The sequence below is a fragment of the Methanosarcina sp. MSH10X1 genome (assembly GCF_004099695.1).
Classification (GTDB): domain Archaea; phylum Halobacteriota; class Methanosarcinia; order Methanosarcinales; family Methanosarcinaceae; genus Methanosarcina.
This window is the reverse complement of the sequence record NZ_SCHL01000002.1, coordinates 230,686-288,356: the sequence shown is the minus strand read 5'-3', so window position 1 is coordinate 288,356 and position 57,671 is coordinate 230,686. Positions and strand designations below refer to the sequence as shown.

The 57,671-nt window shown below is 42.6% G+C and carries 54 protein-coding genes (1 of these 54 running past the window's edge); 30 read left to right on the top strand and 24 right to left on the bottom strand.

What is annotated here, in order from left to right; genetic code table 11:
- Positions 1-269 precede the first annotated feature (269 nt).
- A complete protein-coding gene (msrB, locus tag EQO05_RS02905) occupies positions 270-701 on the bottom strand; it encodes a peptide-methionine (R)-S-oxide reductase MsrB (protein WP_128503585.1) in 432 nt (143 codons plus the stop codon).
- Positions 702-878: 177 nt separating this feature from the next.
- Here msrB and EQO05_RS02900 point away from each other — a divergent pair, with 177 nt between their 5' ends.
- A complete protein-coding gene (locus EQO05_RS02900) occupies positions 879-1,328 on the top strand; it encodes a hypothetical protein (RefSeq protein WP_128503583.1) in 450 nt (149 codons plus the stop codon).
- Between the two features lie 238 nt (positions 1,329-1,566).
- On the opposite strand, the gene EQO05_RS02895 is transcribed toward EQO05_RS02900, so the two are convergent.
- Positions 1,567-2,778, bottom strand: a complete 1,212-nt coding sequence (locus EQO05_RS02895; protein ID WP_128503581.1) for an ABC transporter permease — start codon at positions 2,776-2,778, stop codon at positions 1,567-1,569.
- Positions 2,779-3,162: 384 nt separating this feature from the next.
- Here EQO05_RS02895 and EQO05_RS16075 point away from each other — a divergent pair, with 384 nt between their 5' ends.
- Positions 3,163-3,288 (top strand): hypothetical protein, encoded by a 126-nt coding sequence (locus EQO05_RS16075; protein WP_255420822.1) that lies wholly within the window; start codon positions 3,163-3,165, stop codon positions 3,286-3,288.
- Positions 3,289-3,361: 73 nt separating this feature from the next.
- Here the strand turns inward: EQO05_RS16075 and EQO05_RS02885 are convergent, their stop codons facing one another.
- Entirely contained in the window at positions 3,362-3,961 is a 600-nt protein-coding gene (locus EQO05_RS02885) for a flavodoxin family protein (RefSeq protein WP_255420823.1), read from the bottom strand.
- A 465-nt stretch (positions 3,962-4,426) separates the two neighbouring features.
- Positions 4,427-6,631 (bottom strand): DUF2341 domain-containing protein, encoded by a 2,205-nt coding sequence (locus EQO05_RS02880; protein ID WP_128503577.1) that lies wholly within the window; start codon positions 6,629-6,631, stop codon positions 4,427-4,429.
- A 221-nt stretch (positions 6,632-6,852) separates the two neighbouring features.
- Between EQO05_RS02880 and EQO05_RS02875 the strand changes: the two genes are divergently transcribed.
- Entirely contained in the window at positions 6,853-7,368 is a 516-nt protein-coding gene (locus EQO05_RS02875; protein WP_128503575.1) for a deoxyuridine 5'-triphosphate nucleotidohydrolase, read from the top strand.
- Between the two features lie 161 nt (positions 7,369-7,529).
- Positions 7,530-8,327, top strand: a complete 798-nt coding sequence (locus tag EQO05_RS02870) for a 2-amino-3,7-dideoxy-D-threo-hept-6-ulosonate synthase (RefSeq protein WP_128503573.1) — start codon at positions 7,530-7,532, stop codon at positions 8,325-8,327.
- Positions 8,328-9,365: 1,038 nt separating this feature from the next.
- On the opposite strand, the gene EQO05_RS02865 is transcribed toward EQO05_RS02870, so the two are convergent.
- On the bottom strand, positions 9,366-10,361 hold the full coding sequence (locus EQO05_RS02865) for a radical SAM protein (protein ID WP_128503571.1): 996 nt from the start codon (positions 10,359-10,361) through the stop codon (positions 9,366-9,368).
- 1,120 nt (positions 10,362-11,481) lie between these two features.
- Here EQO05_RS02865 and EQO05_RS02860 point away from each other — a divergent pair.
- From EQO05_RS02860 to asd, 4 genes are all read left to right on the top strand, one after another.
- A complete protein-coding gene (locus EQO05_RS02860) occupies positions 11,482-12,570 on the top strand; it encodes a GTP-binding protein (RefSeq protein ID WP_128503569.1) in 1,089 nt (362 codons plus the stop codon).
- A 168-nt stretch (positions 12,571-12,738) separates the two neighbouring features.
- A complete protein-coding gene (locus EQO05_RS02855) occupies positions 12,739-13,047 on the top strand; it encodes a hypothetical protein (protein ID WP_128503567.1) in 309 nt (102 codons plus the stop codon).
- A gap of 237 nt (positions 13,048-13,284) precedes the next feature.
- Positions 13,285-13,467: a 4Fe-4S binding protein gene (locus EQO05_RS02850; RefSeq protein WP_128503565.1), complete on the top strand. Its 183-nt coding sequence runs from the start codon at positions 13,285-13,287 to the stop codon at positions 13,465-13,467.
- 89 nt (positions 13,468-13,556) lie between these two features.
- Complete coding sequence (gene asd / locus EQO05_RS02845) at positions 13,557-14,585, top strand: aspartate-semialdehyde dehydrogenase (protein ID WP_128503563.1); 1,029 nt, start codon at positions 13,557-13,559, stop codon at positions 14,583-14,585.
- Between the two features lie 98 nt (positions 14,586-14,683).
- On the opposite strand, the gene larC is transcribed toward asd, so the two are convergent.
- Both larC and larB read right to left on the bottom strand, forming a co-directional pair.
- Entirely contained in the window at positions 14,684-15,874 is a 1,191-nt protein-coding gene (gene larC / locus EQO05_RS02840) for a nickel pincer cofactor biosynthesis protein LarC (RefSeq protein ID WP_128503562.1), read from the bottom strand.
- 45 nt (positions 15,875-15,919) lie between these two features.
- Positions 15,920-16,732: a nickel pincer cofactor biosynthesis protein LarB gene (gene larB, locus EQO05_RS02835; protein ID WP_128503560.1), complete on the bottom strand. Its 813-nt coding sequence runs from the start codon at positions 16,730-16,732 to the stop codon at positions 15,920-15,922.
- A gap of 188 nt (positions 16,733-16,920) precedes the next feature.
- Between larB and pyrH the strand changes: the two genes are divergently transcribed.
- From pyrH to EQO05_RS02815, 4 genes are all read left to right on the top strand, one after another.
- Positions 16,921-17,622: a UMP kinase gene (pyrH, locus tag EQO05_RS02830; protein ID WP_128503558.1), complete on the top strand. Its 702-nt coding sequence runs from the start codon at positions 16,921-16,923 to the stop codon at positions 17,620-17,622.
- A gap of 769 nt (positions 17,623-18,391) precedes the next feature.
- Complete coding sequence (locus tag EQO05_RS02825; RefSeq protein ID WP_128503556.1) at positions 18,392-19,570, top strand: hypothetical protein; 1,179 nt, start codon at positions 18,392-18,394, stop codon at positions 19,568-19,570.
- 57 nt (positions 19,571-19,627) lie between these two features.
- The gene (locus EQO05_RS02820) at positions 19,628-20,743 is read left to right on the top strand and encodes an ABC transporter permease (protein WP_128503554.1); all 1,116 of its coding nucleotides are present in this window, start codon (positions 19,628-19,630) and stop codon (positions 20,741-20,743) included.
- 94 nt (positions 20,744-20,837) lie between these two features.
- A complete protein-coding gene (locus EQO05_RS02815; RefSeq protein WP_128503732.1) occupies positions 20,838-21,500 on the top strand; it encodes an ABC transporter ATP-binding protein in 663 nt (220 codons plus the stop codon).
- A 79-nt stretch (positions 21,501-21,579) separates the two neighbouring features.
- Here EQO05_RS02815 and EQO05_RS02810 read toward each other — a convergent pair whose 3' ends face one another.
- Positions 21,580-22,503 carry a ribose 1,5-bisphosphate isomerase gene (locus EQO05_RS02810; protein WP_128503552.1) on the bottom strand — a complete coding sequence of 308 codons (924 nt, stop codon included), beginning with the start codon at positions 22,501-22,503 and terminating at the stop codon, positions 21,580-21,582.
- Positions 22,504-22,573: 70 nt separating this feature from the next.
- Positions 22,574-23,362, bottom strand: a complete 789-nt coding sequence (locus EQO05_RS02805; RefSeq protein ID WP_128503551.1) for a winged helix-turn-helix domain-containing protein — start codon at positions 23,360-23,362, stop codon at positions 22,574-22,576.
- Between the two features lie 857 nt (positions 23,363-24,219).
- Here EQO05_RS02805 and EQO05_RS02800 point away from each other — a divergent pair.
- Together EQO05_RS02800 and tsaA are read left to right on the top strand one after the other, a co-directional pair.
- Entirely contained in the window at positions 24,220-24,804 is a 585-nt protein-coding gene (locus tag EQO05_RS02800; RefSeq protein WP_128503549.1) for an FmdE family protein, read from the top strand.
- Positions 24,797-25,219, top strand: a complete 423-nt coding sequence (tsaA, locus tag EQO05_RS02795; RefSeq protein ID WP_128503547.1) for a tRNA (N6-threonylcarbamoyladenosine(37)-N6)-methyltransferase TrmO — start codon at positions 24,797-24,799, stop codon at positions 25,217-25,219. Before EQO05_RS02800 ends, tsaA begins: the two co-directional genes overlap by 8 nt.
- A gap of 3 nt (positions 25,220-25,222) precedes the next feature.
- Here the strand turns inward: tsaA and EQO05_RS02790 are convergent, their stop codons facing one another.
- The 5 genes from EQO05_RS02790 to EQO05_RS02770 all read right to left on the bottom strand — a co-directional run bounded on the left by EQO05_RS02790 (position 25,223) and on the right by EQO05_RS02770 (position 29,392).
- Entirely contained in the window at positions 25,223-25,906 is a 684-nt protein-coding gene (locus EQO05_RS02790; RefSeq protein ID WP_128503545.1) for a fibrillarin-like rRNA/tRNA 2'-O-methyltransferase, read from the bottom strand.
- On the bottom strand, positions 25,907-26,917 hold the full coding sequence (locus EQO05_RS02785) for an NOP5/NOP56 family protein (protein ID WP_128503543.1): 1,011 nt from the start codon (positions 26,915-26,917) through the stop codon (positions 25,907-25,909).
- Complete coding sequence (locus tag EQO05_RS02780; RefSeq protein ID WP_128503542.1) at positions 26,914-27,879, bottom strand: beta-ribofuranosylaminobenzene 5'-phosphate synthase; 966 nt, start codon at positions 27,877-27,879, stop codon at positions 26,914-26,916. The genes EQO05_RS02785 and EQO05_RS02780 overlap by 4 nt, the downstream gene beginning before the upstream one ends.
- A 34-nt stretch (positions 27,880-27,913) precedes the next feature.
- Positions 27,914-28,756 (bottom strand): DUF2953 domain-containing protein, encoded by an 843-nt coding sequence (locus EQO05_RS02775; protein WP_240664298.1) that lies wholly within the window; start codon positions 28,754-28,756, stop codon positions 27,914-27,916.
- Positions 28,757-28,897: 141 nt separating this feature from the next.
- The gene (locus tag EQO05_RS02770; protein ID WP_128503538.1) at positions 28,898-29,392 is read right to left on the bottom strand and encodes a GerW family sporulation protein; all 495 of its coding nucleotides are present in this window, start codon (positions 29,390-29,392) and stop codon (positions 28,898-28,900) included.
- A gap of 788 nt (positions 29,393-30,180) precedes the next feature.
- Here EQO05_RS02770 and EQO05_RS02765 point away from each other — a divergent pair.
- Positions 30,181-32,556, top strand: a complete 2,376-nt coding sequence (locus EQO05_RS02765; RefSeq protein ID WP_128503536.1) for a PKD domain-containing protein — start codon at positions 30,181-30,183, stop codon at positions 32,554-32,556.
- Between the two features lie 200 nt (positions 32,557-32,756).
- Here EQO05_RS02765 and EQO05_RS02760 read toward each other — a convergent pair whose 3' ends face one another.
- From EQO05_RS02760 to EQO05_RS02750, 3 genes are all read right to left on the bottom strand, one after another.
- Positions 32,757-35,081: an ATP-dependent DNA helicase gene (locus tag EQO05_RS02760; protein ID WP_128503535.1), complete on the bottom strand. Its 2,325-nt coding sequence runs from the start codon at positions 35,079-35,081 to the stop codon at positions 32,757-32,759.
- Positions 35,082-35,682: 601 nt separating this feature from the next.
- A complete protein-coding gene (locus tag EQO05_RS02755) occupies positions 35,683-37,044 on the bottom strand; it encodes a hypothetical protein (protein WP_128503533.1) in 1,362 nt (453 codons plus the stop codon).
- A 459-nt stretch (positions 37,045-37,503) separates the two neighbouring features.
- Positions 37,504-37,872: a helix-turn-helix domain-containing protein gene (locus tag EQO05_RS02750; RefSeq protein ID WP_128503531.1), complete on the bottom strand. Its 369-nt coding sequence runs from the start codon at positions 37,870-37,872 to the stop codon at positions 37,504-37,506.
- Between the two features lie 203 nt (positions 37,873-38,075).
- Here EQO05_RS02750 and EQO05_RS02745 point away from each other — a divergent pair, with 203 nt between their 5' ends.
- From EQO05_RS02745 to EQO05_RS02730, 4 genes are all read left to right on the top strand, one after another.
- Positions 38,076-38,633, top strand: a complete 558-nt coding sequence (locus tag EQO05_RS02745; protein ID WP_128503529.1) for a flavodoxin family protein — start codon at positions 38,076-38,078, stop codon at positions 38,631-38,633.
- 91 nt (positions 38,634-38,724) lie between these two features.
- Positions 38,725-39,246, top strand: coding sequence for a nitroreductase family protein (locus EQO05_RS02740; protein WP_128503527.1), 522 nt, complete (start codon positions 38,725-38,727; stop codon positions 39,244-39,246).
- Positions 39,188-39,613, top strand: a complete 426-nt coding sequence (locus tag EQO05_RS02735) for a putative quinol monooxygenase (protein WP_240664297.1) — start codon at positions 39,188-39,190, stop codon at positions 39,611-39,613. Before EQO05_RS02740 ends, EQO05_RS02735 begins: the two co-directional genes overlap by 59 nt.
- Before the next feature lie 150 nt (positions 39,614-39,763).
- Entirely contained in the window at positions 39,764-40,339 is a 576-nt protein-coding gene (locus EQO05_RS02730; RefSeq protein WP_128503525.1) for a flavodoxin family protein, read from the top strand.
- On the opposite strand, the gene EQO05_RS02725 is transcribed toward EQO05_RS02730, so the two are convergent.
- Both EQO05_RS02725 and glmM read right to left on the bottom strand, forming a co-directional pair.
- Complete coding sequence (locus EQO05_RS02725) at positions 40,329-40,541, bottom strand: hypothetical protein (protein WP_128503523.1); 213 nt, start codon at positions 40,539-40,541, stop codon at positions 40,329-40,331. The two genes, EQO05_RS02730 and EQO05_RS02725, sit on opposite strands and share 11 nt — an antisense overlap.
- Positions 40,542-40,732: 191 nt before the next feature.
- Positions 40,733-42,091, bottom strand: coding sequence for a phosphoglucosamine mutase (glmM, locus tag EQO05_RS02720; protein WP_128503521.1), 1,359 nt, complete (start codon positions 42,089-42,091; stop codon positions 40,733-40,735).
- A 278-nt stretch (positions 42,092-42,369) separates the two neighbouring features.
- Between glmM and larE the strand changes: the two genes are divergently transcribed.
- From larE to EQO05_RS02685, 9 genes are all read left to right on the top strand, one after another.
- Positions 42,370-43,188 (top strand): ATP-dependent sacrificial sulfur transferase LarE, encoded by an 819-nt coding sequence (gene larE, locus EQO05_RS02715; RefSeq protein ID WP_128503519.1) that lies wholly within the window; start codon positions 42,370-42,372, stop codon positions 43,186-43,188.
- Positions 43,189-43,229: 41 nt separating this feature from the next.
- Positions 43,230-43,721, top strand: a complete 492-nt coding sequence (locus EQO05_RS02710; RefSeq protein ID WP_240664296.1) for a GNAT family N-acetyltransferase — start codon at positions 43,230-43,232, stop codon at positions 43,719-43,721.
- A 66-nt stretch (positions 43,722-43,787) separates the two neighbouring features.
- Positions 43,788-44,324: a DUF531 domain-containing protein gene (locus EQO05_RS02705; RefSeq protein ID WP_164888448.1), complete on the top strand. Its 537-nt coding sequence runs from the start codon at positions 43,788-43,790 to the stop codon at positions 44,322-44,324.
- Between the two features lie 288 nt (positions 44,325-44,612).
- Entirely contained in the window at positions 44,613-44,750 is a 138-nt protein-coding gene (locus EQO05_RS15385; protein WP_164888447.1) for a hypothetical protein, read from the top strand.
- A 31-nt stretch (positions 44,751-44,781) separates the two neighbouring features.
- A complete protein-coding gene (locus EQO05_RS15380) occupies positions 44,782-44,940 on the top strand; it encodes a hypothetical protein (RefSeq protein WP_164888446.1) in 159 nt (52 codons plus the stop codon).
- Positions 44,941-44,981: 41 nt separating this feature from the next.
- On the top strand, positions 44,982-46,163 hold the full coding sequence (locus EQO05_RS02700; RefSeq protein ID WP_128503515.1) for a cysteine desulfurase: 1,182 nt from the start codon (positions 44,982-44,984) through the stop codon (positions 46,161-46,163).
- Positions 46,164-46,566: 403 nt separating this feature from the next.
- Positions 46,567-47,625 carry a type IV pilin gene (locus EQO05_RS02695; protein ID WP_128503514.1) on the top strand — a complete coding sequence of 353 codons (1,059 nt, stop codon included), beginning with the start codon at positions 46,567-46,569 and terminating at the stop codon, positions 47,623-47,625.
- Positions 47,626-48,011: 386 nt separating this feature from the next.
- On the top strand, positions 48,012-49,703 hold the full coding sequence (locus tag EQO05_RS02690) for a type II/IV secretion system ATPase subunit (RefSeq protein ID WP_128503512.1): 1,692 nt from the start codon (positions 48,012-48,014) through the stop codon (positions 49,701-49,703).
- Positions 49,700-51,688 (top strand): type II secretion system F family protein, encoded by a 1,989-nt coding sequence (locus tag EQO05_RS02685; RefSeq protein WP_128503510.1) that lies wholly within the window; start codon positions 49,700-49,702, stop codon positions 51,686-51,688. The genes EQO05_RS02690 and EQO05_RS02685 overlap by 4 nt, the downstream gene beginning before the upstream one ends.
- Positions 51,689-52,369: 681 nt before the next feature.
- Here the strand turns inward: EQO05_RS02685 and EQO05_RS02680 are convergent.
- The 5 genes from EQO05_RS02680 to EQO05_RS02660 form a co-directional block, all read right to left on the bottom strand.
- A complete protein-coding gene (locus EQO05_RS02680) occupies positions 52,370-52,873 on the bottom strand; it encodes a type IV pilin (protein WP_128503508.1) in 504 nt (167 codons plus the stop codon).
- 340 nt (positions 52,874-53,213) lie between these two features.
- A complete protein-coding gene (locus EQO05_RS02675) occupies positions 53,214-53,702 on the bottom strand; it encodes a type IV pilin (protein WP_128503506.1) in 489 nt (162 codons plus the stop codon).
- Positions 53,703-54,051: 349 nt separating this feature from the next.
- Complete coding sequence (locus EQO05_RS02670; RefSeq protein ID WP_128503504.1) at positions 54,052-54,552, bottom strand: type IV pilin; 501 nt, start codon at positions 54,550-54,552, stop codon at positions 54,052-54,054.
- Positions 54,553-54,902: 350 nt separating this feature from the next.
- Positions 54,903-55,367, bottom strand: coding sequence for a type IV pilin (locus EQO05_RS02665; protein WP_128503502.1), 465 nt, complete (start codon positions 55,365-55,367; stop codon positions 54,903-54,905).
- A 346-nt stretch (positions 55,368-55,713) separates the two neighbouring features.
- Entirely contained in the window at positions 55,714-56,214 is a 501-nt protein-coding gene (locus tag EQO05_RS02660; protein ID WP_128503500.1) for a type IV pilin, read from the bottom strand.
- A gap of 301 nt (positions 56,215-56,515) precedes the next feature.
- On the opposite strand from EQO05_RS02660, the gene EQO05_RS02655 reads away from it, so the two are divergent.
- Positions 56,516-57,562, top strand: coding sequence for a type IV pilin N-terminal domain-containing protein (locus EQO05_RS02655; protein ID WP_128503499.1), 1,047 nt, complete (start codon positions 56,516-56,518; stop codon positions 57,560-57,562).
- A gap of 39 nt (positions 57,563-57,601) precedes the next feature.
- Positions 57,602-57,671, top strand: the 5' end (the start) of a protein-coding gene (locus EQO05_RS02650; RefSeq protein WP_240664295.1) for a hypothetical protein. It continues 938 nt past the right edge of the window; the window shows 70 of its 1,008 coding nt (coding positions 1-70); its start codon is at positions 57,602-57,604; the stop codon falls past the right edge of the window.

Below are 57,671 nucleotides of genomic sequence, written 5' to 3'. Positions count from 1 at the left end.
CATTTTAGATATCTCTCGTACAGGTAACCCCCAAGCCAGTACCCGAAAAAGGCAAAAATGAGCGTGCCTGGAGCATAGACCGGAGAATCCAATCCCCGGAGCGGGAGCAAGAGGTTGAAAAATAAGAAGTAAGAGATCAGAAATGTTAAAAAACCTATTATTTCTACAAATTTCTTTCCCGGTTTCAAGTTTTATCTGACCCCCTCTCCAAAACCTTGAGATCTGTAAACCCTGAAAAATCAACTTATCCGATTTTGCTTTTACTCTTCTTACTTTCCTTCTTTCCCCGGCTTGCCTTCTTCCCCTTCTTTCTTGAAATTAAGAGAAACTGAGTTAATGCAGAAGCGTTTCCCGGTTGGTGCAGGTCCGTCTTCAAAGACGTGACCCAGATGGCTTCCGCAGCGGGAACAGACTACCTCAATCCTGTTCATGAAGTAACTGGTATCCTCTTTGAGTTTTACCCTGTCACTCGAAATCATATCATAGAAACTTGGCCAGCCGCTTCCGGACTCGAATTTGGTATCCGAGGAAAAAAGTTCCTGTCCGCAGGCAGCACATGTATAAACTCCTTTTTCCTTGTTATAATACAGGTTGCCAGAAAAGGGCCTTTCAGTACCTTTCTCCCGCAGGACGCGATATTGTTCAGGCGTGAGTACTTTTTTCCATTCTTCTTCGGATTTTTCGATTGTTTTCTGTGCCAGTTATAAACCCCCTATGCATTTAAGTTAATTTTCCGGGAATAATACTTTTTTGAAATTGGAAATTTATTGATAAATTACATTACAAGCAGGTAGTCAAACAAAGGATAAATTATAAAGAATTATATAATATTTAATATAAATAATGTTTCGGCATAAGACATATTAGTCTGGGGCAGTATGGAAGAAAACCTGGAAAAGGAAAAGGACCACAGTATAGTTATCGCTGCACTTATCTTCTTACTTCTTGCGGCAGTCTTTGGGGTTATCATTTCCAGGCAGATTAACCTTGGGAAATTTACGCTTCCATTTTATCTTATAGTAATAGGAATGTTTTTCTTCGCTACCGCTATGGAATCCGAAACCAGAGCAGGCGAGTGGCTAGCTACCATCGGATGGACCTTTAATATGCTAGGTTTCGTTCTTTTTTATCAGCGCCTGACAGAAAACCTGCAAAGCCTGATTTACATGTGGCCTCTGGTTTTTCCCGCAGGTATAGGATTGGGACAGATTTGCTACGGAGCGGTTAAAGCCAAAAAAGAGCCCATTGAACGCGGAAAAGTTCTCGTCCAGATAGGATTCGGGCTATTTATCCTTATCTTCGTAGTTTTTAAGCTGTTCTTCCAGTAAAGCCGCAGTTGCAAGAGAAATGCTTTCTTCTCTCTAAATCAGCCCTCTTGAACCCAGCTCAACTTATTTATTATAATCAGCCCTCTTGAGCGAAGCGAAGCATAGCGAAAAGGGCTCCGTCCTCCCGAGACGGGACTCGGGTAGCGAAAAGGGCTCCGTCCTCCCGAGACGGGACTCGGGTAGCGAAAAGGGCTCCGTCCTCCCGAGACTGGACTCGGGCGAGAAGGAAATCGGGCGGTTACTCATGCCTGAGTGAGTCCACAGGTTTCATTTTTGCAGCTTTCCTTGCCGGGTAGACTCCTGATACAAAGCCTACGAAAACGGCCACAAAGAATCCGGCTCCTATGAGGCTGAAAGGAAATACAACAGGCAGTTTGAGGAGAGTTTCAACGCTGTACGCACCTGCGATTCCTACTGCACTTCCGAGAACGCCTCCGAAAACTCCTAGCAGGATTGACTCGACCATGAAAAGGAAAAGGATATCAAAGCCTGTAAATCCAAGGGATTTGAGCACTCCTATCTCCCTTGTCCTTTCAGTCACGCTTACGAGCATGATATTCATTATCCCTATCGAACCAACCAGCAGGGAAATCAGCGCTAAGGTCGTCAGGAAAGAACTCAGGGCTGCCGCCATCATATCTGTTTGTTTTAAAATCTCAGCCTGATTGATGATAAGATAAGGGCGAGCCTCTTTATCTGCAAGTGCCCTCTCGGATATCCCGAAGTTTCGGGCAAGGCGCTCGTCTACTTCATCCGAGGTCTCCTGAATTGTTGTGGGATCTTTAGCCATCGCAAAAATTCCGCCATAATCTTTTTCGCCAAGAATTTCGTTCATGACGTCGATCGGGATAATAACAGCCTCGTTGTCATCGTATGCCTGGACAACAGTATTTTCAGGATTCTGGATTATTGCCTTGACTTTAAAGGTCTTTGTAACTTTTTCATTTTCCCCCACCGTGAAAGTTATGTTTATGGAACTCCGGGCCGAGATATTGCGGTCGAATTTTTCGTTTGCAACCTTGTGCCCGATAACAGCCACGTACCCGTCGTTATCATCGATAAAGTCCCCCTTTTGAAGCTTTGTATTCGCCACCTCATCATAGGATTTTCCGACGCCGCTAACCATGATATTTTTGGTTTCGGACATGTATGTGACTTCTGCCGTCTGCGATTTTAAAGGCGAAACTCCCGAGACTCCGGGCGTGTTCTCAGCGATCTTGAGCTCATTGTCGTAGAAAAGCTTGGGCTGCATTCCCTGGACATAGATAAAGTTCGACCCTAAATTGGTCACTTCATTCGTAAAATGCTGGTTGAAACTTGCCCCGAGGGACACATTCGCAATTACGGCTGCAACTCCTATGACAATTCCAAGCACCGTAAGGGTTGAACGCAGCTTTGCACTTTTAATGCTTCCGAGCGCAATTTTTCCTGCACTGAAAAGGGGGATCATAACTGGGGCTCCGTTTTAAGATTTTATAGGGAAAGGCTGGGGAAGGAGGAATTAAGAGCTTAGATGAAACTAGTTTTCTTAAACTTTCTTTAAATGAATACATCAAGCATATAAATTCTGCTGAGAGGGAAGCAAAATGGTGGACAAAGATTTCGGAAGCAAAGGAAATAAAAAGACAAATCTTGAAAACTATAAACTTAAAAATCTTCTTCATAAATTTACGGATTACATTGAAAGTTCTATTCAACTCAATCAGGGGATTCTACTTTAGATTTCATTGGCTTTCATTGTTATTGCAAAGCCTGCCAGCGGCCTGGATACGATTCCGTTATAGTGCCGGGTCATCCTGAATATTATCCGAGGTTCGGGTTTAAACCGGCAAATATGTGGGTAATAAGTGATCCCTTCGGTGCGCCGGCTGAAGCGTTTATGGCGCTGGAACTAAAAGAAGGGGCGCTTAAAGGTGCAGGCGGGATCGTAAAATACCCGGACGAATTCCTTGAGGTTTGAAAAAGGTAAAACAGAATTTAAAAGAGCAGGAGCAGGTTTAAGGAAAGAAAGCAGGGGATTAAAAGGAAAAATATCAAAGAATCGAAATCAGTTCTGACTCGGCTCTCCTGAATCCGGAGCCAGACAGATTAGGTGTCGAGACCAGTTTCCCGAGCTCTCTTGTTTTTTCAAGCAGCCTGGGCCTGAAGGAAACTTCAAGCTTATCCGTGCCTGCAGCAATAACAGTTTCCAGGACATCAAAGCCGAGATAGTAGAGAAGGCCGGCTGTGTACTCAAAATATGGTTTGAAAGCATCCCTGTCCGAACTGCCCTGGGAAAACACAAGAACCAGTTTTTTATTATCAAGCCTGCTCGAGAAATCCGGTTTCAAGAAGGCTGTCATGCGGTCAATTAAAAGTTTAGTCTGGCCAGTCATCTGCCACATGTAAACCGGAGAGCCGAGTACAACAGTATCTGCATCCCGGATTTCCTGATAAATTTCTTTCATATCATCATCTATGAGACAACAGCCCGATTCCTGGCATTTACAGCAAGCATCACAGCATTTGATATCTAGTGAAGCCAGGTTGTAAATTACTTTTTCTGCACCGTTTTCGGCAGCTCCGTCGAGAATTGCGTTTACAAGCTTTGCAGTATTTCCATTTATATTAGGACTACCCACCAATCCAAGAATTTTAATGCTAGAACCCCCGTAAAACGTTTAAAAACTTATAATTTTAAACAGAAGTGAACAAAAGTATAAACGAGCAATCAGCATAAAAATGTTTCTCCTGTTTAAAAAAATAAGCAAGCTCAGTCCGAAAATTCAGTAGAAAGAGATAAAGGGATAATGAGAAAAAGAGGAAAGGGGAAGAAGAAAAGAGAGAAAGAGGACGAGAGAAGAAGAGAAAAAAGTAAATGAGAAAAAAAGAAGAAAAAGCACCAGTAAAAAAGAATAAGAGAAAAAGGAAAGGAAAGAAATAAAAAAGATAGTAAAGAAGAGAATTATCCTTTTTAGCTTTTTGTTGTTCTTATTCTCTGCTCTCACTTAACTCTCTTTAGTTCAATTTCATTTTAATTCAGTTGCTCTTTAATTAAATCTCTTTAACTCAATCTCTTTAACTCATCTCTTTAATCTAATCTCTTTGACTCAATCTTTTTAATCCAATCTCTTTAACTTTAAAAGGGCAAAGGCTCCAAGTCCTGCAAGAAGCACCGGGAGGGCTTTGAATCCGGGAATCGGAAAACCTTTCTCATCTGGCTCTGTTCGGGGTAATGCTGTATAGGTGTCGTAGTTAAAAATCGAAACTCCCAGGAAAGCCGAATCGGTTGAATAATAATCTGCAAGACCGGCAAAGAGTTCCTGTATTGAAAACTCATCCTTAAAGCCTTCTTCTACAGAGATTTCGATTATTCCTTTTGAACCTGCACCTCTTATCTCCCCCATTCCGAGGGCAATGGAGTCAACAATACCTGGCACGGAATTAAGCCCTCCAGTTTCCGCGGGGTAAGCCCTGATGACGAAGGAATCGACAAAAGGAGCGATTTCTTCAATCCTGGATGCGGTATAATTAAGCGGAAGGCTTGCTGAGATAGATATGTTTTCTTTGGCCTCTTTACTGGCAGTTTCAAATAGTGTCCTGTAGCCGATTACGTCTTCTTCGGAATCTCTTCCGGCAGAAGAGTTTACATAGATATTAACCCCGTCGAAAGGAGCGAGCGATTTTTCATTGTAATCAAGTACCATATTCAGGGAATCCTGGCAGGCATCGTCAGCTCCTCTTTCTGTGCAGTTTATGTCTTCAAGGAGCACGGCATGTACTGAAATCCCCGCTTCATGGGCCATTTTTACGAAGCGCTCATATTGCCACACATCCTTGCCGTCCACACTGAGGAAAATTGTATCTATGTGTGAGGAATCAAGCTTCTTTACAAGATCAGAGAAATCGAACCTGTATGGGGAAGAGAGCCTGATTGCAGAAATTTCCACATCGTACTCAGGAAATTGGAGCTCCTGGGCGCCGGTTTCATTCTGGCTGAGGTTTTCCTGTGTCTGTGCGATTCTCTCGGTAGCGGAGGCTTCGGAGTTTATCCCGGACCCTGGCGCGGCCTGAGGCTCAGAAAGAGTTCCCGGTTGAGAACTAACCCCAGTCGCGGAAGTGGCTTCAGAGTTATTATCAGAAACATTTTCAGAATTATTTTCGGGGCTATTTTCGGGGAGACCTGCATAGTTATCATTAGAAAGAATTTCGGAATTATTTTTAGAAATACTTTCGGAAGAAACTCTATCTTCACCCTGAACTGAAATAATCCTGACCGTGGGCTCAGTTCCGACAAATTTCCGAACCAGCACATAATCAACTGCCATATAGCCTGTATTCTTCGACGCATCCTGGTAGGAAGCAGCATACAGATAAACATGCATTGGGAAATTGGTGATATAATCGTTTGACACAAAGTCCATTCTTAAGTTTCTGACACCATTTTTAAACCAGGACACTTTACGAGTATCGTTTTCCTCATACCAGGCAATTCCTGAGACATACCATTCTCCTTCAGGAACATTGACATCAGTAATATCACGTAGAGTATTCTTTTGCTTTCTGTAAGTCGTTCCGAGGTTCACACGGCTTTCATTGGCAAGTTCGGTCTCATGCTTGATTTCGTTTTTTCTGCTGTCTATCTGGTCTACGAAGCCCTGCCGCAGGAGAGGTCCTCTGTTATCCGTACCTGTAGTGACTTTCATTCTTTTGACTACAAACATAGAATTGATGTCGAAACTCTTTTTGCTGTAGATAGTGGAGGAGTCATAAGCATGAACCTTTGGAGCTGCAACATTACAGATCCCGTTTTTAACTTCAACCAGACCTCCTCCTGCACTTTCAACGCTCCAGTAAAGTTCGTTAAGGTTACTGCCCTCGAAATCATCAAAAAAGTCAAATGTTTTTTCTCCACTGCTCACAGCTTCAGCGTCAGGGTTCCCATATCTCAGAAGGATTTTACCGGTCTTGTTCGCAGGAAGAGATGGAAGCCTGACCCAGATGAGAGCTTCTTCATTTTCAGGGTCCCAGGTTTCAATCCAGTAATTGAGCGTTCTATCTCCTGAAGAGAATCGAATATCTGAGCCGTCACTTTTTGCCTCTGAGAAATTGAAATTAGAGGAGTTCAAATTAACAGGGATAGGATATCCTTGCAGAGTTTTGCCAGCGTTCTCAGTAACAACTATTTCCTGAAAGGAGTTCCATGAGTCCTCTTCCGAAGATAGGTTCCACACATTATCCGTAACACCCAGGGCACAGCCTGTTAACAAAAATATGAAAAACACCGAAACAATTCCGCATAAGGTAGATCTTTTTGCCATCATTAGAAGCCTCTCGTAAACCCTTTATTAAAGCCGATTGAGCATTAATATGAAAATCTTGACATGTAGTGGTTCTTGCCTGAAAACAATAAACCTTTTCATAAATACTTGTCTAAAATAATAAAGATAATGATATTAGTAATTTGATAAAAAGTTGAGAAATGATAAATTTCAGGGGAAGAAATCCGAAACCATAATAAAGAATCTTTGCAATTACAATCCCTATGACGCTTCTATCCAGCAACGAACTGAGAAAACTTATACAGGCAAAGCCCCCTTTGCTTGAAAATGCCGTTGACATCGAAACCCAGATCCAGCCTAACGGGCTTGAACTTACCCTGAAAGAAATAAAAACAATAGAAGGCTGTGGAGCTGTAGATTTTGATAACTCTGGGAGAAAGCTTCCAGATGGAAGAAATATTGAATTCGGCAGTGACGGCTGGATTCACCTGCCTGAAGGGATTTATAAGGTACTATTTAATGAGATTGTAAATATTCCCATGAACCTTGCTGCAATTGCAAAGCCCAGGTCAACACTTATTCGTTGCGGGGCTACCCTTGAAACTGCAGTATGGGACGCGGGATACAGGGGGCGCAGTGAGTCAATGCTGGTGGTTTATAATACTGCAGGTTTCCGGCTGAAAAAGGATGCCCGAATTATGCAGCTTTTATTCTATACCCTGGATACGGAAGTAGAAAAAGGATATTCAGGAGTTTACCAGAACGAAAATACAAAATGAATTCTCAAAAACTTTTTAAAGCGTTTTCCAGACTCTATTTAAGCTTTGTAGCTACTTATTTACGAAAATTCCGTTTTTTTCGGAAGATATAATAAGCAGATCAGATCCCAAGGAGATATGCCGATAAAGTATATATCATCTAATTCGTAATATGACAGCTTATGAACACTATAGGTAAATCAATAAGGATGGAGCGTATCTTCAATCGAAATACCGGTAATGCGATTATTATTCCTATGGATCATGGAGTTGGTGCAGGTCCGATTGACGGACTTAAGAACCTTCAGGAAGCTGTGAACAGAGTAGCGGAAGGAGGAGCAAATGCCGTACTCGGGCACATGGGCCTTGCCAAATACGGACATCGGGGGTACGGGCATGATGTGGGTCTTATAATTCACCTATCAGCTTCAACCTCCCTTTCCGTTGATCCGAATCATAAAGTTCTGGTAACAAAAGTAGAAGAAGCTTTAAAAGTTGGAGCCGATGCGGTGTCAGTTCATATAAACGTAGGGGCTGAAGATGAGTACGAGATGCTGCAAGGGCTTGGCTATGTAGCAGGCAAGTGCGATGAATGGGGAATGCCGCTCCTTGCAATGATGTACCCTCGCGGAAAAAAGGTTCGCTCTGAATATGATGTGGATGTCGTAAAACATGCAGCCCGGATCGGAGCCGAACTTGGGGCAGATATAGTCAAAACAAACTATACCGGAAGCCCTGAGACCTTCAAAGAAGTTGTTGACGGATGCCCTGTACCTGTAATTATCGCAGGCGGCCCGAAGATGAATTCAGAACAGGAACTGCTGGAAATGATCGAAGGTTCTCTTGAAGCCGGAGGGCGAGGCGTTGCCATTGGAAGAAATGTCTTCCAGGCTCAGGACCCCACAGGTCTTATCCGGAGAATTGCAAAAGTTGTCCATGAGGGCGTGAGTGCCGAAGAATTGTCGAAATTGGGAAGGTAAACCTGAAGGTTAAAAGCCTGATTCAGATACCAGAATCGGGATTTAAAAAGGACGGAAAAGAGCGGGATTTGATATTGGCTAGAAGAATAGGGTAAGAGAGAAATGATTTAATTCTTTCCAGTGGAAATGAAAGGGTTCTAATTTTTTTAGGATCTGAGATGAAATAACTTTAAATCCGGGTCCTAAGTTTCAGACCCCCTTCAGTTTCAGACCCTGAATCCACTTAACGTCTCTCCTCAGTTATCTTTTTTCAAGGTCATACTCGTATTTCTGAACTTATCCTCTTTATTTTTTTAATTACCAGTCCTACCGTTAGATCTGCCTGATTTAGTTTTCCTCCTGAACTGGAAATCTTTAAAGTTATTTTTATTCATTTTTTGAAATCATCACTCTCAAATTTAAAATTTTAGTCGGTAGTTTTCAGGAGTATTATTTCAAAATCAAATCCCTTCAAGTGCGGTATATAGAACAGAAGATGAAAGAAATACAAAGTAAGAAAGAGTATTTTTTAAACAATCGGAATTTTTTCTAGATAATTCCTACGTTTGCTTAAAAACCCTTGAGTTGAACTGAGTTTTATGTATATTTCACAGGAAAGAGGAGGTTAACCTGTAGATTCCAGTAGAAATGAGGAGGTGCTGGAGAACTGAGGAAAGTAGATAAAAAGATGAGAGTGAATCCATTTAAGAGAATAAATTTTTGTAGACCTTAAGAGAATTATGAGAGACAAATTTCCAGAGAAAAATGCCTTAAAATTCTTAACAATCAAATCAAAGAGGAAAAGAGAAACTTTATAGCATAAAAATGAAAATACTGGAGATAGATTGAGGAATATATAGAAAAGAAGAAAAAGAGAGAGAAATGAAGGAAATAATGATAGTAAAAAAAATTAACTTGCAAAAGTTTCCAGTAGAAACAAGGGGGTCCCTCCTGTAAGAAATAAAACGAAATGAAATCAAAGTAGATTAAGACTGAGTGTAAAAAACAGGAAAAAACTGAAGAGATTAAGTAGATGAAGGATGAGAAGAGAGGTAGGAATTAGAGGTCAACGCCGGGAACAAGGTCACATCCCGTACATTTAAGGCACATGGTCTTTGCAAGTCCAGGATTGAGCCCGTACTTCTTGAGGATTTCGGCTTCAAGTTTTGCAAGCTTCAACAGGCGTTCATGGGTCGGACGTTCCGTAAAACAATCTCCAGCCCTCAGAGGGTGCGGGTTTACCGGCCGGAGGACAGGAATTACCCCCATTTTTGCGAGGGTTTCGATCCCCTCCCTGACAGAATCATCACTTTCTCCAAGCCCGATTATAAAATTACTGAAAACCCTGTTTTTTCCGAAGACATCAACTGCTTCCTTCAGTCTATCCAGAATATCGTCAATAGAAAGGTCTCCGCAAACTTTTTTGAAGATCTCCCTGTCCATAGTTTCAACATTATACTTGACTTCAGATACGCCTGCCTCATAGAATTTTCTGGAGCAGCCTTCGGTAGGATATACCGAGACTCCAACAGGAACATTATACTTTCTGAGAGCAGGAAGCAATTTGAGCACACGTTCCACCTCTCCTTCGATAGAGGTTTCAACGCCTGAGGTAAGGGAAATGGCTTTAAGCTTGCCAGCCTGCAAAACATCATCGATTATGCCCAGAACCTCCTCCTCATTTTTGACATGCCCCTGTAGTTTAGGCACAGGGCAGTATTTGCAGTCAAATATGCACTTCTCGCAAAGGGTTATAAAAGCCTGGTCAGGACAATGGGCAGCCGCAGGCTCAAGTCTACCCCGCAGAAGTTCTTCTCCCTCATAGAAAAGTGCAACATTCCCTTCGCCTTTAGCCTCCAGGACGGAAAGCGAAGAGTTTTCCTTTATGCTGAGCCTTATCCGCGTATCTCCCGACCTGAAGAAAATTGAACCTGTACCTGCTCCGGGACCCGCAGTCGAACCCCGAGCCTGTGGGATAAGTGAAGGATCCACGGAAGCTGAACCTATAGAAATAAGGAAAGCTTTCATTTCCGGCGTAATTGACTTGCTTTGCATGCAAATGCTCCTGAGGGTGATTACAAAGTGGTTTTAATGTGATTATAACGAGATTATAATGAAATTATACTGAAATTATAATGAGATTATAAGTAACTTTAATGTAACCACAAAGAGATTCAAGATGATTATTTTAAGGCTTCAATCTTCTCTCATCTTTACCAGGAAATATATAAATTATTCTTTTGATATAATTTAGATTGTTTCCGACCAGACCAGAACCGGAAAAGAATCCTGTTTGTTTTGAATATATCCTCTCAAATCTAAAACTCGGACTCGATAGATATTTCTACTCTTCCAGTTCTTCCAGTAAAACCGATCTTTTTTAATATAGCCCTGAAGAAAACATTCTTCGCACCAGGATATCAATCAAACCTCGATTTTAGCAGATAAAGAGCAGTGCAAAAGTTAAGTTCATGCAGGCTGACAATGTTATAGCAATAGTATAATGTTAAAATAATGAGCTAATGTTATAATGAGGAGTTAATACATTAGGAATAAAATAAGATTATGTGTTAAAAATAATATATAGAGTTGAAGCGTAGTATGAATTGCGTTCTCATCCCTTTAACACCCCACTAGTTAATATCTACTCCACAAGAAAAGGGATAAAACGGAAAGAGAATCAATCGAAACTCGCAACCCGTGAGTCCTGTACCTCAGTATCTCTTCCCAGAAAATAAAATCTCTTAAAGCCGTTCGGAACTTCCAGGTTCTTGGATGAGAACGCAATCTATTTTCAATGAAATTAAATTGTATCGCCGGCCCTCCCTTCGAATTACCTGATTTCTCGGACCGGCATCTCTTGCTGCTGAAAAGAGTCTGGTCCAGTACCATTTTTAACCAAAATTTTAAATTTTTAAATCTTGTATAGTCAGGAGACGAGTTTCACTATTTTTTTGAAAATTACTCCGTTTAAGCGAACAAAGTGAGCTAAACGGACAGCAGGCTGTTGCGGTTTAATCGTAACTCTCAGAAAATCTATGATTCTCTGTGATTCCGAAAAACAACCAGGGAAGCGAAGCTCAGGTGGGACTGCCAATTTTATATATATTATTAAATAGATTATACACCCAAACTACCTAACAGACAAACTTGTGTACGAAAAAGGAAGAGAGACATGAAATTTATGATAATAGGAGGTTTTCTCGGAAGCGGGAAAACCACTACCATACGGAGAATCAGCAGGCAACTGAGCAGTGCTGGGAAAAAGACTGCAATTATTGTAAACGAGATAGGGGAAATCGGGCTTGATGGGGATATTCTTACAAGCCCCGGCATTGTAACTGAGGAACTTACAAGCGGCTGTATCTGCTGTACACTCAGGATAAGTATGCAATATACTCTTCAGACCCTTGAGGAAGAGTACGCGCCTGACATTGTTATTATCGAACCGACAGGAATTGCTTTCCCGGGACAGATAAGGGAAGAAATCGAAACCATGGGGCTAACCGAGCTCTCCTTCGCCCCGGTAGTAACGCTTGTAGATCCCGGACGCTTCGGGACCGAAGCAAAAGAGATCCCGAAGTTTATTGAGACCCAGATCAGGGAAGCCGAAATTCTCTGTATAAACAAGATCGATATAACGCCCGCCGAAACCGTCCTGGCCGCTGAGAAAATGCTCCGTGAAATGAATCCTGAAGCCCGTGTCCTGAAATTTTCGGCAAAATATGAAGATGAGCAATTCGAAAAACTGCTTCTGCATCTCGCTGTGCCGGGATTTAAAAAGCCTTCCGAAGAGAAGAAAAATTCTATTGAACTCTCCGAGGTTTCGACCTATTCAACTCTTTATACCCTCAGACCGCAGGGTCTAAATCCTGAAGAAAGCAAACATTTTATAGAGAAAAGTCTCCGGACCATTCAGAATAAGGTTCGGGAAATTAATCCTGAGTTTGTGGGGCATGTGAAGCTTTCCATGAAACTCCCAGAATTTACGATCAAGGGCAGTGTAACCTCTTCTAAAGAGGTGCCTCAGATAGAGTTTGTTCCGGGGAGGGGAAGTGAGAAAACCGAACTCAGGCTGCTTTCCGCAGTTACAAAGACCCCGAAAAACAAGCTTATAGAAGTTATTGAGAGTACCCTTGTAGAGAATCTCGGGAAATCAGGAATAGCTTTTGAAAAAGAAGTTGACAGGCACGATACTGGAAACCCTGGTGAATACAAAAACGAGCAAATATGCAGGGTTAATATATACAGGAAAGAGAAATGAGAATAGTGTATTGAACTTAAACAGTGTATTTAACCTAAACAGTGTATTCAGCTTAAACGCAAGCTGAAAACCTGAGACTTAACTTGGAGAGTTGCAATCACACTTATCCTTTTCGGAACTTTTTAAAAAACCAGGTTCCAACCAATAAAAAAATAAAGGAGTTTCGATATGATAGACGAAATTGATGAACTTGACGCTTATTTTAAGAAAATGGGAGAGCCTAGCGAAGGCGAAGCTGTCAAACTGGAACATATGATGATGGAAAAGGTTTCCGTAAATCCTTCAAGAAGAAAGCTTCTCCGGATTGTCGGAATCTTCGGAAAAAGTGAAAAACAATTAAAGGAAGAATCCGGATTAAACGATTTCTTCTTTAAGTTCAATATGGACTTTCTGCAAAAGGAAGGCTTCCTGAAGTTTGAAGAAGGAATGTACCGACTGACTGATGCCGGAATTGCAATGCACGATTCGGTGTGTTGAACAGGCGTTTTCATTTTTTCCCTTTTATTTATAAATTTAATAATATGTATTTAATTGCTGGCCAGTTAACTCCATCGTGATTTTTGAAGGCTGCCTTTTGCTAAAAAGCGATAAGTTTTTATGGTAATCTTGTCAATGGCGTTATGACCAAACTTTTCGATAACCTATGGAAGTTTCAAAAACGCCCTATATAATTTCCAGGTATATATCGAGCAATCAAAAGGAGTGTGAAAAAATATGCCAGCATTAGTTAATGCAGATGAATGTTCAGGATGCGGAAGCTGTGTCGATGAATGCCCCTCTGAAGCAATCACCCTTAATGAAGAAAAGGGAATTGCAGTAGTCGACCAGGATGAATGTGTAGAGTGCGGCGCATGTGAAGAGGCATGCCCGAACCAGGCAATTAAGGTAGAAGAGTAAAACGATACTCAGTTGGAATAATCTTTTTATTCCACTTTTCTTTTTCCTTTTTATTAATCATTTTTTTCTTTCCGGAGGTAGCTTTTTAGATGGTAGCAATTAAAGCGGGTATTTTAGGCGCCACAGGCGCTGTCGGGCAGAGATTTGTAGAAGCACTTGCAAACCACCCCTGGTTTGAGATTACAGCCCTCGCAGCATCCGAGAGAAGCGCCGGCAAAACATATAAAGAAGCCGCAGGCTGGAGGTTAGACACAGCTATGCCGGAAAGCGTCGAAAATATCGAAGTTGTCCCGGTAGACCCGAGATCCGTAGACGCAGACGTGGTTTTCTCAGCACTTCCTGCAGACCTGGCTCAGACAGTAGAACCCGAATTTGCAAAAACAGGGTTTGCAGTGGCAAGCAATGCCTCCTCCTACAGGATGGAAAAGGATATTCCTCTTGTAATCCCAGAAGTAAATCCAGAACATCTCGGGCTTCTCGAAGTCCAGCAGGATGCAAGGGGATGGGATGGATATATTATTACAAACCCCAATTGCTCCACAATCGTCATGACCCTTACCTTAAAGCCTCTTATGCAGTTTGGTCTCGAAACCATACAGGTAGCCACAATGCAGGCTATTTCAGGGGCAGGGTTTTCCGGAGTTGCCGCAATGGCAATCTATGACAATGTAATTCCGTACATAGGAAGCGAAGAAAAGAAGATGGAGACCGAAACTATAAAACTCCTTGGGGAGTTCAACGGCTCTGAAATCGTGCCTGCGGACATGAGTGTAAGTGCTTCCTGCCACAGAGTCCCTGTTGTTGATGGGCACACCGAAGCCATCTGGGCAGGAATGAGGGATAAGCCAACGCCTGAAGAAGTAAGGGAAGCCTTTATGAAATTCGATCCCAGGCTGGGAGAACTTCCTTCCGAACCCAGGAGAGCCCTGATAGTACGGGATGAAATCGATAGACCTCAGCCGCGCCTTGACCGTAACATGGGAAAGGGCATGAGTGTCTCAGTAGGACGTATAAGAGAAGGAATCCGCTACATTGCAATGGGACATAACACCATTCGCGGGGCAGCCGGAGCAAGTGTGCTGAATGCGGAACTCCTGCATTCAATGGGTAAACTCTGACCAGAACAGAGAAAAATAGAAAATAGAAGTAAAAGCCCTGGAGATTCAGGCTTTTGCTTTCCAATTATCCTTGCTCTACTTATATCCCTTCGAGAATCTCAGGAGAAAAGCTTTCTTGCGGCCTCTTCTGCCCTTCTCATAACCTCTTTTACAGGAACTCCGCTAGCTTTTGCAATTTTTTTACAATCCTCAAACTCGGCAGATATATTGAGCAGGATGCCTTCGGAATCCCTGGCGATCTTGACTGCAGCTTCATATACCTGCCCTTCGACCTCAAATCTAACTGATTCTATCCGCCTGGCAGCCATCAATCTATGACGGGTAGGGATAACTCTTATTCCCAAAGATCCTGTTTCGATAATGATTTTCCGGGCTAGTTTTGCAGTGTCCTCGGGTTTTGCAATGACCTTGATAACATGAGCCGGGCGACCTTTTTTCATTGTAGCCGGGAGAATTGCAACATCCCTTGCCCCCATAGCAAGCAGTTCCTCGAACAGGTTGCCCAGGACTTCTCCACTCACATCGTCGGCATTCGTTTCGAGCACTTCAATAATATCAGGGATCAGGCAGGAATCAAGTTCAGACAGTACTCCCTGAAGCACGTTGGGTCCGGCAAGCTCGGAATCCCCAGCCCCATAGCCTATCGAGGTTACCCTTCCTTGAGGGAAGGTTTCAACTGGTCTTGCAAAATGGGCAAGAATGGCAGCTCCTGTCGGAGTAAGAAGTTCTTTTTGCTCAGTACCTCCCATGAAATAGAATTTTCCTCTTCTCAGGATTTCAAGGGTTGCAGGCGCTGGCACTGGCAGAACCCCATGTGCGCACATTATTGTTCCGCTTCCCACGTTTATAGGAGTACAGTAAATGGAATCACAGTTAAGGGAATGGATAGCTGCCGAAGAGCCGATTATGTCGGCAAGGGCATCACTCTGCCCTACCTCATGGAAATGGAGTTTCTCAAGGTCAGGCTGCCCGTGAACCGAAGCCTCGGCTTCAGCCAGCTTTAAAAAAATATCAAGAGCACTTGCTTCCACTCTGGGGGGCAGTCCCGCAGCTTTTACCACGTCCACAAGTTCAGGATATGTGCGGACCGGCTCTTTTTCAGGCACATTTATCCGGACATCCAGAGCTTTTATTCCCTTTTTTACAACTTCTCTTATATCCATTGATACGTCAACAGAAGCTTCTACCAGCTCCTTAACCGTTTTTCGGTCAGCCCCGAGATCGAGAGTGCATCCGAGGATCATATCTCCTGCTGCCCCTGAAAAAGGATTGAATATAAGCGCTTTCATAAGATTCCTCCCTCCATTTCAGTTTACTCCCTTATTATTCTCCTGTTACTCTCTTCCCGAGACCCTGTTTTCCCTGTCTTCCTTGCCGTGAGTGTAAGCGACCGCAATCATGTTTGCGATCCGGGCAGCGTACGCTCCCGCAACAAATCCTGCATCGATGTTTACAACTGCAAGCGTGGAACAGGATTGCAGCATGGCCAGCAAGGCAGCTTTTCCTCCACCGCCCGCTCCATAACCTGTTGAGACCGGAAGCCCGATTACAGGTACGTCAACTAATCCCGAAACTATTGTAGGAAGCGTCCCTTCCCTTCCGGCTGCAACTACAATTGCTCCGGGCCTCATCGCTTTCAGTTTATGCAGTGCCGGAATCAGCCTGTGGATTCCAGCAACTCCCACATCATACACCGTAACTATTTCACATCCCATTTCCGAGGCTACGACCCTGGCTTCTTCCGCAGCCGGGATATCGGCCGTGCCTGCCGAAACGATCCCTACGACCCCACCGGTTCTGGGGGCAGGCGTACCGTCATGGATAACAACAGTTCGAGCTCTGCTATTCCATTCAAGGTTATCTTTGCCAAAAGCCTGTTCCAGAACTTTAAGATGTGCCGGCGAGACCCGCGTAATCAGAGCTCTTTTGCTTTCTGCAACCATGACCCTGGCAATCTCAACCACATCTTCCGGGGTCTTACAATCGGCAAGGACGGCTTCAATTACTCCCGTCCGGCTTTTCCTGTGAGAATCAAGTTTTGCTATATCCATATAGGAAACAAAGCCCAGGCCACGTGCTTGCTGCTCCGCAGTCTCAAGATCCATTTTTCCTTCCTTAACATTCCTAAGTATATCAATGAGATCCATATACCACCCTGCACTGAAAAGATTTACTTGCTTTAAGGAATCATGATCTTAACCAATAAGTGGTCAAGCAAGAATTTATTGATTTGGGGTCTTTAAGGCTTCTCTTTATATGGGATTTTTGGTGACTTAAGGAAAAAATACTCAGCGATACATTTAAAAATCCGAATTGTTAATGTGTAGAGATCATCATGCTCATAGTACTCTCATTAGGCGGTTCAATTCTCGCAAAAAATCTTGACCCGGATAGTTTTTTAAAATATGCGGATGTTCTGCGTAAGCTCTCGAAAAAGCATACTCTGCTTGTGGTAGCCGGCGGGGGAGAAGCGGCACGGAATTATATCGAAACTGCAAGGGCAGTCGGTGCCGATGAAGTGACCTGCGATTATATAGGAATTGAAATCACTCGCCTGAACGCACGCCTGCTTGCCGCAGCTCTCGGACCCGATGCCTCTCCGGAAATCCCCACAAATTATCTGGAAGCTGCGAAGGCTATCCGTCCCGGAAAGGTAGTTGTCATGGGCGGAGTTACCCCTGGCCAGACCACGGATGCAGTCGCTGCAATCCTTGCGGAATTCCTGCGGGCAGACCTGCTTACGATTGCAACCTCTATTGACGGAGTTTATTCCGCGGACCCTAACTGCGATGCCTCGGCAGTAAAATATGACAGGATTTCCCCTGAGAAACTTATAAACATTGTCATGGCGATCGAGATGAAAGCAGGCTCCAAATCCCCTGTTGATCCTGTAGCCGCAAAAATAATCGAACGCTGCAGGCTCGATGCCCTCGTTATGGATGCCCGGAACCCTGTCCTGCTCGGAGAAATCCTTGATGGAGAAGCCGTCAAAAAATCCCCGATATCCTGCGGAACCTGGGTTACGACAAAAGCCTAAAACCTGGACCATTTTAAGGCTCAGAGAGTTTTTTGCTCAAGCACAACCTTTGACCCGCGACCGTTGACCCGAAACCGTTGCGCCGGTTTATCACGCCGCTACGTTGTTTTCGCTCAAGCCTTTTTTGAAAAGGCTTGCGTTTCGCCGGTCGATCACGCTCCGGTTACACCGGTATAGATAAAGCATTAGTTTTCGCTCAAGCCTTTTTAAAAAAGCTTGCGTTGCGCCGGTTTATCACGCGATAGTGACGTTTTCGATAAAACGTAGTTTTTGATAAAACTTTTTTTGAAAAAGTTTTCGCTCAAGCCTTTTTTAAAAAGGCTTGCGTTGCGCCGGTTTATCACGCCGATAGTGACGTTTTCGATAAAGCGTGGTTTTTGATAAAACTTTTTTTGAAAAAGTTTTCGCTCAAGCCTTTTTTAAAAAGGCTTGCGTTGCGCCGGTTTATCACGCCGATAGTGACGTTTTCGATAAAACGTAGTTTTTGATAAAACTTTTTTTGAAAAAGTTTTCGCTCAAGCCTTTTTTAAAAAGGCTTGCGTTGCGCCGGTTTATCACGCCGATAGTGACGTTTTCGATAAAGCGTGGTTTTTGATAAAACTTTTTTTGAAAAAGTTTTCGCTCAAGCCTTTTTTAAAAAGGCTTGCGACGAAAACTTAAACATAGGAGTTCAGACATACAATCCAATTAAAAGAAGCAGACCGGAACTCCGGTTTTGGTTTTATGAAGTTTCTGTCCTGAGGTTTCTTAGAGTAAGGAGGATTGGGGCTTGAGCCTGCCTGGAAAAAAAAGTTCTTTTAAACAGAAAGGGTTTATTCTCCGCTGTTTTTCCGTGCTTCTACTCCTGACTATGGTTTATGCCGGGATCAACCCTGCTTTTGCGGCAGTAAATGATATAGCAATCCAGGAAGAAAGACCGGAAGACGCCGTTATTACGGATTTTTTCTCAGATTATGATCTCTCGGATGCCACAGTCCGGTTTGAGCAGCCTCTTGAAAATGTCTCTCTTGTTTTTACTTTGAGCTCAGGAGGAGAAATGATGAGATCGGAAACCTTCCTTCTGGGTCCTGTTGAGAAAGGACAGGAAGTTACTAAAGTCCTGTTCTGGGGGATTGAAGAGAATTTCGGAGAAGATAAGAATTCTTATACGGCACAGGTTTCTGTTAAAAATGGCAACGAAAACCTTGCTTTTAGAGAACTTTCATTCTCCTCCAGAAATCCCACTCTCTCGAAGCTTAAACTCGTAGACTTTTCGGCAGATTCCGAGAAAGCTTCGGTTTTGATGAGTCTCACCAGCCCTGCTAATTTTGGAAGTATACAGCTGCCTGAACCGGGTGTAGTAGATTTTGACCTGAAGCTTCTCTCGGGCACGGAGGTCGTGTATTCCGATAAACAAAAAAATATCCCTGTTACAAATACGTATTATAACGCAAGCTATTGGCCTCTCCTCCTCGAGAAAGATAAGAACTACACCGCCCTTCTGAAGGTTCATTCCCACTCTCCTGACATTACTACAGCCTACAGGTCGGATTTCAGGGCTGAAGAAAGTGTAGAAATTCTCGATTCTGACATTGATGTGGATGAATATGGTGCAAGTATTACTGTTATCGGGAAATCCCAGGTACCCTTTGATGGCGCTATAAAGGTTGTACTTACGCCTGAGAATGGAGAGGTGCAGGTTTTTGAGGAGACCGCAGATATCCTGACCTCGGGAAAAGAGGATACTGTAGGAATAATCTGGCAGGGAGTCCCGAAGGGAGACTATAATGTAAAGATCTATGTGCTAAATTTCGAAGGAGAAATCCTGGACAGCCATGAGACGGTTCTCAGGGTTTTTGAGCCCGTAGCCGAAGCAAGCCCTATGGAAGAATCTCCGGAAATTAGCTTTTTCACAGTTCTTGCGATCTTTCTCTGCACTGCAATTTTATCCGGAAGAAAAAAGAAATAAAAAATCCTGTCAGCTAAAGAGGCTTTAAACTTTATAAAATTCGAATTCAGGACCATCATGTTTGACCTTATCATCCGAAATATAATGAACAGGAAAGTCAGGAGCGGGCTGACAGTCTGCGGGATCGCCCTTGGAATTTTTGCAGTTATAGTTATGGGGGCTATGTCCGAAAACTTCCACCAGACTTTTGAACGTTCCATGAGCGTAACCAGCGACAAAATCCGGGTTTTTGCCGAAAGCGGAGTCTTTGGAGGTGGGCTCACGGACGATAAGGTAAGCGACGTGCTCCGGGTGGCAGGGGTGGAAGATGCTTATGGGCTTTTAATGACAACTTTTGATGAGGATAAAATGGGAATGACCGGGAAGCAGATCCTGGGTGTCCCCCCGGAGAAATCCAGTGTTGCTCTTAATCCTGTGGAGCTGAAGACAGGCCGTTTCCTTAATCCAGGGGATTCCTATAATGTTGTTGTCGGGAGCAATATACAGAGGGAATATAAACTCAAAATAGGCAGCAAGTTTGAGATCCATGACAAGTACTTTACCGTTGTAGGAATTCTGGATTACACCGGCTCAATTTTCGACAATGCGGTAATCATACCTCTTGAGACCGCACAGGATCTTTATAATGTTGGAGATTCGGTTTCCTATATCTTTGCAGTGCCCGATGAGCGGGTGGATGCCGAAATTCTCTCCAAACGCATAGAATTCAGCGTTAAAGGCACAAGTACCCTTTCTCCCGGCGAGCTTGAAGTGCAGGCAAGTCAGTCCTTTATGATTTTCAGCGTAATCACTATCAGCTCAGGTCTGCTTGCAGCAATCATAGGCGGGCTTTGCGTGATGAATACCATGCTTATGTCCGTTGCCGAAAGGACAAGGGAATTCGGGATTTTGAAAGCCATAGGAGCCGAAACTCGGGATATTTTGCTCCTTACGCTTGGGGAAGCCTCTGTTATGGGGCTCTTCGGCGGGATTCTGGGAATTCTTGCAGGTACCGGGGCTGTTTACATTATGAATGCCTGGCTTGCAAATACGAGGATAGTGCTTTTTCTGATAACGCCCAGGCTGCTTATAATTGCCATGCTTTTTGCCCTGTTGATAGGTGCTCTTTCAGGGCTTTACCCTGCATATAGAGCCTCGAAAATGAGCCCGATGGAGGCTTTGAAGCATGCCTGAAACCGGAACCGAGGAAGAAGGTCTTGTTATCCCGAGAAATCTAAAAGTGGAAGAAAACAGAGGCAATATGGGGAACGAAGGCGCGGGGATTATAATGCAGGTCGAAAACCTTTCTAAAACCTATTCCCAGGGCAAAATTTCTGTCCATGCCCTGCGCTGTGCCTGCATAACCGTGAGAAAAGGGGAATTGCTTGCGATAATGGGTCCCTCAGGTTCCGGAAAATCTACCCTTCTCGCCCTTATAGGCACACTTGAAAAAGCAACTGAAGGGAGAATTATTCTTGACGGGACAGACCTTACATCTGTGCCTGAAAAACTGCTTCCCCGCGTGAGAAGGGAAAAAATCGGTTTTATCTTCCAGCACTATAACCTCATTCCTACTCTTTCTGCCCTTGAGAATGTGGAGCTTTCTATGCGTTTTTCCAGAATGCCGAAAAAAGAAAGGGAAGAAAGGGCAAAGGCGCTGCTCGAGAAACTTGGTCTCGGAGACCGTCTTTCCCATAAGCCTTCGGAACTCTCAGGAGGGGAGCAGCAAAGAGTTTCTATTGCAAGGGCACTTGCAAATAAGCCTGCTGTTATTCTGGCTGACGAGCCCACAGGTGAGGTGGACAGCAAAACAAGGGACTCGATTGTGCGGACATTTAAAGAATTGAGTGAAAAAGGACAGACAATTCTTGTTGTGACACACGACCCCGAGGTTGCAAAAGAATGTTCCAGGGTGCTCAGGATTACGGACGGGGTTATCAAAGATTATTAAAAGCACTTTAAGGCACTGGAAAAGTGATTAAAAGCTAACTGAAGCAAAATTTGTTTAAAAATTAAAATTTACCTGTTTTTCAGATCTCTCCAAGCTCCCAACCAAGATGCTCTTTTATAACGGTATATGCCATTGCAGGCGGGATGATTCCTATATCGGTTACGATCATATCTATGTATTCGGCAGGAGTGAAGTCAAAAGCCGGATTTCTTACCTGCACGTGGGAAAGCTCTTTCAGGATTGCAGGGTCTACGACTTCATCTACAGCCCTTTCTTCGATTTCTATGGGGTTTCCGACAATCGTGCTCGGGCTAAACTTGAAGGTTTCGGCAGCGACCATGAAACTTTTTCTTGCTTCATGGGCGGCAAGGGCAAGCTGGGAGGTTCCTATCTTGTTTACAAGGGCGCCGTTGGCTGCAATCGCGTCAGCCCCGACAACGACCTTATCCACGTCTTTCATGTAGTAACGCACCGCAGAATCCACGATAAGCGTTGTGGGAATCCCGAAATCGTTAAGATGGCGGATTGTCAACAAGCCCTGACACCTGGGGCGGCTTTCGGTTGAGATTACCGAGATGTCCTTTCCGTCTTCAAAGGCTGTCGTGATGATAGAGAGAGCGGCATGAGAGTTGCAGTGGGTCATAATGACGTCCCCGTCCTGAATTCTTCTTGACCCGATTTTCCCGATTTTCCCAAGGGCCCTGTCAGCTCTTTCGATAAAAAGGTTTGCATTTTCAATGATTTCCTGCCTTGCTTCCTCCACAGTTCCCGAAGAGTATCTTGAAGCGAGTTTTACGGCGTTTGGAAGAGAAACGGCGGTGGGGCGAGTACTGATGAGGAAGTCTGAAACTTCTCTTATCCTGGCACTGAATTCTTCCATTGAAGCTGTATCAAGTCCTGCGGCATAGTCTCTGATAGCTTCAGCAGCAGCTTTTGCAATCCTGCCTGCGCCCCGGATTTCCATTGTCCGGATTTTTTCTGCGGTTTCCTGAACTTTTTGCATGGTATAAAAGATAGCGAGGGTGTAATTTATAACTATCTTCCGGCTGTTCTGAAATCTGCCCTAACAGGAACTAGATTTCGGTTATTCTGTCAGAAACGTTTTTGTAGTAGGCAAAAAGGTCTTCTCCCCACTTGAGGGCTACCGGGTCGAAACACAGGACATCTTCCTTATGGTCAAAGGTACCGTCAGAAAAAGGCAGGGTGAGAGAAAGGAACCTGTCAGTAACTACATGGGATAGTTCTATTCTGCCATTGCAAACGTAAAAACTGGCGTTCTCGAATTTAAGAAACTCGCTTAGCTCGGCTCCATATTCTTCTTTTGTTCTTTCATAAACAGGTCGAGTTACCAGGATGGAGATTTCAGCCCCCTTCTTTGCAAAAGCAAGGAAAAGAGATGGATAGAGAGGATGAAAGATTGAGGCAATGCCATTTATTTTTTTTGATTTCATAAGGTTTTCCACAAATTCTCTGTGAGGCTCAAAGAGGCGCGTCCTGTCAGGAGGTTCCGAAAAAGTACAGTTAGCCAGCTCGCCTATCCGCTTCCGCAAAGGATCGGGTATGGATTCCACCGCATGGTTTTCCCAGTATTCATATTTACTTCCGAAGACGTTCAGGACATCTATCATTGGCTGCATTCTGCCAGCTACCGCTATCCCGAGAGGAGACAGACTATAAACGTCGCCTGCTTTTGAGACCAGGGAGTTTTCCCTCAACCTTTTTAATTGAGGAAGAATTGCCACCAGACCTACATTCAAGCTTTCTTTAATCTCTGAGATCGATTTTGGCTCTTCCTTCAAAAATAAAATAAGATCCTTCCTTTTTTCGGAGAGAAAAATCAATTCCAGAAGCTGGCTGTCCATGTTTTTGTTATATATGCAGCTACTTAATAAATATCTTCCTCATTTTTCAATTTCATTTATTCCGGAGACCAGCTATAAACAGGAACCTGATAGAAGCCTAAAATAAATATTAAGATAAGGTTAAACCATAGATTTCTTACAGCTGATTAAACTTTATTTAGTCCATTGAAAAACGCAGGGTAAGCAGATGGTTATTAGTCCTGTAAACCGGATTTTGAGGCGGCTAAATAATTTAATGCAAGACAAATTTCAAAGTCGTATAGGTTATATACCTCTATAACATAAAGAGGAAGTCAACGATTAAGAGTTAAGGGGTTTTTTCTCTTAATCGTAGGGGTTGAATCACGCGATTGGGAGCCTATCAGAGGTGGCAAAAGGCTCCCAATTATCACAATTCGTTTTGAAGAATTGTATGTACAGTAAGATATTACTTTTAAAGCTTTTTTACCTTTTAACTGGACAGAACGGGTTATTCATTATTCATACTATATAAAGTGAACCGAATCAGGTTCGAAACCCGTAACTGAAAAGGTTAAATTCGACCTGCATTTTTCCAGAAGTATCCAAACACATCGGTAATTCAGAGTTGAGGTTCAGTTACGATTTAGATTAAGATTCCGTTAGAACCGTAAAGTATAGAAAGCAGGAGTAGAAGAGGCAGTGAACATTCAGAACCCTGAACCTCGAAGGCGAGCCTGTTATTATTACAAGAAGACTTTTTTGTAACATTAATAGAATAAAAAATCTATAAATAGTATCCGGATAATATGGAATTATTTCACCAGAGTTAATCACTACCAGTACGAGTCTAAAACGAAATTAATTGGAATAGGAACCAAGGATCAGGAGTCAAAAACTTGAATTTCGATACTGCAGTACAGTTTCATGGACATGTCTGCCCCGGGCTCTCCATTGGCTATAGGATAGCAGCACTCGCCGCTGACCGCTTCAAAGACCGAAGCAAAGATGAAGAACTGGTCGCAATTGTAGAAAACCGTTCCTGTGCCGTGGATGCGATTCAGGCAATAAACGGCTGCACCTGCGGGAAGGGGAACCTTATTTTCAAGGATCATGGGAAACATGTTTACACGTTCTTCAAAAGAGGCGATAACAAAGCCCTGAGAATTTCCCTGAGACCCGATGTTCTCCCACAGGACGAAAAGCATACTGCGCTCTTTGCAAAGCTTAGAGCTGGTACTGCCAGCCCTGAAGAAGAAAAAGAGTTTCGGGCATCCCATAATGCAAAAAGCCAGAGAGTCCTGGAAATGCCAGAGGAAGAGCTTTTCTGGGTTAGGGAAGTGGAAATCAAACCGCCTGAAAAAGCCATAATTTACCCAACCCTTATCTGCAGTAGCTGCGGGGAAGGCTTTATGGAACCTCTGGGCAGGGTAAGAAATGGAGAAATTGTTTGTATTCCCTGTTTTGAGGCAAAAGATGAATAAAGGTCCTGAAGAATTTCCCGAAAAGATAGAGTTTAACCCTATAGGCTATGTGGAAAATGATTACTTTGAACCGGTATTCAATGAAGAGATCTACGAGAAGGTTTCGAAGATCATCTTGAAAAACGAACTGACAGACGGACTTTACCGGGTAGAAGAGCTTGAAAAGCTCTACATACTTTTTTACTTTAGCCGCTCCGAAGGGTATAAGCTAATTAGTCGTCGTCGTTATGACGGGGAGATGGCAGGAGTTTTTGCAAGCCGGAGTCCTTTCCGCCCTAACGGAATAGGGCTTACTCTTGTAGAGCTTGTAAAAGTAGAAGGCAACGTGCTTTATGTGAAAGGCCTCGATGCAATCAATGGTACGCCTGTACTGGATATCAAGCCTTACTTAAAAGAGATTGAGGAAAAGGATTGAGTATTATTTTTTAAACTTCGCAAGGACTCCAAGGTGATCTTCTTGATAGGGCACCAGGTCCTTTGCATTGAGAATCTCGAATCCGGGCTCAAAAGCCTGTTCGAGTTTTCTTACCTCTTCCTTAAAAATCTCTCTGGGGTTTGCTGCGGTGTCGATACTCCGCGCTTTGATTGAGAGCAGGAGATGTCCATCCTTTTTCAGGAAGCGAATAGCATTTCGTGCAGCTATTTCGGCCTGGTTGGGCTGTGCAACGTCCTGGAAGATAAGGTCCACAGGCTCAACGAGATGGGAGTAACTGTCCGGTTTTCCCGCGTCAGCGAGAATAGGGTGGAGATTTTTCCGCCTTGATGCAAGTCCTATAAGATCTCTCATGCTTCTCGGGGCAAACTCAACGGCATAAACTGCACCCTCTGAAACGATATCAGAGACATGACTGACCGTTGTACCCGAAGCCGCCCCGAGATAAAGCACCTTCGAATTTTCCTTAAGTGGGATATGGAATTTTTTCAGAATCATGGCTCCAAGCTTACTCCTGCGAGGGTCCCATGTCCTGTATTCTATCCCTTCAACCGGAATTAGTTTCTCTCCATAAACGGTCTCTCCAGGATCAAGATTCCTTGTAGCGAGCTGTTTTTTGTCTTTTATAACTTCAAAGACCCCGTCCGACAGCTTTTTGACTTCAGGCATTTATTTCCTCCTCTTTTTCTTTAGCTTTGCCCCGCTTTCCTGCTTTTTTTGAGGAGGTCTGGGATTCAAAGTCTTTATCTGCAGGACTTTAGTTTCAAGCTTTTCCGGAAGAGAGTGGTCTCTTTCCCCTGAATAGAAATCAATGCGCGCAGCAAGGGAGAGCTTTGATGCAACTGCCCTTGCTATCTTTCCTCTTACCCACCAGGGTGCGGTATTTATTAAAGGATGGCTGTAGATGATCCCGTGCTTCGGAGATGGAGCCCGAGACCTGAGATGCTTGAAAAGAGCTTTACTGGCGCCTATAACCTGTATAGTACTGGAGGGAAACCCAGCAAGTTTTTCGAGACTTCCTGCCAGACTTATCAATCTTGCCCCGAGCATTGGGCCTGCAATAAGTTTCAGGTTCGGCGCAATAAGTTCCATGCTGTTTTCGATATAAACCTCGATCTGCCGCCTACGCTCATAGAGGCTGCATACGCTTTCTGCGAAACCTATAAGTAGTGCTTCATCTGCGGGTTCGAGTTTTGCACCCATCGAGGCTCTGGCTTTAGAATGAAGCGGGTCCTCAGAACCGACATTTTCACGGGAACCGTACTTTACGATAAAAAGTGCAAGGTCTTCCCCGCCTAGCCCGCTTTCAGGGAAATAGCCTCCATACCATTCGGAAAGTCTTTCCGAGAGAGAATTCGTAGTTTCATTAATATCGTCCAGGGCTTCTACAGCCTGAATAATTCGCTGGTCAGGAGTAAGAGCGCTTGAAACCTGGTGTTTTGCAGCTTCCAGGGTAACTTCGTGTAAAAGAGAGTAATACTCGGCAGAAGATGCTACAAATCCACATTCCAGAGCTGCAGCTTTGGGATCAAATCTTTCAGGAGGAAGGTCCGACCTGCTGTCCCTTAAAGAAAGAGAATGCAGGGCGAGTACCCGAATGTCCTTTGAAAGAAGCCTGGATTCCAGAATCTCTCCGGTCCTGCCTGTTTCAAGAACTCCAAACCAGGTATTGATTTTCAATCCGGTCCCCCGAAGATGTCCGCACCCCGGTTTCTTGCCTTTGTGAGCAGGACTTTTCCACCAATGGACTCGTCAAGCATGCGCTGGACTTCTTGCTGGAGTCTTTTGCCCTCTTCGGGACTTCCGACAACTCCGTAAACTACAGGTCCGAAGGAACTGACTCCAGCACCACTTGCACCATTGTCGCACATGTATCTCATGATATCCAGCACAGGCTGCGATTGAAGTTCGACTTCCCGTCTCTTAAAGCCTACAGTCTGGAAGTGGTTAATTGCCCTGCCGAAATTTTCCAGATCCTCCTCCACAAGTGCAGGAAGCAACTGCATGAGGACTACATGACAGATTTCCTGAACTTCGGCAAGGGGAATTGGACAAAACTTTTTAAAAAGATCTACTTCTACAGCGTCATGAGCCCCTTTGCTGTCAGGAATTGCAAGAACAATAGGCCAATCAGGAAAGTTACTTCTGAACAGAACAGGGCCCGGAGGGGCATGGCTTGCCGCAGAAGGGGAAAACGCACCCTTATCCCTGAACTTGTGCCCTCCATCCAGAATAAAACCGCCGTTTTCAAAAGCTGCGACTCCGATCCCGGAAGTGCCGCCCCTGCCGACCGTAACTGCAAGTTCCCGAACGCTTTTGCCAAGTCCATAGATTCTGTTTATGGCTGCTGCTGCTGACAGTGCAGCCTGAGTTCCGGAACCGAGCCCTACATGATCGGGAAGGCTATGACCAATATGAAGCCTTATTCCTTTTCCTGCCGGCAGAAGAGCCTGTGCAGCTTTTCGCATTTTGTCTGCGAGAAGAGGATCACCGATGACTTCGATAGTATCAGCTTCAGTTGCAGAAATTTCCAGGCTGGGAGATTCTAGGGTGATTCCCGCTCCCCCATCAACCCTTCCTAGCTCTGCATTGAGATCTATCAGGGTAAGATGCAGTCTGGATGGAGACACTACTTTAATCATGTTTATCTGTATCCTCATTACCTATTCATAAAGCTTAGGAGTGGGACTTCCACTTCCCCCAAACCTTTTCCTTAATAATCGAATAAGTAAAAGATAAAGTTTTCCGATTTAGCATGAATTTAAGCATTGGGAGAATAAGAGAATATATTCTTACGCGAATCTCCATATTCCCCCGTAAATCCACCATCGGATCCATGAATACAGGATTAATTGAAAAACTGCAGTGCCTGCATCGGCTGTAAGCCAATCCGGCAATGGAATGTATAAACCCACAGAGCATGCCCGTGTCTGCCGGATCGGAAAGGCCAAAAGCCACATAAGATTCCAGACGCTTGATTTTTATCCCATTCAACAGATCGGAAATTAGACGAAACAGAGGTTTTCTAAGGGATCTGAATGCCTCCATGCCCCAGTAAAGTTTTTCCCTGAAGCTCATCCCCGTCTCTGGAGCTTTTTCTGCTTCAGGCTCCTTTTTTCCTCTTATCCTTGAAATTATCCCTCTTTTTTTCTTATCATCGCTTATTCTTTCCCCTTTACCCCCATCTACTTCCATTCTGGCTTCTTCCAGTCTTCTTTCTTCAGTCCCCCCTTCTTCCCATATTTTAGCCTTACCCTGTGTTTCTGTATCGGCTCGTATCTTTTGAGTTTCCCCCGGACCGACTTCGCCTTGCCCCCCTTTCATTATTCCGTCTTCAATCGAGATTTCAGTCCCTTCAAGAGAGCTTTCTCTTTCCCCGGGTTCTTCGACTGAAAAAGTATGGGAAAAGAGCAGCCATTTTACAGTAAATATACCTCTGAGTTCTTTCTTTTCTTCCAGGCTTAGAACCTTAAGCTTGAAGGTGAAGCCTATTGCTGTAAGAAGAACGAATAAAATCAATAGAAAGACCAGCAGGAGAATGGTGGTTACCAGCATATTAAACAGATTCGGGAAAAAGGATAGTCCTGACTATCCTGAAAGCCCGGACTTCTTAGCTTCGATTCCTGGAATTCCCTTTAAAGGGCTTAGATTCCGGAAAATTTAGTGAACACATTTCCCTTCTTCAATCTTGATTTCTGTTCCCGCTACGGCTCCCTTTTCCGGAACTTTTTTTTCCAGAACTTCTTTTTCCGTAACTTCCCGTTCTTTAAATACCGTTTCCTCGGATTTCTCTTCTTTTTTCTTGCCCTTCATGCCTTTTAGTTTGTCCATAATCTCGGGCAAAAGGTCAGGAATCGAACTGATAAGCGATCCGGTATCGCCTCTTTCCGAGACCCGGAAAATCCTGGCTTCTTCTTCAGAAAGCATTATGAATGCCACAGGCTCAATCTTCGCGCCTGCACCACCGCCTCCTCCATATCCAGAATCAGTATTTTTCTTACTCTCCCCTCCACCTGCTCCGAAACCCATACTAATTCTCGAAATAGGAATAATTGTTTTCCCGGCAGCAGTAATAGGCTCCCCTACTACGGTTTTGGTAGTCGCGATTCTCTCAAGTTCGCCTGCAATTTCTTTGATAGTGTCTTCTACACCCAACGTTCCATCCCCTTTTTTGTATATTGTTTCGTCTATAAAGATAATAAAGGTTTTCTATAATTTTTTATTTTTAATCGAATTTAATCGAATTCCAGATAAATTAAGTTCTGATCAATTCATATTTAGCTATTTCTGCGTCGACTAGCTTATAGGCAGATCTAATTTCAGAAAAAAAATTACTGCCTTATGGGCTAAAACGCTATGTTATCTTTTATACGTATTAGCATATAAAACAGTCTATTGAAATTTAGATTCTTGGCCTCATTTTTTATATCCGGTTTTTCTAGTTATCTTCTTCTCATTCTCAACTGCCATTTTGATTTCCGGGCAGATACTGGAAATTATTCTCTAGCTATGCTAATGCTACTATCCATTTTAAAAAATCAGCAATTTCTAATTAAAAAATTCAAAGCCTTAAAAGGAGAAAATAAGCTCAATCGGGCTAAGAAGTCTCAACTTCCCTTATGCAGGTAAACTAAGTTAAGAATTTTTTACTCATAGACCATTGTATTTTAAGCATCATATAGAATCAGCATATTTATATTGTTTTATACTTATTTTCACCTGTAAAATTGGTCTAATTAAAAAATTTTGCTATCGACGGATAAATTCCTTGAATAAGTGCACATCTTACACTTGTACGTTCGATGGGCATCCGGTATAGATTTTATTGAGAGTAGTAGAAGTCTTGCCCAGAGCTTCTTTTAACGGACGGAGGGATTAAAATAAATAAATTAACCGCTTTATTAGCCGCTTTTCTCATTTTAGCACTAATATCAGGTCCCGGAATGGCGACTGAGATTATTATCCAGCCAGGAAATTCGATACAAAACGCTGTGAATGATTCAAGTCCAGGTGATGTGATAACCGTAAAACCCGGAACATATACCGGTAATATTAACGTAACCAAAAATAATATTATAATCAGGTCAGAATCCGGAAATCCTGATAATACAGTACTTAAGGCAGGAAAGTCAACAGCCAACGTACTCATCCTGCGAGGAGACAATATAAAAGTAACCGGATTCAAGACAATTGGAGCAACCGGATCCGGCTACTCAGGAATTGCCCTGTCCTCGTGCAGTAACTGTACTATTGAGAATAACAAACTTTTGAATAACTCACGTGGAATTTCTCTCTCAAGCTCCACAAAAAATAAAATTTCAAAAAACACAGCTACGAATAATAAGGAATACGGGATTGTGCTCGGGGTATCTACAAAAAATACCATATCAGGAAACACGGCTAATAACAACGCCCGAGCAATTTACTTTGGCAGCTCGGACGATAATATATTATCAGGCAATATTGCTCAATACAGCAGTGTGCTGGGGTTTTATATCTGCCCAAAAAGTGACAGAAACCGTATTTATGACAATTACTTTAATGAAAACAACATAAGCATTAAAAACGGGATAGGGAATGCTTATAACAATACCAGGAAGATTGCAGGTACGAATATCGCTGGCGGCCCGTATATCGGAGGCAATTTCTGGGCAAAACCCGATGGTACAGGATTTTCCCAAACTACGGTAGATGGAGATGGGGATGGGATCTCCGATTCTGCATATAACAATATAACAGGCAGCGTTTATTCGGACTACATGCCTCTGGCAGCTTTAAAACAGAAACCTGTCGTAAGCTTCAGCAGCAATGTAACGTCGGGAAATGCGCCTCTGGGTGTTCTATTTACTGACACAAGCACAGGAACGCCAACTTCATGGAGCTGGAGTTTCGGAGACGGAACGAATTCAACACAACGGAATCCGGTGCATACTTACTCAACTGCAGGAAATTATACAGTAACGCTAACAGCAACCAATGCCCAGGGTACTGGCACGGTAACAAAAGCCGAATATATAAAAGTGGGAGCCACCTCTCTGCCGGTTGCAAATTTCTGGGGGTCCCCGGTTTCAGGAAACGCGCCTTTAAATGTGACTTTTAAGGACAACAGCACAGGCTCGCCTGCTGCATGGAACTGGAGTTTCGGAGACGGGACATATTCAACAGTACAGAGCCCAAAGCACACATACTCAGCAGCGGGAAACTATACGGTAAAGCTTACGGTAAGTAATATCGCAGGCAGTAATACAAAGACAAAAGCCAGTTACATAAAAGTTCAGGGAACGGCTTCACAAACCCCGGTAGCTGCATTCACGGCATCTCCAACCTCGGGAAATATACCCCTGAGTGTAAGTTTTACTGACACAAGCACAGGAACGCCAACTTCATGGAGCTGGAGTTTCGGAGACGGAACATACTCAACGGATAGAAATCCCGCACATACTTATTCCACGCAGGGAAACTATACCGTGGCGCTTACGGTAAGCAATGCGGCAGGCAGTAATACCGTAACAAAAACAGGGCATATATCGGTGGGAACAACGTTGTCAAAACCGGTTGTAAGCTTCTGGGGATCACAAACCTCAGGAACGGCTCCTCTTACCATTACTTTTACCGACGCAAGTACAAACACCCCCACTGCATGGAACTGGAATTTTGGAGACGGAACATATTCTACATTACAAAAACCAAAGCACACTTACTTAACTGCAGGAAATTACACTGTAACCCTTAATGCAAGTAATGCAGCCGGCACTGGTACGAAGACAAGAGCGAATTACATAAAAGTGACAGGAACCTCTCCGCAGATACCAACTGCTGCATTTTCGGCGTCCCCGACTTCCGGAAATACGCCCCTGAGTGTGACCTTTACTGACAGCAGTACAGGTTCACCAATAGTATGGAGCTGGAACTTCGGAGATGGGACTACTTCAGCAACCCAGAATCCTGTCCATACCTATTCGACAGCCGGAAATTACACGGTAACGCTTACAGTAACCAACACTGCAGGCAATAATACAGTGACAAAATCAAATTACATAAAAGCAACAGCGAACAGTACAACGAATGCCACAATACCTGTTGTAAGCTTCTGGGGCTCACGGACCTCAGGAACAGCTCCTCTTACCATCACTTTTACCGATGCGAGTACAAATACGCCTACTGCATGGAACTGGAGTTTTGGAGATGGAACGTATTCTACCTTACAGAAACCAAAACACACTTATTTAAAAGCAGGAACCTATTCAGTAACGCTTAAAGCAAGTAACGCAGCCGGTACCGGTACGAAAACAAGAGCCAATTATATAAAAATGGTATAAGTGAAAGCTTTAGAAACAAGGTTGCAAAGACCTGTTTAATAAACAATTTAATGCCTGAAGTTCAAAATATGAACGGCAGGCAACTCTTATTTATTAAATAAAGTATCAGTTCCCGGATGGCTGCGAGATACTTAAACAGCTATTATAAACACTTATCTCGATCAAACTGCCTGATTTTAAATTACTCTGCTCAAGGGACATCAGAGTTTTTCGGCAAGGCTTCCGAAATCCAGCTGGCCTGGAGCCTGGGATTCAGGTTCTTTTTCCTCAAGATTACTCGACGTAACATGCGCAAAAAACTCTTCTACGAGACCTCCTACTTCCCTGGGTGCAATATCAATGAACTCCTTTTTCTCCTCAGGCGGAAAATAGTCAAAAACTGAAAATTTGCCTAACTTACGTGCCTGAGAACCCTGATAGCGGGAATCGAGGAGAATCCGGACTCCATAGTCTTTCGGAGAGCGTACTACTCTTCCCATTGCCTGTCTGACCTTCCGGATTGTCGGAACCTGGACCGCAAATTCCCAGCCTTCCCCACAGCCGAAGATCGTATCATAGGCAGATTCGACAGCCTTTATTCGGTCATTTAAAGCCGGATATCCCACTCCAACCACAATTACTGTCCTGCCCCTGGAATCCCTGAAGTCGACGCCTTCACTCAATGTTCCCCAGAGATAGGTTATAAGCAAGGCTTTTCCTCCCTGCTCTCCTATTCTGAAAAATTCCTCGCGGATTTTCTGGGCTGAAACCCCGGTCTCATCAAGGAAAATAGGAATAGAAAGCTCAGGTTCAAGGAGTTTGGAATAACGGAGCGCTTCAGCATAGCTCTGGAAATATATAATTACATTTCCGGCTGATGCAACAGTGGCTGAAAGCAGGGCTTCTTTCAGGTTCTCAAGCGTTTCCGGGCTGTCCCGGTTCTTTGCAAAAAGGGGGGGGACTGAGACCGTAAGTGTAATCCTTCTTTCCCTGGGAAAGGTAGTACCGTAGGAGATCTCTTCCACTTCCCTTGAGATGCCAAGCGTGGATTTAATCATTTCAAAGGGTCGGAGTGTAGCCGACATGAGCACTGCCGCATAAATGGAATCTAGCAAAGGCTGGGTCACGTTTTTAGGAATGCATGTGAAGAGTTCGATCCTGCCGGCTATCCTGTCGCTTTTGAAATCCCTGCGAACGTTCAGAATAGGATAGTAATTCTGTCTGTCCGAAAGCACCAGGTAAGAGGATAAAAAATCGGCAACATACCGGATCTGGGAGCGTTTAGGGACAGGAAGAAGTCCCTTTTTGTAGTTTTCCACGTAAATTTCTTCCAGCCTTCCTCCGAACTCGCCAATCTCGCGTAACCGGATAAGCACTTTTTCTTCATCTCCAAAACCTTCCTTTACTGCATCCCGCAGAAATCTGGCTTTCAGGATGTCAAGGCGTTCATAGGGGTCACTTATCTGAATATCCTGCCAGTTCTTTCCAAGCTTGTTCCTTTCCCCGAACTTCAGCTTTGAGTCATATGTGCCCCTGAGGGCGGCCAGAAGGCAGGTAAACAACTTTTTCGCATACATCCGGGCTGCATAGTCCTGGTCAAGAGGAATGCCGGTTCCAGAACCAGCCGCTGCCCTGAAGAAAGGGGAATTGTCATACTCGGGAGTCTCGCCTACTTCCGAAAGAGCTTTTTCAATCGTGAGTTCAGAGAGCATTATTGAAGAGTGGGAGCGAGCAGAAGCTTCGATATTGTGTGCTTCGTCAAAAATAAGGATAATATCTTCAGGGTCGCGTTCAAGCCATTTAAGCAGGGTCATGAAGATTTCGGCATTGAGTACATGATGAAAATTACAAATCAGGAGTTCGGTGTTTTTAAGTTCCTTTTTAAGCAACTCATACCCGCACATGTCCCGGTCTTCTGCATATTCCAGCACTTCTTCCGGGCTCCTTACATCGGAAAAAAGCCAGGTGGGAAATTTGTTGCCTTCAAACTTCAGGACTTCGTAAAGCTTCGGGCAGGAATTATTCCTCAAAGTCTGAGCTTTCTTCCTGACCTCTTCAAGTTCCTTTTCAAGCTCATTTCTCAGGGCATAAAGGGCAGGATCTTTTGTCCGCTTGTGTTTTTCGTAGGCATCCTTTATTTCTTTTTCCTTTGAGGAGACTTCTCGCTCAAGATCAAGGAGGTCATAGGTGTTTTCACCTTTAAGCCTGCATTCCTCGTAATCAAGGTTTTCGGGGCACATCGAAGTCTTTCCCTTAAAAACAATAGTTTTTATGTCATTGCTCCGGGAGATTTCTCTTGCCTCATGTATAAACTGAACCATCTGCTGATGGACGTTGGTGACTATAATAACTACTTTATTAAATTTTTTTCCCACGTTCAGGGCAGGAGCAAGTGCACTCAAAGTCTTGCCTGTCCCGCATGCCCCCTCAAAGAGAACGATTTTCTCCTTCAGGATAGCCGAATGAATTTTCTCCATAGCTTCTGCCTGGTTAGGATAGCAACTTTGTTTTGTAAAATACCGCATATATCCGTTGTTCTGCGTCATACGTGTAACCTGGTATCTCTCGGATTTCCGATGTTCTCAGTGCCTTCCTGTTTGCCGATAGTTTAGAAATTAAGTTTTCAAAAGGTTAGATTCCTTCTGAAAATATTGTTAAAGAAATAATGCTGACTTTTATAAACTAGCGTAGGCAAATTCTCTAATTGTCATACCTTCCGAATAAAAGTAGAACCCAGTATTAATATAAAATACAAATAGGATTTACTTTTACTTGTTGTGTGGTGTTTGTTATTTAAAACCTTTCTAAGATTACTCGGATAACTCACAACAAGGTAAAATGACAAAACTACCAGTTAAAATCAATGTTTATGTGGTCTGCTCTTTATACTATTAATCTATTCTCTAATTAGTCTATTTTCGAGATCGTGGCATATTTCAGCACTGTTACTAATTTTCTGTAAATTTAAAGTTAATTTTTATGCATTAAGTATAATTCCGTTTTCCTAATTTAGGATTTTCAAACTACCATCTTTTTGAAATGTATGCTTCTAAAGAAAAATAAGCATTCTGCTCGCAGCCAATCTGACACAAGCAAACATTATTTTTTTTGAGCTGAGCTTCTTAGACTCAGCCCCATTAATAGATTTCATTTAATCGTAGTACTTCTGGAGTAGATTAAAGATCTACTTGGGACATCTATTATTTTAATGAATAATTGATCCCCTTGACTAAAATTAAGCTTTTCATTAGTGCCGTACTCTTTAGGGATCAAAGTAGCTCGATCTCCGCTTTTGAAGATTCCAAGCTCCGTAAAATTAAGATAACGTTGATCATATCCTTTCTGAAGTATAACCCTTGTCTCCTCAGGGGATTTGAAATTAATTGTATCTCCTCCACGGTGCTCGATTACGAGTTTGAGAGTCATTTCATTAGAAATTTTGTTCGGGTTTCCATCCGAGGCTTCGTTCGAAGTTTCATCCAAGGTTTCACTCGGGTAAACCTCATCCTGAGATACAACTTCAGACTGTGGGATATCTGCTCCTTTTATTGAAATCAAAATGACAAGATCTTGAAAATCAGCACCAGCACTTTTCAGGTCTGTATTGCCCAGCTCAAAAAGATATATAGCTTCATTTTCCTTGAGCTTGATACTCCCATTATTAGTATATTTCATTACAAAGTCTTCAATTGAATCTTGGTCTTGAAATCCGGGGATATTAGGAACATTGTCTCTATTCTTAAGAACTTTCAAATTGGGCGAATTAATCGAAGTGTTAACTTCAAGAATTTTTTTATTTTGGTTGTATTCCCAAGAGCAAGCTTCAACCATTACAGACGTATTTGCCGTAGAAGTGTTGTTAGACTGCCAGAAGCGAGGATTTTTTCCATCATTAATATTTCCTTTAGACGGATTTGTGTAATCTCCCCAGGGATTGTAAGGATAGTCTCCTAACCTAAAGCGGCATGTAACCGGAAACGGTACCGTTACCGAATGACCCTTTACCCAATGACCATTCTCCCAATGACCGTCCTCCCAAATGTCCCTCGTAAACGCAGACCCAAGTACAGTTGCATTGACCGTAAAATTCCCCTTCGGTACTACTGTATTGTTGTTTATTACAGTGAAATCCACGGTAAAACTCACATAGATACTGTGGTTGGAGGACACATTATTTAAGGTGTATTGGTAGACTGGCCCTACGGATGCCCCGTCCACCAGCACGTCAAGAACTTTATAATTGGCAGCAGGCGTCATATTGAAAGGTGCGTTGCTACCGGCGGGCACATATATCCTTCCAGAGGGAAAAATACTGCCCCCAGAACCTGAAGAAGCCTCTAGTAGATAATCGCCAGGAACTGCCTCATTGCCTGATGTCGTCTCATTGCTTGATACCATCTCACTTTGAGTAAAATTATGGGCTTCGATAAAGAGATTTGCAATGGGAGGACTTTCCGGGATAAAAGGATACATTATTGACGAAGCAAGTATGATCGTAATCAAAACCATCAACATCAGCGCGTATATTTCTGAGGCTGCCTGGCATTTGTTTCCAAGTAACCCGGACTTTTTACCCTCAGCTATAAAAAATCACCTTGTCAAAATTTAATTTTGAGTATTAAATTGCGACTCTTTGATATTAATTTAACCGTTCAAGAAAACTATTAACTCTGATTTTGCGATACCAATTGTTCCAAAATAACAAGATAAAATTTGCAAGATATGTACAATAAAAATGTTTTAAAAATTAGAGATAAAAGGAATTAATAAATTAAATTGTATAGAATAATGATCCAGCAGTATCGCGAATATGTCGTAGATTTGTTATCAAGTTTTGTGAGTTAGGGAAAAATAAATCTCCAAATACGGGATTTACTAAGTAAAAATTTCTTAAGATCTGTATTTTACAGAAAAATTAGAAGATGCACATTTTTCTCAGCATCAAAACCTGATACCAGAGATCTCAATTTATTTTTTATCAGGCAGTTGTTGTTTATCCAGTGTGCATTCCCTTCCGAGATACTCGTTTCCCCATCTGCAAAGAGCATCCAGAACCGGAAGTACGGTTTTGCCAAATTCGGTTAGAGAATATTCAACTCTGGGTGGGATTTCAGGATAAATCTTCCTGAGAATGAGCCCATTTCCCTCAAGTTCCCTGAGCTGTTTCGTAAGCATTTTAGGAGAAATGCCCTGCATGCTTTGCTGGAGCCCTGAAAAACGCAATTTTTCGGTTCTCAACTGCCAGAGAATGACTGGCTTCCATTTGCCCCCGATTACCTCAAGGGTTGCTTCCACAGGACACTGGTAATGTTTGTTGTTCTGTATCCCACTTGCCATATGTGCTCATAGTATCCATTTTGTTAGTTAGTACCCGGATTGTATGTATAGTATATAAGTATAGTTGCTGCAAATTAGATACGAATAAATAAATTAGCTTAAAAAAGAAGAATCCGGCGTCAATTCAAAACCTGATCCGGTAATGATTCAACGGGAACTAACTCAGATAAGATACGGTTTAAAGAATAAGAGGGATCAAGAGAATGAAAGTTATAGGTATTGTAGGAAGCCCCCGAAAGAACGGAAATACAAATGCCATTGTACAGGAGGTACTCAAAGGGGCAGCCGAAGCAGGAGCCGAAACCCGAACTTTTCTTTTAAACGAAATGAATTACAGGGGTTGCCAGGCCTGCGACTACTGCAAGAGCCATGACAGATGCAAACTCGAAGATGACCTTGCAGGGCTGTTTGAGGAAATGAAAGTAGCTGATGGCATTGTCTTTGGGGCTCCGATTTATTTTGCCCAGTTTTCAGGCCAGATGCGGCTTTTCCTTGACCGATGCTATTCCCTTATAAACGCGGACTTCTCCCCCCGCCTTCCTGTCGGGAAAAAAGCTGTAATTATAGGGACTCAGGGTGCTCCTGATCCTGCAGCTTTTAAAGGAGTCTACGAGGAATTCAGAGGGCAAATTTCCAGTTTCATGTGCATGGACGTAAAGGATACCCTTTTGGGGATTGGTTATCACGCTCCGGGAGAAGTAAAGAACAATACTGAGCTTATGGAAAAAGCAAAAACCACAGGCTTTAACCTGTTCAGATAAAGAAGAACAGGAAGGAAAAGCTGAAGAAGCCCGGGGAAAGAATCCCGTGGACTTCTATATTTATTTTTTAGAAAGGGGAAGGAGGCACCGCATGGATATTCTTGAAGCCATCCACACCAGGAGAAGCATTCGAAAATACACAGACCGACCTGTTCCGCGAGAGCTTGTTACCGAAATACTCCGGGCTGCCATGAGCGCTCCGTCTGCGGTCAACGCCCAGCCCTGGGTCTTTATTGTTGTCGATAACAGGAAGCTCCTTGAAGAAGTTCCGACTTTCAGTCCCTATGCAGCTATGTGCCGGGAAGCTCCTCTTGCAATCCTCGTCTGTGGAGATATTACGCTTGAAAAGGCTCCCGGATACTGGGTTCAGGATTGCTCGGCAGCTACACAGAATCTCCTGCTTGCGGCTCATGCTGCCGGGCTTGGAGCAGTCTGGACAGGGATTTATCCGATGAAGGACCGGATTGAAGGTTTCCGGAAAGCCTTCGGACTGCCTGAACATGTAATTCCTCTGGCTTTCGTACCAATAGGTTATCCTGACCAGAGACCGGAACTTGAGAACCGGTATAAAGAAGAGAAAATTTACCACAACAGGTACGGCCAGAGAAAATGAAGCCATAAAAACAGGTTCAAAGTACGTGAAATGCGGGAATCCAGTAGAATACCTTTGTTTAGAAGCTGGTGGTTTATTGACAATAAGAGTGGTTGCAAAAAACCATGTCAAACCTGAAAAGGTTCAGAAGTTCATGGGCTTGTGTAGAAACCTTGTCGAGGCAACATTAAAAGAAGAGGGTTGCATAGATTACGGGCTGCATCAGGAATTGGAAAATTCAGGAATCCTGACGTTCCTGGAAGAATGGGAAGATGAAAGCAGCCTTGGTAAGCACTTAAATTCCAATCACTTCAGGGAGATATTTCCTTTGCTTTCAGAATGCCTTGAGAAGGAAACTGAAGTTAACATATATCGGAGGTCTCTATAATCTATCTAGCTGTAATTTATCCAGATGTGGTCTCTACATTTCATTTTTAACACTGCTTCCAAAACGTCTGGAAAAAACAGTATCAAGCTCGATACAAGCCTGAAAGGAAACGATGAAAAGAATAAAAATAGTGTTTTGAGGAATAGGAAAATGAAAGTTGTCGCATTTAATGGAAGCCCGAGAAAGGAAGGAAATACGGCTGCTCTTATAAAGTACGTTCTCGAAGAACTTGAGAAAGAAGGCATCGAAACTGAGACTTTACAGGTCGGGGGGAAGACAATTCACGGCTGTATTGCCTGTACGAAATGCTTTGAAAATGCAGATAAAAAATGTATAATTGATAAGGATATAGTCAACGAATGCATTGAAAAAATGCTCGAGGCTGACGGAATAATTCTGGCTTCACCTACCTATTTTGCAGACCTGACTCCCGAGCTTAAAGCTCTTATCGACAGGGCAGGTTTCGTTGCCAAAGCCAACAACGAGATGTTCAGGCATAAAGTAGGAGCAGCAGTCGTTGCAGTTCGGAGGGCAGGATCGGTTCATGTTTTCGACTCCATCAACCATTTCTTCACAATTTCCCAGATGATAATCCCGGGATCAAGCTACTGGAATATGGGAATTGGGCTTTCCGAAGGCGATGTTGAGAAAGACGAAGAAGGCATCCGGACCATGCAGATTCTGGCCCAGAATATGGCCTGGCTTTTGAAGAAACTCAATGCATAACCACAAACTTTTTCAAAAAATCCTTGACCGCAAGCCTTTTCAAAAAATCCTTGACCGCAAGCCTTTTGAGAAAAGGCTTGAGCGAAAACTTTTTCAAAAAAAGTTTTATCAAAAACCCTGATTTATCGAAAACGTCACTATCGGCGTGATCGACCGGCGCAACGGTCGCGGCACAACGGTCGCGGAACAATAGTTTACGCATACCTTTTCAGTCCTGGCCGCTGTAATTGTCGATATGGAGTAAATTACATAGGCGAGAGGATGAAAAGCCGAAAGAGAAAAGCACGGTACAGCTTTTTTGATGTAGCTGTTTTCCGTGGTCACAGGGAGTTAATTTTGAATTTTCTGTTTGGAATTGTGTTTTGTATATCAGTTTACAAAAATATTCATTGTTTATTTGGGAATTGAGGCTTTTTCTGCTGTTATGACCATTTGCAGACCTGCCTGCATGAGTTCTTCGGCTCTCTCCTGTTTTCTTGCTTCGGCAAAGATTCGGAAGATCGGTTCCGTGCCCGAGGGGCGTATGAGAACCCAGCCGTCTTCGTACCAGATTTTGATCCCATCGACAGTATCTATTTTAAGCCCAAGCCCGGAGGCTTCGTATTTTACTATTTCCATTGTAGTCTGGGTATTTACAGAAGGAATTTTGGTTTTTGCGTTGAAATATTCAGGCACGCTTTTTGAAAGTTCGGAAAGCCTGTATCCTTTAGCCAGGATTTCAAGGATTTTGGCACAGGCCATCGCTCCGTCCCTGCAATACTGATGTTTGGGGAAAATAAGACCTCCATTGCCCTCACCGCCGAAGACCGCATTTACATCCATCATTTTCCGGGCGACGTTGATGGAGCCAACCGCTGTCCAGTAAAGTTCGACGCCTGCATCTTTTGCTACGTCTGCCATACGCTGCGAAGAGCTAACAGGAGTTACTAAAGGCCCTTTTTCACATTCAAGCATATATTTTGCCATCATGGCAAGCAGAACTTCTTCATTAAGAAATTCTCCGTTTTCATCCATAAAAACTATCCTATCCGCGTCCCCGTCATGAGCTGCTCCTAGATCGGCTCCGGTCATCTTTACAAGCATGGAGAGTTCGGTTAAAGCATCGGGTGTCGGTTCGGGATTCCGCCAGGGAAAAGTCCCGTCGGGTTGAGCTCCAAGCGTCAACACATTACAGCCCAGTTCCCTTAGCAGGAAAGGAAGAGTGAGCGAACCTGCCCCACAGCCAGTATCAACAACTACCTTTAATCTGCGGCTGCGTATGGTCTCAGCATCAACCGCTTTGATAACATTTTTGATATAGTAGTCATTGACCCCCGGATCGGTTCTGAAACTGCCGGTATTCTCCCAGGATACAATGGAATATTCTCCTGAAAAGTAGATTTTTTCGATCTCTTTTTCTCCATCCCTGGGGAATTCTGTGCCATCTCCGGCAATTAATTTGATTCCATTATATTGTCTTGGATTGTGTGATGCGGTAATAACGATCCCGGCATCGGCAAAGTCACGCACATAATACTGAATAGAAGGAGTAGGAACAAATCCGACATCGATTACGTTCAGACCCGTTGAAAGAGCCCCGGCAATTGCAGCGGATTTCAGCATCTGCCCGGAAATCCGTGTATCACAACCTATAGCAACCGTGCCTTTCGAACCCATATATGTACCAAGGCTTCTGGCTAAATTGACTGCAAGCTCTGGATTTATATATTCATTGGCGATACCACGTACACCATTAGTTCCGAATAATGCCATGTAAGGTCTCCATCTTTACGATTTGAATGAGAATTATGCCATTGAGGCAAATTTACTTTTTATTGACAGTATTATGGTAAATAAAGTTCTGATAAGAAACCGGGTTCTCGTAACAGAAATATTAAAGTTATTTCAGATACTGAGATTCCAAGCGTGTTTCAGAACCCGGGAATAACATGTACTGAGTACAGACATTTTAATCTTTTTTCAACCACATTAAGTAGCTGATTATAGGGCTGGCAAATACATATATCTTATTAGCTAAAAATCGGTTATTAATGGGCACTGAAAAGATCGAACTGATAAAGGAGGCTATAAAAGCCAGAGAAAGTGCGGTCATTGCTTTTTCAGGAGGGGTAGATAGTACGACTCTTGCAGCCCTTGCTTTTGAGGCACTTGGGGAAAAGGCACTTGCCGTAACCATAGACTCCCCCCTTTTCCCCAGGAAACAGCTGGAAACGGCTGTCCAGACCGCCTGTGAGATTGGAATTGAACACAGGGTTCTTCCTTTTTCGCAGTTGAGCCTTCCTTATTTTTCGGCAAATACATTAAACAGATGCTATTTCTGTAAAAAAGCCCTGCTTGAAACCCTGCTAGATTTCGCAGAAAAAGCAGGATATCACATTGTACTTGAGGGCACAAATTCCTCCGAAGTGCATGGCGAAAACCGTCCGGGGTACAGGGCAGTTCAAGAAGCCGGAGAAAGAGTCTTTTCCCCTTTCGTGGAGTTTGATATAACAAAAGAACAGATCAGGGAGATTGCCTCGGAGCTTTTCCTTTCAGCCGCCGGCAGACCGTCCGCAGCCTGCCTTGCAACACGTTTCCCTTACGGACAGCCGATAACTGTCGAAGCACTTCAAAAAATCGAAAAAGCCGAGGATTTTCTCTTTTCCCTGGGTTTTACCCAGTTTCGGATCAGGGTGCATGAAAATCTTGCCCGGATAGAAGTAATTCAGGAGGAATTTGAAGATGCCCTGCGGAAAAGAGAGAAAATTACGCGGCATTTGAAATCCCTCGGCTTTGATTACGTGACTCTTGATCTCGAAGGTTTCCGGAGCGGGAGCATGGACGAACCTTACATTCGGGAAAAAAGATAAAAAGGCAGTGAAAATATTCATCGCAGAAAAGATAAAAAACATTGGAACGATTTGTAGCAAAACTAATTATTAAACGCCTTAGAAAAGATATGAAAGAAATTCTTATTCGAAAGGCCAGTAAACAAGACCTGCTGGCAATCCAGAGGCTTCTCTCAACTTATTTTCTCGATATGGAAGGGCTCGAAGCCGAAAATTTCGTCCTGGCTGAGGTCGATGGGCAGATTAGGGGATGTGCTGCCCTTGTAAACTCCAGATCCCACGGAAAAGAGTTCCTGGAGATTCACTCCATTGCTGCCCATCCGAATTTTCGGGGAAAAGGTATCGGTACCAGGCTTGTTCGATATATTCTGGCAATAATTGAGGAGTCTGCCTGTGATTTATATGTCAGGACGACTGTGCCTCAATTTTTTGAAAAACTTGGCTTCGAGAAAATCGAGAATTCTGAGAAGCTATTGCTCTGGGAGGATTGCAAAGAGTGTGAACATTTTGAGAAATGTATGCAGTACGCGATGAAATATTCTCATAGCCGCTAAAATTTCCATCTTTCGAGAACCGGTAAAACGAAACATTATTTATGCAAAAGCACAATGAGGCAGCATATGCTCACTCTTGGAATAGTAAATACTTATGATAAGATCAAAGTTCTTGATGCCCACTACCGGGCAATTGCGAGAGCTGCTCCAATCTGCCATGCTTTTGGATTTCACCTTGCACTCTATGATTTTCCTTTCAAGATGACCGCAGAAGAACTGGTGGCTTATGTGATGGAAAAAACCACAATAGGGGAGTCGGGTAGTTATCTCAAGGTCCTTTATGAAAAGAACCACCTGTCAGTTTCCGAGCTTCCGAAAAAAGGCTTCCCTTCCCAATTTGGGGAAATCGTAATAACTACCTCAAAACCCGACCCGAAAAGACAGACTACGCCCGTAAAGATCGCCGAGGACGTCCTTCGAAATCGCTCATTTTTGTTTCTTGTAGGGCTAGGACATAAAGGACTTCCAAAAGAGCTTTTCGAGAGAGGCAAGTATCATCTTGATATTACCGGCAAAGGGCTTTCTCTTGAGACCTGTACAGCGATAGGGGCAATTCCGGCCCATATTTCAGGACTTATGTCAAATCTTGAAACTAGAAAGTGAATCTCTGTTATAAATTATTAGAGTTGGAAACTGGGGGAGTATTCCAGTTATTTATTTAAAAAATTTGTCTTGTTTGAAAAAATTTGGAGTTAATTTAAAAGAAATTCCGGAACCAATATATATTACGATTGACAATTAATACTTGTTGTGGGTAAGAACAACGCTTGTTGCGCTGTTGTGGGGATTTTTAGCCCAACGGAATAGAATTCCAACCTGCTTTCAGGTTTGATCCAGAAGGATTGAAGGTTCTGACCGTCATGCAGGAATTTGTCCTCAGGGAGTTAGAGAATGAATTTGATTGAGATTCCTTTGAGAGACTGGAAATTCTACCTGCACTCAACTGCCGCATTCGAAAAGGCTGGGAACTTTAACCCGGATTGCAGGGCTCTCGCATCCAGAAGGACTAACTCTGTAGCCCGCATGTAAGCGCAAGCTTTGAAGAGACAGGAGGAAAACTATGAGTGAACTAAAGCACGAAAACAGAAAAAGAAACGAATATAGATGTAAGCGCCAGGAAACCGTTTATCATGCCGTTGTGAAAGGCTGTACCGACAACCTGGACTCAGACGAATTAGACCTTTACCGCTTTATGATAGGCGGAATGCAGGGTAAATAACCTGCACAACCTTTTTTTATTCCTCATTCCTAAAAGAAAGCATGTACGATGTATATGCGGTCCGTGAAGATTTTCCTGTTCTAAAAGAAGTCGTGTACCTTGACAGTACGGCAACTACTCAGACTCCGATACCTGCAGTTGAAGCCATGGTTGAGTACTTTTACAGGTATGCTGGCAACCATGGAAGAGGCGCACACCGTCTGGCCAGGGAAGCTACAAACCGTTATGAAGATGCAAGGGAAACCGTTGCACATTTCCTGGATGCGGAACCTTCAAAGACCGTTTTTACGAAAAATACTACTGAGGGAATCAATCTTATTGCAAACAGCTACCCATGGGAAACTGGAGATCATATTGTTACAACTCTGCTCGAACATCATTCTAATCTCCTGCCCTGGTTACGCCTTCAGAAAAAAGGGGTAAATGTCACGGTTGTGAGTCCGGACAGCGAGGGCAAAATCGATATCGCTTCGATAGAGAATGCCTTTACTGAGAAAACCAGGCTGGTTGCTGTAAGTCAGGTTTCGAACGTTTTCGGTTCTGTTCAGGATGTAAAAAACATTACGAAACTTGCCCATCGAAACGGCATAAAAACCCTTATCGATGGGGCTCAATCCGCAGGGCATATGCCTGTCAGTCTTAAAGACCTGGGCTGTGACTTTTTTGCAACTGCCGGGCATAAAGGCCTGCTTGGACCGCAGGGAACCGGCGTACTTTACATCAAAGAACCAGACATTATCGATAGTGCCTCAGTGGGAGGAGGCACGGTTTCGGATGTGGAGGGATGCACTTACGTGCTGGAACCTTCCCCTGCCTGTTTTGAAGCCGGCACTCCAAACATTCCGGGAGTTATAGCCTTAGGGAAAGCAGTCGAATACGTAAAAAAAATAGGGGTTTCGGAAATTGAGGCTCATGAATTCAAATTATCCGGGGAAGCTGCAAAAAGGCTCTCCGAGCTCGAGCATGTAGATATTTACGGGCCTGAAGACAGGGCAGGAATAGTGCCTTTTAATGTAAGAGGGCTTCATGCCCATGATGTTGCCCTGATTCTTGACCAGACCAGGAAAATTTGTGTCAGAAGCGGTCATCACTGCGCAATCCCGATTGTCCGCTTCCTTAAGGTAGACAGTACCGTAAGAGCTTCTTTTGCACTATATAATACCGAAGAAGAAGTGGACGTACTGGTAAATGCAGTTGCAGGCCTCAAAGCTCTCATTTCTTGAAAAAAACTTTTACAACTCTCTGCATTTCCCAAATAATTACATTTTTTGATTTTATTATTTGCTTTTTGGCTCTGTTCTCAGTAAGAAGAATATTTCCTGATAGTCTCTTGACACTTACGCTTCATATTTATTTTTGAATTAAGCGATTCTATTGGAAAACTGTTTTAAACCGGTTTTATCACGAAATCAAAATTCCATTAAGTGTTTATGATTTAAATCCGAACTTGAACTTACTTATCGGAGACTCCTGGTATTACTGATCATAAAAATATATTCTGTGCGAGATGGGGACTTGCCTATTTTTACCCGACAGTTAAGTTAATATTCTTATGAAAATAATTATAAATTTGGAGAACAATTTTCAGGAACCGGACAATTTTTAGATGCCGGGTAATTTTTAGAAGTGGGGCAATTTTTAGAAGGTGGTATTATTTGTAAGGGTTCTAAATGCAGAGTAATTAGCCGGGACTGCAATGCAGTCTCAGAGATAATAGGTCAAATGTTAATGATAACTGTAGTAGTTTTGGCTTTATCTGGAATAGCCCTTACGGTATATTCTGAAGGATTTGGAATCCCGGAACATATCCCTCATGTTGACTTTCGTGAAAGCGTTTATGTAGTCAATAATACTGTGCAGATTGTCCATGCTGGGGGAGAAGCCATTGACAAAACAGCAATCAATGTAATACTTTCAGGCAATTATGGGATGCCAGATGAGTTTAGCAGGACGTATAGTATGTCAGACTCCGAAGTTAAAATCCAGAAACCTGATGGAAATAACTCCACTGATAATGTTCTGACTCTTGGAGACCGCATAATAATTAATACTAAAGGAAGTGGAGTTTCTCTCACCAGCAAGAATTCCATAGACCTGTTCATCGTGCATATACCGTCTCAACAGGTGATCCAGAAAACTGTACTCCAGCCAGTTCCAGTGAACATTCCGGATTGGATAACTCCTTACCCATATGGTAGTATTTATGATAGTTCCACACCTTCAGAGTGGTTGCCCATGGAGTTGCTTGGTACGATCGATGATGGAGTTTTTATAGAAGCTCCTCTTCCAACAGATTCAGAGTGGTACGAAGTGTATGAGTTTGGCATAGATGCGGATGAGATGGGCATTTCAAGTATTTCAGAAATCCAGCTAAAAATAATCTATTCATTTCATGACAACAGCGCTGATAAGCTAAAACTGGAAGTATCTACTGACGGCTCTAACTGGACAAAAATAAATTCCAACGATGGAGGTGAGATGAAAGAATACCACCACGACAAAGAATACTACTATGTAAACTACCAACTCTATAACCTAACTGATAATCAACCTGAGTACATAAAAAATACCGGCGAACTTGAAAAGCTCCGGGTCAGGTTTTCGGTCTCTGAACATGCAAACGAACACAGCGGAAAAACCATTAGGGTTGATTTTGTAGGAGTTCACGTAGAAGAGCTCCAATAAAATTCTGGTTTACGAAATTCAAGGCTGAGGCAGAGAGTAGAGAAAACTTAAAATTTTCCTTTTACTGCTCAAAAGATCTGAGAAAATGATTTCTGAAGTGACTTTCTAAGTTAATTGCCATCTTACGCATTATCATAAGCTTCTTTAATCCGAAATAAGACCTGTTTTTCGATACTTTTAGTTTTCCTTATAGAAAGAAGGTGACAAATTACTTTCTAGCTAAATTCATTCACCCTTTCGACAGAGTATGCATTGTGCAGAGAGATTGATCAGGCTTTACCTCCAGAATCAGCTCCTTAAAATATATTTATACTGCAATGAATAGTAGAAAGTTTTTAAAAGAAGTTGAGCTTATATAACTTGATTAAAAAATGGGGGATGTAGTTATGGATGAAGTAAAACAAATGTTAGTGAAGAGTAAGTTTATTTCGGAATTACTGGGGAAAAAAGGTGATTACACCTCCATTTCAGTGGTCATAAAGAAGGCTAAAGTTTACTTTGACAAGCCACTGAGAGTTCTGCCAGCTTATGATCCTGAAAAGGACGGACCTCTTGTAGATTTTACAGTGCCTGATGGGTTTAGAGAAATCGAAAGATACTGGCTTCAGGAGCCTTATAATTTTGTATCGATTCTGGAAGACCGCAGAACAAGATACTACAGACTTATCGAACCTTCGCTTACAAAGTTTGAGAAAGAGCTTCTAGAGAGGATTTATGAGGATTTCCAGGATATCCTGGTTCTGGGTTCTACAAATTCCATATCCGAAAAGGATGCATTTCTTGTGGATAAGACCCTCTTCCTTCTCGAAAACTACAGGGCTGAGATCTCAACTTCAACCTTTCAAAAAATCATATATTATCTTAAAAGAAATATGTTAGGCTACGAAAAAATCAATCCTCTTCTTTATGATGCTTATATAGAAGATATTTCGTGTGACGGGGCAAATGTCCCCCTTTTCATCTATCATACAAAATATCTCAATATTGAGAGTAATATTCATTTTAAAGATGAAGAACTTGATGCCCTTGTAGTTAAAATGTGCCAGTTGAATAACAAGCACGTGTCTGTAAGCCAGCCAATAGTGGATGCAAGACTTCTGGAAGGATCGAGGCTTCAGGCTGTTTTAGGAAGGGAAATTACTCCAAGAGGCAGTTCTTTTACTATCCGTAAATTCAGGAAGGACCCAATTACTCCGATAGACCTGCTTAGCTATAAAACATGCGACCTTGACATGCTCGTATATCTCTGGCTGGTCATTGAAAACGGTCACAATATTCTTTTTGCGGGAGGAACAGCGTCGGGAAAAACTTCTATGCTCAATGCTACCTCCCTATTTATGCCCTCAACAGCCAAGATAGTCTCCATAGAAGATACACGGGAACTCCTGCTCTATCACAACAACTGGGTTTCCGGGATTGCAAGGCAGAGTTTTTCCGGAGACTCAACGGGAGAAATTTCCATGTTTGACCTCCTGAAAGCTTCTCTCAGGCAGCGCCCGGATTTCATTATTGTGGGTGAGGTGAGAGGCAGTGAAGCTCTTACTCTTTTCCAGGCAATGTCAACAGGGCACGCAACAAGCTCAACTATGCACGCAGGAGATGTGCAGACTGTCATAAACAGGCTCACGCACGAACCAATAAATGTACCAAATGTTATGCTGCAGTCTCTTGATATACTCTGCATTCAGAAGCAGGCGTACATCGGAGAGAAAAGAGTTCGAAGAACCCAGAGCCTCGTTGAAGTCCTCAACGTTGACCCCGAAACAGGGGATCTTGGCATAAATGAGCTCTTCAACTGGGAGCCCTCAGAAGATTATTTCATCAAAGTCGGGGACTCTCACACTGCACAGGAGATTATGTATTCTCGAGGCTGGGATACCACTCAGTTGAGAACTGAGATGGACAACCGTAGAAAAATCCTGACGTACATGTATGAAAGAAACATAAGGGATTATATCCAGGTGTCCATTGTAGTTCAGGCATACCAGAGCTATTCTAAGATGGTTATGGAGTGTATAGAAAATGATACCCTGGAGACTATGATAAAGGACATGGCTGCTCAAGAGGGGGGAGCATGATTTATACTGCTGCGGATAAACTGGCATACCGATACTTTGGCGGTTTTTTTTACAAAAATAAAGAAAGTTTTAAAGATTTAAAAATAAAGATACGCCAATCCCATATTCCCATGACAGTGGACCAGTACATGGCTTCTGCCTTAATGTATTCAATAATAGCAGGAACTGCTGGAGGGATTTTCGGCTTATCGCTGGGACTGAAGATTTTTGGTGACCCGGTTTCCCGCATTAGCCTTTTCCTGAGTTCTACAAGTGCCGGTTATGAAGGAAAATATGTCTACCCTCTTGCAATTCTAACCGCTGCTGTAGTGTTCATTATATGTTCTCTTATTGTATTTTTTCTGGTATACAGTTACCCCTACTTTCAGTCAAATAACCGCCGAGCCTGTATAGATAAATCCATGCTTCCGTCAATAACCTATATGTATGCTCTGACGAAAGGAGGCATGTCGGTTTATGATGTATTCAGGTCCATTAACATGTATACCCATATATTTGGTGCGAGCGCAGAGGAAATATCCTATATTGTGAGGGATATGGACTATCTTGGCAAAGACTTTATAAGCGCTCTCAAATCTGCAAAAGAACGTACTCCTTCAGACGTTTTTAAGGACTTTATTGACGGGTTAATCATTATTTCAAGCAGCGGAACCATTAATGAGTATATAAAAAGCAAGGCTGACCAATATCAGCATATGGCAGAGCTGGCGAACAGAAGTCTATTGCAGAGACTTGATGTTCTTGCCGAAGTTTATGTGACAGCACTGGTTGCAGGCCCTCTTTTCATAATGGTGACCCTTGTTGTACTGCAGTTCTTCAAACCTGCTTCAACCCAGGTTCTTTACATGCTTATCTATGTGATATTGCCTGTTGCAACCCTGCTCTATATGGTAATGCTGGATACTGTAGGCGAACTTTCTTTCAATCCTAAGAGAGGTAAGGTCTCCAGTTTTTCAATAAACCTTTCCGACATCCCGGAGATAGAATCGGGGCTCACTACAGAGCAGGAAGAAGAGCGGAGTAAGAAATACAGGCTATACAGGCAGCTCTCCCATGTAAAAGACATGCTGCTAAATCCCTACAGAACCCTCCGGGACGAACCAAAATACACATTTTTTATAGCAGTTCCGGTGGGATTATTTTATCTCACCAATCTTCCAAAAAATCTTGTAAATCGTCTCAGTTTTAGCCCTCTGCTGAACATAGATTTTAACCATGTCAGTGAAGGTGCTATTATGCTGGCTACCTCAGTTGATGACTATATTATTATCTTTACTGTCATTCTTCTTATTCCTTTCATCATATTTTATGAGATCAATGCCTGGAGAATACGCAAGATAGACGAAAGAATGCCTGATCTTCTAAGGAACCTCTCCAGTATGAACGATTCCGGAATTTTGCTTTCAAATTCGTTAAAATTAATAGCAGAGTCCAAAATGGGCATATTAAGTAAAGAACTCATGAAATTAAAGGAAGATATTTCCTGGGGCACTTCCACTTCAAGGGCTCTCATGAAACTTGAGAACAGTATCAGAACAGCGTCTTCAAGCAGGATTATTCATATTCTGGTAAAAGCAAACGAATCTACAAGTGACCTTAAAAGTGTACTCTCCATCACTGCTTCACAGGCTAAGACCGAACAGGGGTTGAAAAAAGAGCGCTCGTCACAAATGGTGATCTACGTGGTCACTATCTATGTATCCTTTTTTGTCTTCCTTTTCATAGTCTATATTCTGGCTACCGATTTTTTCCCGCAAACCGCCGCATTCACAACTGCTTCCCAGTCAGGGGCAACTGGAGGAATAGGAAACAGCTATTTCAATATAGAGGAGTATAATATGCTCATGTTCCATTCAGCCCTGGTGCAGGCTGTTACTTCGGGACTTATTGCCGGAAAGATGGGACAGGGTTCTGTATATCTGGGCCTGAAATACAGCGTCAGCATGGTGATAATTACTTATCTGGCTTTTACTTTCCTTGTTTGAGCCTGTTTAGAGAATAAAGGGCCTTTACCCGGAAAACCCTCATTTTCACCATTTATAATCTGGCCGGAGCAGAGTATGTTTCAAAACCATCTGTTTAAAAATCAAAGCCTGCATAGAAAAAATATAAAAGTCTGCAAATTGTTCCACAGGTTGAGCCCTATTTATAATTTCTTGGAATAAAGGCTGTAATTTCAGCCAGTACAGGCAAAGTATTTTCCTTTTTACAAAAACATGGAGTTTAGAGCTAAAGGCTGATATTATTCCAGAAAGGTATGAGAGTGTTTTTCTTTTATTTTTTTTACGTGCCAGTTCACAGCCTGGATCTACAGACTTCGATTAAATGAAAACGAAAGCCTTTCTAACTGGAGAAGTTGAAGCCCAGAATCTAATCCTTAATAGTGGACGACCTGAAAACCGAAATTTATTATATTGAGTTAATAAATTGCCCTCGTCAAACCATTAATTGTTTAATAAAGTTACTTTTTAGTATTATCCGGCTGAGTTTTTTCAGCAGACTTAATATAAGTGAGAAATCGATTTTCGAAAAGTTAGCTTTTAAGCTTTCGAGAGGTAGAAGTAGTTTTGAAAAAGTACTTGCTGAAGGACAACAGGAAATTCCAGTTAAAACAGGCTGAGTAGAAGACAGAGAAAAAAGCACCTTTTGGGTGCTTAGTTTCGTGTTTAGAACCTTAGATCCCTGTCACAAATGAGCTGGTTGGTTTTTACATCAATTATTTTGATATTTACGGTATCCCCGGAAGCAAGATCACTGATATCTTCGCCAGAATTATCTCTAAGCTTTGGATTACTTGTCTCGGTAGTCTTCAATTCGGCTTTTCTAACTTCACCAACACTGAGAGTAGTGGTAGTATCGGTAACAATCTTATCAGGGGTAAGCTCAACAGAGCTGCCGCCATTAACGGACGCCAGAATTTTTGTATTTGAGTTAGCGAAATCAATCGGGTCCCCACCGAGATGCTCCACTTTTATAGATCCGACATTTTCATTGCTAAGTCCTGCTGCTTGAATGTGTATGTTCGCCTGCGGTGCGATTTGTGCAGTTCCCTGTCCAAATACGGTAGATCCGATGGCGGCGGCAAGAATTACGGTAATCGCAACCATCAGGATGACACCGATAACCGGGGAAACTGCTTTGTTATTAATAAAAAATTTCTTAAAATCCATGGATTTCTTCCTCCTGATAAAAGGTATTCGGACAGGATAGCCTGCCAGAAACTTTTAACGCCTCAAACTTATAGTTGGAATAAAAATATTTTAACTGTTTACTCTTTTATTCTTCTTTTCTATATAAGTTTTTTCTTAATGATAAAAAAATAACTTTTACTTAATAGTAACATTTCTATCAAATATAAGAGAAAACTCAATTTTTAAGAGGGATTATTAGAATCTTAGGAATCTAGAGTAATTATGTGAAGATTCTTTCGTAGAAATAAAAAGGAATTTCTGGAAAAGTAAATTAAATAGAAAAGAAAAAAATGCCTTTAAAAGGCAATCAACTTTTTATTTAAAACCTAAGTTCTCCATCGAAAATAAGCTGATTCGTCTTAATATCGACTATTTTGATGTTGACAGTACTGCCGGCAGGAATAGGGATATTAGCATTATCTTTACCTATTAACTCCAGGGTCTTAACATCACCAACACTTAACACGTTAAGTTGTTTGTTAACAGTTTTTCCGGGGACTACATAAGTAGTATCACTAACAGTAACCAGGATTTTTGTTTTATCGGTTTTTTGGAAGTTAATTGGGTCTCCGCCCAGATGTTGGAATCTTACAATAGCCGGATCTGAACCTTCATCGCCACCATAGTTAATATAATCACGGACTATTTCAATACCAAGATTTGCCTGCGGTGCGGGTTCGGCAGTTCCCTGTCCAAATACGGCAGATCCGATGGCGGCGGCAAGAATTACGGTAATCGCAACCATCAGGATGACACCGATAACCGGGGAAACTGCTTTATTATTAATAAAAAGTTTCTTAAAATCCATGTGTTTCTCCCTCCGAGCTAAAGGTATTAGGACAGGACGGCCTGCCAGATACTTTTAACGACTGAAATGTATAGTTAAAAAATCTAAAATTTTTTATTTCAATATCTTCTTATTCTTCGTTTCTATATAAATTTTTTCTCGATGTTTTGAACAACATCTATGTTTACTGGTAAATATTTTTGATCTAAAGTATGTTGTAGGAACGCGACTTTCTAAGAATAAATTTCAAAGTCATACAAATCGAAAATAGTTCTATAAAAATCCCGCCTGAGAAATAACGAGAACCCCCTGGAAAAAAAGCAAGCCGAATAAAAGAAAGAGGAAAGCACCTATAGGGTGCTAAGCCTTTTTAAAATCTTAGATCTTTATCGCATATAAGCTGATTTGTTTTCTTATCAATAACTTTGATATTGACAATATCGCCAGAGCAGATGCCTTTTGGTGTCGCACGAGACTCATCCTTAAGAATTCCACTAGACACTGCCAGTTTGATTTTCTCAACATCACCTGCTTCGAAGGTATCAAGAACAGTAGCTTTAAGCTCTTGGGAATCTCCACCATTAACAGAAGCTACAACTTTTGTTGCAGAGGCAGCGAAATTAATCGGGTCTCCACCTAGGTGTTCGAATGTTGCATATCCTTCATAAGCAGGAGAAGTGGAAGTACCAGTAATAACAAAACCGGCTGCTTGAATATCGAGGTTTGCCTGCGGTGCGGATTCTGCATTTCCCTGTCCAAAAACGGAAGATCCGATTGCAGCGGCAAGAATTACCGTTACTGCAACCATCAGGATGACACCGATAACCGGGGAAACTGCTTTATTATTCATAAATAATTTCTTAAGTTCCATATGTTTCTCCCTCCTGGCTAAAGATACTCGGACAGGATAGCCTGCCAGATACTTTTAACCCTAAATGCATAGTTAGACAGTTTCAACTTTTTTAACAGTACACCATCTTATCCTTCGTTTCTATATAAATTTTTTCCAGATGATGGTTGGTAATTTTTTATTTAGTGGTAACATTCCTAGCAGTAATAATAAAGCAGAAAATCGGTTTTGAAAAATCGTCCTCACCAGAATCTCAAGGATTGGAAGTAATTTACAAGTACTCGTGCCTAAGAGACAACGAGAAGATTCCGGAAGAATCAAGCTGAATAAAGAAAGAGAAAAGCACCTTCTTGAGGTGCTTAGACTCATTTTTAGAACCTAATATCCTTGTCGCAAATGAGCTGGCTGGTCGCTATATCAATTACTTTAATATTAACGGTATTGCCAGGAGCGATAGCAATAACTGCAGGTGTGCTAGAAGTATCCTTTATATCGAGTTTCTTGACATCACCAACACTAATGGTAGTAATACTACCAGGTGAAACTTGTTCAGAGTCTCCGCCATCAATAGATACCATAATTTTTGTAACGTCGATATCGAAATTAATTGGGTCGCCACCAAGGTGCTCGATTTTTATAGTTGCAAGTCCAGCATCAGTTGGAACGCCGTTTGCTTGAATATTGAGATTTGCCTGCGGTGCTGATTGTGCAGTTCCCTGTCCAAACACGGAAGATCCGATAGCGGCTGCGAGGATGACTGTAATTGCAACCATCAGGATGACACCGATAACCGGGGAAACTGCTTTGTTATTCATAAACAATTTCTTTAAATCCATATACTTCTCCCTCCTGGCTAAAGGTACTCGGACAGAAATGCCTGCCGAATACTTTTAATGACTTAAATGCATAACTGAACAGTCATAAATTTTTTGACTGCATATAATCTTACCCTTCGTTTCTATTTAAATTTTTTGTGGGCGTGAATATTTATTTTTATTGGCAATCCTTATGGTAAAGTTAATATCAGCAGACACTGAATTTCCAAAAAAGCGATTTAATTACAATCCTAAAAATGCAGATAATTATGCAAGGACTCGTGTTTGAAAAATAAAAGTAAGGTTTACAAAAAAGCAATTGACTATAAAGAAGAGAAGCACCTATAAACGGTGCTTAACTTTCTATTTAAAACCTTATATCCCTATCACAGATCAACTGATTCGTTTTTATATCAATAACTTTTATGTTGACGATGTCGCCAGAAGCGATACCAGTGGCGGTCGCACCTTCAGAATTGTCCTTAAGATTTCCACTAGAAGTCATCAATTCAATTTTCTGAACTTCACCTACAGCCAGGGTAGTAAGAGGAGTAGTAAGATCTTCATTGTCAGTAACATCAAGTTCCTGAGAAGTAGCACCATTAACAGATGCCACTACTCTTGTCGCAGAGGCAGCAAAATTAATAGGGTCTCCACCAAGGTGTTCGAACTTTGCATATGCTATTTCACTACTAATACCGGCTGATTCAATGTCAAGATTTGCCTGCGGTGCGGATTCGGCAGTTCCCTGTCCAAAGACGGAAGATCCGATAGCGGCGGCGAGGATGACGGTAATTGCAACCATCAGGATGACACCGATAACCGGGGAAACTGCTTTGTTATTCATGAATAATTTCTTAATAACCATATATTTCTCCCTCCTGGTTAAAGGTATTCGGACAGGATAGCCTGCCAGATACTTTTAACGGCTGAAATGCATAGTTAAACAGTGCAGTATTATTTTAACTGTGTACCGTCCTATTCTTTTTTTCTATATAAATTTTTGCTGACAGAGATAAAACATTCTCTATCCTAACAAGCCAAATTATTTAAGTCAGATATTTATTGGCGGTCTTACTTTATGAAGTTTTCTTAGACAGTCAGATTAATATCCCATTAGAGATAGTTTAGGAAGTTGCAAGTAAAATTTTTACGAGGTGGTTTTTATCGTGGAGGGTAAAAAATGCGGAACAATTGGCAAGAACTGCCAGGCAGTTTCAGAAGTGTATGGGCAACTGCTTATGATAAGTATAGTCGTCCTATCCTTTTCCACAATAGCCCTGACCGTCTTTTCTGATGGGGGGGCTGTAGACCCCCCACATACGCCTCATATCGACCTGCGTGAGAAAATCAGTATACTTAATGGCACTGTCCATACTGTACAGATTGTCCACAGCGGGGGAGAAGCTATTGACAAATCCGCAATCAGTGTAGTACTTTCCGGCAACTACGGGACGCCAGATGAGTTTAGCAGGACTTATAGTATGTCCGACTCCAAAGTTAAAATCCTGAAACCCGATGGAAATAACTCCGCTGACAATGTCTTCACTCTAGGAGACCGCATTATAATTTACCCTGATGATATTATCAGCGATAAAGGGAATCCATTAATTCTTACTAGCAAGGACTCTATAGATATGTTCTTTATGGATATGCCCTCCCAGCAGGCAATCCAGAGAACAGTGCTTCAGCGAGGTCCAGGGAAACTCCCAGACTGGATAACTCCTTACCCATATGGGAGTGTTTATGACAGCACTGCACCTTCAGGGCTGTTGCCTATGGAACTGGTTAGCGCAATCGGAGGGCCTTATATAAACACTCCGGTTTCAAGTTCAGAATGTATTTATCATACCTATTCATTTGGGCTAGATGCGGATGAGATGGGCATATTAGATTTTTCAAAAGTTCAGCTAAAAATAATCTACCAGACAAATGGTGACAACAGCTTTAGTAATCTAACACTGGAAGTCTACAATGGCTCTAGGTGGACACAAATAGCTTCCGAGAGTGGAGGTAATTTGGAAGAATATCACAATTTTAACGCTTGCATAGCAAGTAACAAAAATATCTATACTCTCTATGATTCAACTCAAAATGTAACTTACATAAGAAATACTGACGAACTTGAGAAACTTATGGTCAAGTTTTCAGTCCTTGGTCATGCTTCAGGTAAAAAGGAGGTAGGGGTAGACTTTATTGGGATCCATATAGAGTAGCCGGTTATAAGATAGGTGCTGAAGCAAGGGGGACAAAAAGTGAAGAAAAGTAATAGGAATAAGGAAAAACCCGAAAAAAAGTCTTTTTTCCATTCGGAAGCTGCAACAT

What these genes read in the sequence shown, in the direction of transcription:
- EQO05_RS02900 (WP_128503583.1), top strand. Translation starts at nt 879, where the DNA reads ATGGAAGAAAACCTGGAAAAGGAAAAGGACCACAGTATAGTTATCGCT.
- EQO05_RS02895 (WP_128503581.1), bottom strand. Translation starts at nt 2,778, where the DNA reads ATGATCCCCCTTTTCAGTGCAGGAAAAATTGCGCTCGGAAGCATTAAA.
- EQO05_RS16075 (WP_255420822.1), top strand. Translation starts at nt 3,163, where the DNA reads ATGTGGGTAATAAGTGATCCCTTCGGTGCGCCGGCTGAAGCGTTTATG.
- EQO05_RS02880 (WP_128503577.1), bottom strand. Translation starts at nt 6,631, where the DNA reads ATGATGGCAAAAAGATCTACCTTATGCGGAATTGTTTCGGTGTTTTTC.
- EQO05_RS02875 (WP_128503575.1), top strand. Translation starts at nt 6,853, where the DNA reads ATGACGCTTCTATCCAGCAACGAACTGAGAAAACTTATACAGGCAAAG.
- EQO05_RS02870 (WP_128503573.1), top strand. Translation starts at nt 7,530, where the DNA reads ATGAACACTATAGGTAAATCAATAAGGATGGAGCGTATCTTCAATCGA.
- EQO05_RS02865 (WP_128503571.1), bottom strand. Translation starts at nt 10,361, where the DNA reads ATGCAAAGCAAGTCAATTACGCCGGAAATGAAAGCTTTCCTTATTTCT.
- EQO05_RS02860 (WP_128503569.1), top strand. Translation starts at nt 11,482, where the DNA reads ATGAAATTTATGATAATAGGAGGTTTTCTCGGAAGCGGGAAAACCACT.
- EQO05_RS02855 (WP_128503567.1), top strand. Translation starts at nt 12,739, where the DNA reads ATGATAGACGAAATTGATGAACTTGACGCTTATTTTAAGAAAATGGGA.
- EQO05_RS02850 (WP_128503565.1), top strand. Translation starts at nt 13,285, where the DNA reads ATGCCAGCATTAGTTAATGCAGATGAATGTTCAGGATGCGGAAGCTGT.
- asd (WP_128503563.1), top strand. Translation starts at nt 13,557, where the DNA reads ATGGTAGCAATTAAAGCGGGTATTTTAGGCGCCACAGGCGCTGTCGGG.
- larC (WP_128503562.1), bottom strand. Translation starts at nt 15,874, where the DNA reads ATGAAAGCGCTTATATTCAATCCTTTTTCAGGGGCAGCAGGAGATATG.
- larB (WP_128503560.1), bottom strand. Translation starts at nt 16,732, where the DNA reads ATGGATCTCATTGATATACTTAGGAATGTTAAGGAAGGAAAAATGGAT.
- pyrH (WP_128503558.1), top strand. Translation starts at nt 16,921, where the DNA reads ATGCTCATAGTACTCTCATTAGGCGGTTCAATTCTCGCAAAAAATCTT.
- EQO05_RS02820 (WP_128503554.1), top strand. Translation starts at nt 19,628, where the DNA reads ATGTTTGACCTTATCATCCGAAATATAATGAACAGGAAAGTCAGGAGC.
- EQO05_RS02815 (WP_128503732.1), top strand. Translation starts at nt 20,838, where the DNA reads ATGCAGGTCGAAAACCTTTCTAAAACCTATTCCCAGGGCAAAATTTCT.
- EQO05_RS02810 (WP_128503552.1), bottom strand. Translation starts at nt 22,503, where the DNA reads ATGCAAAAAGTTCAGGAAACCGCAGAAAAAATCCGGACAATGGAAATC.
- EQO05_RS02805 (WP_128503551.1), bottom strand. Translation starts at nt 23,362, where the DNA reads ATGGACAGCCAGCTTCTGGAATTGATTTTTCTCTCCGAAAAAAGGAAG.
- tsaA (WP_128503547.1), top strand. Translation starts at nt 24,797, where the DNA reads ATGAATAAAGGTCCTGAAGAATTTCCCGAAAAGATAGAGTTTAACCCT.
- EQO05_RS02790 (WP_128503545.1), bottom strand. Translation starts at nt 25,906, where the DNA reads ATGCCTGAAGTCAAAAAGCTGTCGGACGGGGTCTTTGAAGTTATAAAA.
- EQO05_RS02780 (WP_128503542.1), bottom strand. Translation starts at nt 27,879, where the DNA reads ATGATTAAAGTAGTGTCTCCATCCAGACTGCATCTTACCCTGATAGAT.
- EQO05_RS02765 (WP_128503536.1), top strand. Translation starts at nt 30,181, where the DNA reads ATGGCGACTGAGATTATTATCCAGCCAGGAAATTCGATACAAAACGCT.
- EQO05_RS02760 (WP_128503535.1), bottom strand. Translation starts at nt 35,081, where the DNA reads ATGACGCAGAACAACGGATATATGCGGTATTTTACAAAACAAAGTTGC.
- EQO05_RS02755 (WP_128503533.1), bottom strand. Translation starts at nt 37,044, where the DNA reads ATGGTTTTGATTACGATCATACTTGCTTCGTCAATAATGTATCCTTTT.
- EQO05_RS02750 (WP_128503531.1), bottom strand. Translation starts at nt 37,872, where the DNA reads ATGGCAAGTGGGATACAGAACAACAAACATTACCAGTGTCCTGTGGAA.
- EQO05_RS02745 (WP_128503529.1), top strand. Translation starts at nt 38,076, where the DNA reads ATGAAAGTTATAGGTATTGTAGGAAGCCCCCGAAAGAACGGAAATACA.
- EQO05_RS02740 (WP_128503527.1), top strand. Translation starts at nt 38,725, where the DNA reads ATGGATATTCTTGAAGCCATCCACACCAGGAGAAGCATTCGAAAATAC.
- EQO05_RS02730 (WP_128503525.1), top strand. Translation starts at nt 39,764, where the DNA reads ATGAAAGTTGTCGCATTTAATGGAAGCCCGAGAAAGGAAGGAAATACG.
- EQO05_RS02725 (WP_128503523.1), bottom strand. Translation starts at nt 40,541, where the DNA reads ATGCGTAAACTATTGTTCCGCGACCGTTGTGCCGCGACCGTTGCGCCG.
- glmM (WP_128503521.1), bottom strand. Translation starts at nt 42,091, where the DNA reads ATGGCATTATTCGGAACTAATGGTGTACGTGGTATCGCCAATGAATAT.
- larE (WP_128503519.1), top strand. Translation starts at nt 42,370, where the DNA reads ATGGGCACTGAAAAGATCGAACTGATAAAGGAGGCTATAAAAGCCAGA.
- EQO05_RS02705 (WP_164888448.1), top strand. Translation starts at nt 43,788, where the DNA reads ATGCTCACTCTTGGAATAGTAAATACTTATGATAAGATCAAAGTTCTT.
- EQO05_RS15385 (WP_164888447.1), top strand. Translation starts at nt 44,613, where the DNA reads ATGAATTTGATTGAGATTCCTTTGAGAGACTGGAAATTCTACCTGCAC.
- EQO05_RS15380 (WP_164888446.1), top strand. Translation starts at nt 44,782, where the DNA reads ATGAGTGAACTAAAGCACGAAAACAGAAAAAGAAACGAATATAGATGT.
- EQO05_RS02700 (WP_128503515.1), top strand. Translation starts at nt 44,982, where the DNA reads ATGTACGATGTATATGCGGTCCGTGAAGATTTTCCTGTTCTAAAAGAA.
- EQO05_RS02690 (WP_128503512.1), top strand. Translation starts at nt 48,012, where the DNA reads ATGGATGAAGTAAAACAAATGTTAGTGAAGAGTAAGTTTATTTCGGAA.
- EQO05_RS02685 (WP_128503510.1), top strand. Translation starts at nt 49,700, where the DNA reads ATGATTTATACTGCTGCGGATAAACTGGCATACCGATACTTTGGCGGT.
- EQO05_RS02680 (WP_128503508.1), bottom strand. Translation starts at nt 52,873, where the DNA reads ATGGATTTTAAGAAATTTTTTATTAATAACAAAGCAGTTTCCCCGGTT.
- EQO05_RS02675 (WP_128503506.1), bottom strand. Translation starts at nt 53,702, where the DNA reads ATGGATTTTAAGAAACTTTTTATTAATAATAAAGCAGTTTCCCCGGTT.
- EQO05_RS02670 (WP_128503504.1), bottom strand. Translation starts at nt 54,552, where the DNA reads ATGGAACTTAAGAAATTATTTATGAATAATAAAGCAGTTTCCCCGGTT.
- EQO05_RS02665 (WP_128503502.1), bottom strand. Translation starts at nt 55,367, where the DNA reads ATGGATTTAAAGAAATTGTTTATGAATAACAAAGCAGTTTCCCCGGTT.
- EQO05_RS02660 (WP_128503500.1), bottom strand. Translation starts at nt 56,214, where the DNA reads ATGGTTATTAAGAAATTATTCATGAATAACAAAGCAGTTTCCCCGGTT.